This window comes from Halorubrum persicum (assembly GCF_002727125.1).
GTDB lineage: Archaea > Halobacteriota > Halobacteria > Halobacteriales > Haloferacaceae > Halorubrum > Halorubrum persicum.
Genome location: NZ_NHOA01000039.1, coordinates 1 through 41,740 on the forward strand (window position 1 = coordinate 1; position 41,740 = coordinate 41,740).

Consider the following 41,740-nt stretch of genomic DNA (forward strand, 5'->3'; position numbering starts at 1 on the left):
GAGGCGGGTCGGTCGAGACCGTCGCCGTTCGCCGCCGAACACGACGAGGTCGGCCGTGTCGCCGAGGGCCGCCCCCTCTGCGGGGACGCGTGTCAGCGCCGGGGCGTCCTCGACCGCCTCCGCGTAGGGCGAGTCGCGGTCGACCCCCACGCGGTACACGTCGCGGTCGACGTCGAGTCCGACGACGCCGGCCGCGAGCCCCCCGCCGAGAACGACGCCGGCGACGAGCAGGAGCGCGAGCGCCGCGAGCAGGGTTCGGCGGTCGACGCCGCCGCTCGCCCGCGCCGTCTCCCAGCGAGCGACCCGGAGGATCCGCCGAAGTCGGTCGATCACTCGGCGCCCTCCGGCGGCTCCGTCGGTCGCGCCCCGTCGCGCTCGCTCCCCGTCGGCGCGGTCTCATCACCCGCTTCGCCGTCCGAACTCCCGGCGGCCCCGCCGCCACCGGTGTACCGCCCCGGCATCGGCCGGCCGACGATATCGAGGAACACGTCCTCCAAACTCGGCTCTCGGGTGCGGATGTCGACGACCTCGCCGCCCGCGGCCGCCGCGGCCTCGCGGACCGCCTCGACGGCGTCCATCGTCGGCACGGTCGTGCGGAACCGGTCGCCGACCTCCTCGGTCGCGGCGTCGAGGTCGTCGCCGTCGCCGAAGACCCCGACCAGCGCGTCGGTCCGCGCGGGCGACACGTCGGTGAACACGCGGTACGTCGTCTCCCCGTGTCGCTCGCGGATCCCGCCGACGCTCCCGCGGGCGACGATCCGTCCCTCGTTCATCACCGCGACCCGATCGCAGACGGACTCGACGTGGTAGAGGTTGTGCGCCGAGAACACGACGGTCTTTCCGGTCTCGCGCAGCTCGCGGGTGAACTCCAGCACGGAGTTCGTCGTCACCGGGTCGAGCCCCGAGGCCGGCTCGTCGTACACGAGCACGTCGGGGTCGTTGACGAGCGACCGGGCGATGGCGACCTTGCGTTTCATCCCCTTCGACATGTCGCCGAGCCGGCGCTCGCGGTGGTCCAGTTCCAGCCGGTCGAGCGCGGCCTCGATCCGCTCGTTCGCGGCCTCGTGCGGCACGTCGTACAGGTCGGCGAAGAAGCGCAGGTACGACAGTGGCGTCATCTCCTCGTACAGCGGCGACTCCTCGGGGAGGAACCCCAACCGGCGGCGCATCTCCGGGTCGTCGGAGGCGAAGCCGGCGACCTCCACCTCGCCGTCGGTGGGGTCGACGAGCCCGGCGAGCACCTTTAGCGTCGTCGTCTTCCCGGCGCCGTTCGGGCCGACGATGCCGAACACCTCGCCCTCCGCCACGGAGAAGGTGCTGTCGACGACGGCGGCGAACTCCCCGTACGTCTTCCGCAACCCCTCCACTTCGATCATGCGCTCGTGTCCGCCGTCGGGCGGGTTAAACTCACGCCCGCGGCTATCACCCGCGAGAACGCGGCGGGCGGTGTCGACCTAGGGGAAGGGAGGAGGTGACCCGTCGGGCCGGTGGGTCAACGGCGGTCGCGGGACGGCTGATTCCCCCGCCGGTAGCCTTACAGCGTCGCTTCGACAACACGTCCCGTATGAGTGACCGACGGGGGGTCACGGATGGACGCGACGACGCGCCCGACGGGGCCGGCGGCGGCGCCGCGTCCGATCATCCGGGCGAGCGGGCCGAGGACGCGGCGTCCGGACGCCGGAACGGCGACGCCGCGATCGACCCCGCGGTCGCGGCGACGACCCGAGAGGAGCTGCGCACCACGTTCGACTATCAGGTCGAGCGGCTCCGCGAGATCGACAACAAAGCCATCGAGATCCTGAAGGCGAACCTCCTGCTCATCGGGATCGTCGTCACCGGCGGCTCGATCGTCGTCCAGACGACCGTGGACCTGGCCGTCTTCTTGAACCCCTTCACCGTGGTCGGGGGGCTCCTCCTCCTCGCGTCGACCGGGCTGGCCGCGGTCACCTACACCGCGTCGGACCTCCGCGGCGGGCTGGACCTCAAGGCCGTCGACGCGGTGATCACCGCCGAACGCGGGGAGGGAGAGGGGCCGCGGGACGCGGGCGACGGCGCTCCCGAGTTCGAGGAGCGACTCCTCCGGAGCTACGCCGAGTGGATCGACTACAACGCGCGCGTCACCGCAGTCAACGACCTGTTAGCGACGGTGACGGTGTTGCTGATATTCGTCGCCTTCGTCTACGTGATCGCCGGCGTCGTCGTGGGGGCGGCGGGCCTCCCAGCGGTCGGGTCGTGGGTCTCCTTCGTCGCTCTCACGGCCGTTTCGGCCGCCTTCACGTGGGTCGCCGCGCACATGGACCACCTCGGTCCCGAAACCACGCACCCGTCGGCGTCGTTCGCCGGGATCCCGATCTCGAAGGGCGGGGACAGGCGGCAGGCGTGGTCGTCGCTCCGGGCCATGCTCGGGCGGGCCCCCACGGAGGAAGAAGCGCCCGGAATCGCGACGATCGAGACGGAAGCCGAGGCGGAAGGGGGCAGCGACTCCGAGCCCCCGGAGACGGAGGGAGAGGGTCCATCCCGGTAAGACGGAGACGACGGCCTACCGGCGGCTCACGAGCGCGGTCGAGCCGACTCACCCGCGGATACGGCTCCCCGATCGGTATGTTGCGCAAAAGTCGCAAGAAAACAGCGGTCGGGCGAGCTACTCCTCTTCTTCCTCTTCCTCGACGGGGGCGCGTCCTCGTTCCCAGACGCCTTTCGCCGATGTGTCGTTCGGGGCCGTGTGCGAGACGTCTTTCATGGTGTCGCGATCGTTTGCCATCTTGGCATGGGGTAGCCAGGATCTCCGTATTAACCCTTCGTGGAAAGAGATAATGATACCTAGTACCATTTAAGGAATTAATATGTGTCGGTTTAAGCACGACGGGACCGTTGAACGGATCGTGAATTATCGGTCTCGTCTCGGCAGCGAATCGAACGGACGTTTCGATCTCCGGGAGTCCGACGAGGGGTCCGCGTCGACGGTGGTCCGGGAGGGAACGACACTCGCGGTGGGCCGCGACATCGCGGTCTCACCGGCGGTCGCCGCCGAGACCCTCCGCGACACGCGCCGGTGGCCTGACTGGGGACCGGCGATCGACGCCGTGGAGAGCGACGACCGGTACGTGACTCGCGGGACGACCGGACGCGTTCGCGTCGGGGGCGCGTGGCTCCCGTTCCGGGTGACCGCGTGCAACGGCCGACGCTGGGACTGGCGCGTCGCCGGGATCCCGGCGACCGGGCATCGCGTCGACAGCTACGCCGGTGACGCGGACCGCAGCCGCGTCGTCGTCGAGGTGCCGGCGGTCGCGGCCTGGTACGTCCCCGTCTGCCGGCGCGCGCTCGACCGGTTCGCGGCGCTGGTCGAGTCGTGACCGGGACCGCTCAGCTCTCGTACCCCTCCTCGAACGGGTCGATCACGCTGCTGCCGGGCTCCGCCTCGTCGCGGGTGAACCCCGGCCCCGCCGTCGCCAGTTCGAAGACGAGCCCGTCGGGGTCGCTGAAGTAGATGCTCTTGAAGTAGGTCCGGTCTTTCACCTCGGAGACGCGCACGTCCTGCTCGCGGAGGTGCGCCTGCCACTCGCGGAGCGTCTCCTCGTCCTCGACGCCGAACGCGAAGTGGTGGCTCGCTCCCGGACCGGGCGCCCCCTGCGAGTTCGGATACTCGAAGTAGGTGACGTTCGTCCCCGGCTCGCCCTTCGGCGTCGGCGAGAAGTAGTAGTGGGGAGTCCCCGGATCGTCGTAGTTCTGCGTCCGCTTGACCGTGTGCCAGCCGAGCGCGTCCTCGTAGAACGCGACGGTCTCGTCCATGTCGGTGCAGATGTTCGTCACGTGGTGCAGTCCGGTCGTCGGCGGAGCGTCGGTCATGTCCGTGTGATCGGTTCTCGTGAAGAAAGTTAGTGGTACGGGTGACCGAGAGCGAGTCGGACTCCGTCAGCGCCGCCGGATCAGAACAGCCCGAGGCCCACCGCGTACGGCCACGCGCTGCCGCCGACCGCCAGCAGCGCGAGCGCCGCGCCCGCGCCGTAGACGTTCTTGAGGAACCCCGTCATCTCGCTCTGCTTCTCCTCCGGGTCGTCGATCGACCAGAAGTCGTGCATCGTCACGGCGGAGACCAGCAGGAACGCCGCGAGCGCGCCGGCCGCGAGGACGGGGAACGCGCCCGCCGCGACCGCGGCCCCGCCGAGCACCAAGACGACCCCGGAGGCGACCACCGAGAAGCGCGGCGCCGGGAGCCCCTTGAACTCGGCGTAGCCGGCCATGGTGTCGACGTCCATGAAGTGGTTCAACCCCATGAACGCGAGCGTGGCGCCGAACAGGATCCGACCGAGCAGGAACAGTTCACCCGCGAGCGGGGCGTCGAACTGGAGCGGTATCGTCGTGAATGCAGCTAACATCGTGTAACTACGTATACGGACGTAACCTATTTATCGCTTCCCGGACAAGAGTGTAAGCAGGTAACCTCGATGTCATCGCAGGAACTCGCCGGCTCCGAACCGGCGGAGACGACCGACGCAGAGCCCGACACGGACGCGTCTTCCGCCCCGGACACGCCGTGTCCCGTCATCGACTCGCTCGAACAGATCGGCTCGCGCTGGCGGCTCGTCGTGCTCCACGAGCTGTTGAACGGCGAGTTGCGGTTCAACGAGCTCAAGCGCGAGACCGACGCCAACGCCCGGACGCTCTCGCGCGTGCTCGACGACCTCCAGGAGACCGGCTTCGTCGACCGCCGGTTGGAGGAGGATTCGCCGGTGGCGACGTACTACAGCCTCACGCCGAAGGGCGAGTCGCTGGCGCCGGTGTTCGAGGAGATCGACGAGTGGGCCCACGAGTGGCTCGCCGAGTGCAGCGGGTGACGCGCTCCCCGGCGAAACGTACTCCCCCCTCCGACCCGTACAGACCGGCGTGTACGCCGGACTGAAGAACACCCCGTGTTGCCTGTGCGGCCGCGACGACACCCACACCCGGATCGCGGTGCCGCCCCGGGCGATCCGGCTGCTGAAGAACGGCGGGCCGATCTCGTGGCGGGACGTTGTGGGGACGGTGACGCTCCGCTTCTGCGCCGACGACTGGGACCTCGTGAGCGACCTGGCGATCGAGATGGACACCCACCCGCTTTCGCGGTGCAACGCGGCGCACGTCTCGCTCGACCTCCGCGAGGACCACGAGGCGCTGCTGTCGGCGACGAAGGAGGAGACGGACCAGACCGAACTGGAGGCGCGGCTCGAACGCGAGGCGGAGTCGACGCTCGACGCCGTCGACGACCCCTACACGGAGGCGCGCGACGTGGTCGAGGCGATCGTGGTGCTGCGCGCGCTGGAGGAGCTCGACGTGCGAGACCCGCCGGGCGACCCGGTCGCGCCCTGACTCCCCCCGCCCTACCACCGGACCTCGAACCCGTCGAGCCCCTCCGGCGCCTCGTACTCGGCGTCGACCGCGTCGACGTCGGCGGCCTTGCTCCCCGTCTCGCACCACGCCACCATCTCGTCGACGGCCGCCGCTGGTCCCTCGAAGACGGCCTCGACGCGCCCGTCGTCGAGGTTGCGCACCCACCCGTCGACCCCCTTCTCGTGGGCGGTGTCGCGCGTCGTCGCGCGGTAGTAGACCCCCTGTACGCGCCCCGAGACGTACACGTGTGCTCGCGTTCGGTCGGTCATCGGTGATGGCTGCGTCCGCCGTCCTGTTAAGCGTCGCGGGGACGGGGACCCCGTCTCGTCCGGCGGCTGGAACCTGGCGACTCGCAACCGACGACTTCTAACGGAACGCGGTCGACACCACGGGTATGGACCTGTTCGGAACCGCGGGGATCCGCGGCAGCGCCGAGACCCGAGTGACGCCCGAGCTCGCGCTGGCCGTCGGTCGCGCGGTCGCGGCGGAAGTACGGGCGGCCGCTGACGGAGACGCACCCTCCGAAGTCGTGCTCGCCCGCGACGGGCGCGTGACCGGGCCGGCGATCGCGGCCGCGATGGAGTCGGGGCTCGCGTCGGGAGGCGTCCGGGTGCTCCGAGCCGGCCGGCTGCCGACGCCGGCGCTCGCGCACGCCTCGCGGGGGCGGTACGGCGTGATGCTCACGGCGTCGCACAACCCGCCGACCGACAACGGGATCAAACTGTTCCGGGACGGCAGCGAGTTCGACCGGGACGCCGAGCGCGCCGTCGAGGACCGCGTCGCGGGCGAGGGCTCCCCGGCGCCGTGGGACGAGTGGACCGAGGCGGAGCGCGTCGACACCCTCGGCGGCTACCTCGACGCGGTCCGCGCGTACGCGGAGCGCTTCGGCGACGACCTCGACGGACTCCGGATCGCGGTCGACTGCGGGAACGGGATGTCCGCGCCCGCGACGCCGACCGTGCTGCGAGAGCTTGGCGCCGAAGTCGTCACGCTCAACGGGAACGTCGACGGCTACTTCCCCGGTCGCGGGAGCAAGCCGACGCCCGAGACCCTCCGCGACCTCCGGGCGTTCATCGCCGACGCCAACGAGGGCGTGGCCGCTCCCGGTCGCCCGACCGCGGACGGCGAGCGCGCCGGCGACGCCGAGGGGTTCGCCTTCGGGATCGGCCACGACGGCGACTCCGACCGCATCGTGATCGTCGACGCCGACGGCGACGTGGTCCACGAGGACACCGTTCTCGCGCTGCTCGCGGAGCGGTACACTCGGGAGAGCGACGCCGCCGACCCGGTGGTCGTGACGACGCCGAACGCCTCGGGTCGGATCGACGAGCGCGTCCGCGAGGCCGGCGGTCGAGTCGACCGCGTTCGCCTCGGCGCGCTCCACGAGGGGATCGCGGCGGTGCGGGCGGACGCCGCCGAGACCGGCGGCGACACGCGCGTCGTCTTCGCCGCCGAGCCGTGGAAACACATCCACGTCGGCTTCGGCGGGTGGATCGACGGCGTCGCCTCGGCGGCCGTGATCGCCCGGCTCGTGGCCGAATCGGGGCTCGACGCGCTCCGCGAGCCGATCGCGGAGCGCCCGTACCGCAAGGTCAGCGTCGACTGCCCGGACGAGGCCAAGCCCGGCGTGATGGAGCGACTGGCGACGGCCCTCCCCGACGCCTTCCCGGACGCGACGGTCGACACCGACCACGGCGTCCGCCTCGAGTTCCCGGACGCCTCGTGGACGCTGGTGCGCCCCTCCGGGACGGAGCCGTACGTGCGTGTGTACGCCGAGAGCGACGAGGTCGACGCGCTGATCGCGGACGCCGAGGCGGTCGTCGAGGACGCGGTGGCCGCTGTCGGCGGCGACGAGTAGTCCCCCCCGCGGGCCGGCGGCGCTCGCGTCCCCCGGAAATGTCTCCCGATCGTTCTTGACACACCACGAATATGGAACGATCCCCGATCGATCGGGGCGTATCGGCGAGGATGTTTCCGCCGGATCGCGCGAACGTGCAACGCAGGGGCGGCGAGAGCGACGAATTTATGCCGTGTACCGACCCCGTTGTAGGTGACATGGCATCCGACTTCGAACGGCGGCGGTTCCTCAAGGCGGCGAGCGCGGCGGGCCTCGTGGGCCTCGCCGGCTGTAGCGGCGGACCGGGGAGCGACGGCTCCGACGGGTCTGACGGCTCCGACGGCTCGACGAACATCGGGATGGTCTACGCGACCGGCGGCCTCGGTGACGGGTCGTTCAACGATCAGGCCCAAGAAGGCGCGATCCAGGCGGAAGAGGACCTCGGCATCGCGTACCGCGAGTCTCAGCCCGACGAGGTGTCGCAGTTCAGCACGTTCCAGCAGCAGTTCGCGGAGTCGACCGACCCGAACTACGACCTGGTGTGCTGTGTCGGCTTCCTCCAGGCGGACTCGCTCTCGGAGACCGCCGAGTCGTACCCCGACCAGGACTTCATGATCGTCGACTCGGTCGTCGAGGGAGACAACGTCGCGAGCTACACGTTCCGCGAGCACGAGGGGTCGTACCTCGCGGGCCTGATGGCGAGCCTGCTCACCACCCGCGACTTCACCGCGGGCGGGGGTTCGACCGCGGGCGACTCCACGAACGTCGGCTTCGTCGGCGGCGTCGAGTCCGACCTGATCCAGAAGTTCCAGGCCGGCTTCGAGGCTGGCGTCTCCGCCGGCAGCGACAACGTCGACGTCAGCGTCAACTACACCGGTAGCTTCAACGACCCCGCCGCGGGCCGCGAGGCGGCGACCGCGATGTACAACAGCGGCGCCGACATCGTCTACCACGCCGCGGGGAACAGCGGCACCGGCGTCTTCCAGGCCGCACAGGAGCAGGACGGGTTCGCGATCGGCGTCGACCGCGACCAGTCGATCACGCGCCCCGACTACGCCGATGTCATCCTCGGGAGCATGGTCAAGCGGGTCGACACCGCCGTCTACAACGCGATCGAAGCGACGGTCGACGGCGAGTTCCCCGGCGGCTCGAACGTCGCGCTCGGCCTCGGCAACGAGGGCGTCGCGCTCGTCTACGGCGACCAGCTCGGCTCCGAGATCCCCGACGACGTCGCCGACGAGGTCGCGGCCGCACGCGAGAGCATCATCGCCGGCGATGTCTCCGTCCCCTCCGAAGTCTAGCGGAGCGCTCGCACGCTCCGGTCGAATTGTCGCCTGTTTGACCGTCTGATCGGGCCGAAACATATCCAAACATATTCAGCCGCCCTGAAACCAGGGAGTAGTAGACCAATGGCCTCAGCCGTCCATCTCGACGGGATCACGAAGCGGTTTCCGGGGGTCGTGGCGAACGATAACGTCGATCTCGAAGTCGAACCCGGCACCGTTCACGCCCTCTTAGGCGAGAACGGGGCCGGCAAAACGACGTTGATGAACGTTCTCTACGGCCTCTACGAACCGACGTCGGGGACGGTTCGGCTAGACGGGGAGCCGCAGACGTTCCGCTCGCCGCGAGACGCTATCGACGCCGGGGTCGGGATGATCCACCAGCACTTCATGCTCGTGGACCCGATGACCGTCACCGAGAACATCACGCTGGGCAACGAGCCGCGGAAGTGGGGCGGACTCGCGGTCGACCGATCGGCGGCGCGCGAGGCCATCGTCGACCTCGCCGACCGATACGGCTTCGACGTCGATCCGGACGCGCGGGTCGAAGACATCTCCGTCGGCGAGCAACAGCGCGTCGAGATCCTCAAGGCGCTGTACCGCGGCGCCGACACGCTGATCCTCGACGAGCCGACGGCCGTGTTGACGCCCCAAGAGGTCGACGAGCTGTTCGACGTGCTCGAGGAGCTGACCGCCCAGGGAAAGACGATCATCTTCATCACCCACAAGCTCGGCGAGGCGATGCGCGCGGCCGACGAGATCTCGGTCCTCCGAGACGGGCGGAAGGTCGGGAGCGTCGACGCGGACGGCACCACCCAAGAGGAGCTCGCGGAGCTGATGGTCGGCCGCGAGGTCCTCTTGGATGTCGACCACGGGACCGCGGAAACGGGCGACGTCGTCGCGTCGGTCTCGGACATCGTCGTCGAGGACGACCGGGGAGTCCCGGCTGTCAACGGCGTCTCCTTCGAGATTCGGGGCGGTGAGGTGTTCGGGATCGCCGGCGTGGACGGCAACGGCCAGTCCGAACTCGTCGAGGCGGTGACCGGCCTCCGGACCCCCGACACCGGCGAGATCCGGTTCCGCGGTGAGGACGTCACGTCCGCCTCGCGGCGGGACCGGATCGACGCCGGGATGGCGTACGTTCCCGAGGACCGCCAGGAGCGCGGGTTGGTGATGGAGTTCGACCTCGTCGAGAACGGGCTGTTGGGGAGCCAACACGACCCGGAGCTCGCCGCAAACGGGCGGATCGACTGGTCGAAGACCCGCGGGCACGCGGACGCCATCATCGACGAGTACGACGTGCGCCCGCCGGACGCCGACGCCGAGGCGCACTCCCTGTCCGGCGGCAACCAGCAGAAGTTCATCGTGGGCCGGGAGTTCGAGCGCGACCCCGAGCTGGTCGTCGCCTCCCATCCGACGCGGGGCGTCGACGTCGGCTCGATCGAGTTCATCCACGAGCGGCTGTTGGAGCTCCGCCAGCAGGGCGTGGCGATCCTCCTCGTCTCCTCGAAGTTAGAGGAGGTACAGGGGCTCTCGGACCGGTTGGCCGTCGTCTACGAGGGCGAGTTCATCGACGTGGTCGACCCGGACGAGACGACGGAGGAAGAGCTCGGTCTGCTGATGGCCGGCGAGCGCCCGGGAGACGGGGGCAGACCGGAGGCGACCGAAAGCGAGGCGACGGAGCGAGACGAGCCGGCGGACCTCACGGACTCCGCGGACGGTGAGCGAGCGTGAGCGCGGCCGACCGCGCGCGGAAGGCGCTCTCTCGGCTCGTCGACGCGTCCGCGACCGAGCGGATCCTGATCAGCACGGCGGCGCTCGTCCTCTCCGTCCTCATCGGGGCGGTGCTGGTGCTGGTGGCCGGACGCATGACGACGTGTACCGCCGGCGAGGCGGTGTACTACTTCGGCACCGGGTTCTGTTACGACCCCGTCGTCGTCTTCGACCGGCTGTTCCTCGGGGCGCTCGGCGACCCGCTCAGCGGGAGCTGGTCGCCCAACGGCCAGTTCGCGGTCACGCTCCGAGAGACGACGCTGCTGATCTTCACCGGCCTCTCGGTCGCGCTGGCGTTCCGCACCGGGATCTTCAACATCGGGACGCAGGGGCAGATGGTCGTCGGGGCGTTGGCGACCGCGCTCGGCGTCCTCTGGGCGTCGTCGCTGGTGTCGGGCGTCGTCGGCACCGTCGTGCTGATCCCGTTCGGGCTCCTCGTCGGCGGGGTGTTCGGCGGCCTCTACGGCGCGGTGCCGGGGCTGTTGAAGGCGTACGCCGACGCCAACGAGGTGATCACGACGATCATGCTCAACTTCATCGCCACCGGCGTCGCGCTGTACCTGGTCAGCGGCGTGTTCAAGGACCCCGAGAGCGCCGCGAACCAGACCGTTCCGCTCCCCGAGTTCGCGCAGTTCCCGGCCCTGCTGTTCGGCGGCCGGCAGGACTTCTCCCTCGTCGCGCTCGCCTTCGGACTCCTCGCCATCGGCGGGCTGTACTACGTCCTCGAGCACACGGCGTTCGGGTACGACATCCGCACGAGCGGCGTCCAGCCCGAGGCGGCCGAGTACGGCGGCGTCGACGCCAAGCGCACCGTCGTCGCGAGCCTGACGCTCTCGGGTGCGCTTGGCGGCATCGCCGGCGCGATGTACGTGATGATGGTGCTCGGGACGTTCCAGACGGGGATCCCCTCCTACGGCTTCGACGGGATCACCGTCTCGATCCTCGCCGGCAACAACCCGCTCGGCGTCGGCGTCGCCGCGCTGCTGTTCGGCGTGCTCAAGAGCGGGACGACGGTGGTCCAGTTCGCGACCGACGTGCCGCCCCAGCTCGTCGGCGTCCTCCGCGGGCTCATCATCCTGTTCGTGGCGATGCCGGAGTTCTTCCGGCTGCTGGGCCGCGGGCTGCCGGGCGCGGGATCGAAGCCGGAGGCGGTCGCGACCGACGGCGGGACCGTGACGGAGAGCGGGGGTGAGACCGATGAGTGACGCCGACCGAAGCGAGGGCGAGAGCCTCTTAAAGCGATATTCGACCCGCGCGCTGGTCGCTGGCGTGACGATCGCCTCGGTCGTCGCGCTGCTGCTGGCGGGTCTGCTGTTCCCCGACTCGCTCGCCGGGACGCTCTCGGACGCGCTCACCAGCCGGAACACGCTCGCGTCGGCGCTGCGGCTCTCCGTGCCGATCGCCTTCGCCGCCCTCGGCGGGATCTTCGCGGAGAAGTCGGGCGTGATCAACATCGGACTGGAGGGACTCCTGATCATCTCGGCGTTCAGCGCCATCTACGTCGCCGACATCACCGGCGGCGTCTGGATCGGCTTCGCCGGCGGCGTGGTCGCGAGCACGCTGCTCGCGGCGCTGTTCGCCGTCGTCACGATCGGGTTCCGCGCCGACCAGATCATCGCCGGGCTCGCGGTCTGGCTCATCGCGCTCGGGCTCGCGCCGTTCGCCTCGCAGGTGATCTACTCCAGCCCGAACACCCCGACCGTCGCGACGACGGGGTCGATCACGGTGCCGGTGCTCGCCGACCTCCCGTTCTTCGGCGCGCTCTTCTCGGCGTCGCCGTCGGTGTACATGCTGTTCGCCGCGGTGTTCGGCTCGTGGTACGTCTTCGAGCGGACGGCGTTCGGCCGGTGGATCCGCGCCAGCGGCGAGAACCCGAAGGCGCTCGACACCGCCGGCGTGAGCGTCACGCACGTCCGGTACGCGGCGGTGCTGATCTCGGGCGTGCTCGCCGGGATGGGCGGGGCGGCGCTGTCGCTCGACCTCGGCCAGTTCACCGGGAACGGCCCGACGATGGTCAACGGGAAGGGGTTCATCGCCATCGTGGCGTACCTGTTCGGGAACTACAACCCGGTCGGGGCGTTCCTCTCGACGATGCTGTTCGCTGGGCTGGACGCGCTGCAGACGGTGCTCCAGCTCCAGGGGATCGGGATCCCGCGTCAGCTCATCCGGATCACCCCGTTCGTGGTCGTGATCCTCGTGCTCGCGCTGGTCGGCCGGACGCGGCTCCCGGAGGCGGCCGGGGAGCACTACGACACCGAGGAGTGACGGCTCCGGCGGCTCGACCGCTCAGGTAGTCGGGTCGCTCTGACGACTCGGTCGCGCGGTCGGACGGCGCGTCCGACCTGACGCGCTTCGTTTCCCAGATCGCTTCCCTGTCGTCCCCGAGGCGACCGAATCGGGAACAAAGAGTTTTGCCACAGGGGCGACCACGCACGAGGTATGAGCATCGACGAGTACGACGTCGTCGTGGCGGGCGCCGGGACCGCCGGCTGTTACGCGGCCGCGACGATCGCGAACGAGGGGCTCGACGTCGTCATCGTCGAGCGGAAGGACGCGGAGGAGGCCGGCCACATCGCCTGCGGCGACGCGCTGAAGGGCGCCGACGCCTTCCCGGAAGCGATCCCGAAAGACCGGCTGGAGCCGGCGTTCACGAACACCGGCGTCGACCACGGCCGCTTCGAGATCCCGCAGGAGGACACCGTCCTCGAGATACCCGTCCCCGGCGAACTCGCAGTCATCGACCGCTGGGAGTACGGCCGACGGATCATCGACGCCGCCGCGGACGCCGGGGTCGAGTTCCACTACGACACCGTGATCAACGACGTGATCCAGACCGACGGCGGTCGGGTCACGGGGCTGCGGGCCAAGCGCAACGGCGACGCGGTCACCTACGAGGCGGACCTCGTCATCGACGGTGCCGGGTCGCTGTCGCTGCTGCAGGACAAGGCGGACTTCGAGGAGACGACGTTCGACACCAACGTCCGGTACTCGCAGTTCTGCTCGGCGTACCGCGAAATCGTCGAGGTCCCGGAGCCGGTCGAGTGGGACGACGCCCTCGTGTTCAAGGCGACCGACCGCGCCGCGGGCTACCTCTGGTACTTCCCGCGGACGAGCACCGAGATCAACGCCGGGCTCGGCTTCCAGATGAACGAGGAGCCGATGCAGCTCGTCGAGGCGCTGAAACGCGACCTCCGCAACCGCCCCGAGTTCGAGGGGGCCGAGGTCACGGACAAGCTCGGCGCCGCGCTCCCGACCCGTCGCCCCTACGACTCGGCGGTCGCACCGGGGTACATGGCGGTCGGCGACGCCGCGGGCCACGTCAACCCGACCACCGGCGGCGGCATCGCCGGGGCGGCGTACGCGGGCAAGTACGCCGGCGAGCAGGCGGTGAAGGCGGTCTCCGACGGCGACGTGAGCGAGGAGAACCTCTGGCGGTACAACACCCGCGTGATGGACCACTTCGGCGGCCGGTACGCCGGCCTCGACGTGTACAACGTGCTCTCGACCGCGGTCGACGTGGACGACCTGATGGGGCTGCTGGCGGCGCTCCCGGGCGAGAAGCTCGCCGAGGCGCTGTACGAGGGGTCGACCTCGATGTCCTTCGGCCTGAAGCTGAAGGCGGCGGTCAAGAGCTTCGGCTACTGGGGGACGATCCGGAACTTCTACCAGACGAAGACGCTCGCGGACGAGCTGCTCGACCACTACGGCTCGTACCCCACCAGCCCCGCCGCGATGGCGAACTGGACCCGCGAGCGCGACGCGATCATGGACCGGATCTACGAGACGACCGGCGCGGACGCGAAGTACTGAGCCGGGCGTTCCTCGCCGCCGCTTCGTTGCCAACGACGCACTGTTCGCCGAGCTTTTGCCGAGCGGTTCGCCTTCCCCTCCCCGCTCAGGGACGCGTCTCCGCGACTCGCCGAATCGCCCCGGAAAGCACGTCGATCCCGACCGCGATGTCGGATTCCACCACGTCGAACGCGCTCGTGTGGTGGCCGCCGGGGTGGTCGGTGCCGACGCCGACGTAACAGGCGAGCCCGCCGCGCTGCTGGACCGACTGCATCAGGTAGGTCGCGTCCTCGGAGCCGCCCAGGTCGTCGCGATCGACGATCCGCGTGACCCCGTCGACGCCGCCGGCGACCTCGCCGACGATCCCGGCGAGCGCGTCGTCGCTCGTCGCGCTCGGGGCCTCCCCCTTCGTCGCGACCTCGACCTCGCAGTCGTGCATCCCCGCCGCCGACTCCAGGACCCGGTCGGCGTGCTCGGACATGTAGTCGGCCAGCTCCGTCGTCGCGCCGCGGAGCTCGCCCTCGATGTACGACTCCTCCGGGATGACGTTCGTCGCCGTGCCCCCGCCGACCAGCCCCGCGTTCACCCGGGTCGGCCCGTCGGCGTGGCGGGGGATCGCGTAGAGGTTCTGGACCGCCGCCGCCATCGCCTGCACCGCGTTCCGCCCCTGTTCGGGGCGCGCGCCAGCGTGCGACGGCTCGCCGGTGAACTCCGCGAGGAAGTGCCTGACCGCGAGGAACCCGTCGACGCCGCAGACGACCTCGCCAGAGGGGTGATCGAGGCCGACGTGGACCGCGTAGAGGTAGTCCACGTCGTCGAGGTGGCCCGACTCCGCCATCGGCTTGGCGCCCGCGACCTGCTCTTCGCCCGGCTGGAAGAACACCTTGAGGGTGCCAGAGAAGTCCGAGTCGAGCACCGCGTCGAGGGTTCCGAGCCCCATCGTCGCGTGCGCGTCGTGACCACACGCGTGCATGTACCCCTCCCGCTCCGAGCGGAACCCCTCGGCGGCGGGGACGTGGTCGTCGTCCGCGGACTCGCGAACGGGGAGTGCGTCGATGTCGACGCGGAGCCCGACCACGGGACCCGGACCCCGCTCGGCGACCGCGACGCAGCCGGTGTAGCCGCCAGAGAGCCGGTCGACGATCTCCGGATCCGCGCCCGCGTCGCGGGCCCGCCGTTCCCACTCCGCGAGCTCCTCGTCGTCGGGGACGTTCATGCGGTCCTCGGTCGCCAGCGCGTCCGGGCCGACGTACAGCTCCGTGAGGTCGCGCTCGCGGAGCTCCTCGGCGATCCGGGCGGTGGTGTAGAACTCGCGCCACGCGGGCTCGGGGTGGCGGTGCAGGTCGCGGCGGAACGCGCGGTACGCGTCGTCGTCGAGAGCGCTCATATCGGCGGGAGGCCGCGGCCGGGCTTAAACGATCGCGTGGCGGTGGTGTTCGCGGCGAAGGTGATCCAGCCGGAGATCGCGGCGCGTGCGACCGGCGACGACGACTGAGCCGCGCCTCGCCTCGCGGTCGCTTACAAAATCAGTCCCGCCGGTGACCGAGCGGCTTCTTCTGGTCGACCTCGACCTCGACGTGGATCGAGTCGGGGAAGTCGCGGGCGACGACCTCGCGGGCGATGTCGTCGGAGCCGTGGATCTCCATCGAGCGCTTGTACACGTCGTAGCTCCACGGCGGGAACTCGTCGCCGGCGCGGAGCTGCTTATACAGCGGCACGCGCACGGTCTCGGCGGGCGTGGCGTGCGGGCCCTTACACTCGGCGCCCTTGCGTTCGAGCGTCGACTTGAGGTCCTGGACGGTTTCGGCGAGCACGTCGTGGTCGCCGGAGGTGAAGGAGAGTTTCGTGACGAAGGTCATGGCTGGGGGTCGTCCGGGTATGGTCGCCCGAGGAGTAAAAACGCATCTACCGCGAACGGAGCGCTCCATCCGCCGCCGACACCGACGTAAAAAACCGCGGTGAAGGGCAACCAACACCGGACAAATCGGCCGAAGAAGGCCGCAGCAGCCGATGCGTTCACGACTCCGACACCCTCTTTAGGGGTGATTGCTTACCTGACGATAATGACGGTCGAAGCGACCAGTGCTGGAGCCATCCTCTTCCGCGACACCCGCGGCGAACGGGAGTACTTACTCCTGAAGAGCCGTCCGGGGGACTGGGAGTTCCCCAAGGGCGGGGTCGAGGGGGACGAGGAGCTCCAGCAGACGGCGATACGGGAAGTCGGCGAGGAGGCCGGGATCGAGGATTTCCGGCTGATCGACGGCTTCCGCAAGGAGTACGACTACGTGTTCGAGGCGAACGGCGACACCATCCACAAGACGGTTCACCTGTTCATCGCGCGCTCGTTCGAGGCGAGCGCCGAGATCTCGAACGAACACCGCGACCTGCAGTGGCGCGACTACGATCAGGCGCTCAACACGATCACCCAGACCGGGCCCCGAGAGATCCTCGAAGACGCCCACGACTACCTCGACGAGCGGAAAGACGAGGAGACGGGCGAGTACGTCTAACCGTCGGGGTTCCCGTGGCGCTTCGTTTTTCAATCCGGCGTCGACTCCCGCGACCGTGACTCCGGACGCCGAGTTCGGCTACGAGCTCCTGGTCTGTCGGTACGCCGAGCTGGCGTGGCACCCGAACGAGGGCCCCCGCCCCGCGATCGTTTCCCGCCAACTCGGCACCGCGGAGCGCCGCTGGGACACGGTCGTGATCGAGGTCGACCCGGCGGCGTTCGCGGCGCGGCGCGCCTTCGGCGAGCGCACGATCGACTCCGACCTCCTCCACGTCGTGCGCAACGCCCCCGCCGAGTGGGCGTGGTACCGCGACGCCCTCCCGCACCCGGGCTACCCGTGGCGCTACGTCCGACAGGCGGTCCACCGGGCCGCGGGGCGGGACCTGATCGAGAAGCGCCGCCGGAACAACCGGATCCAGCTTCGCCGAAAGCGACCGTACCCGGAGTGGGTCCAGCGAATCGTCGCGATCGAGAACAAGCCGGACCTGGATCGCTCCGCGGCCGACCGCCTCGCCGACCAGCTCGTCCACGACGTGGAGACCGGCCTCGCCGACGAGGCGTGGCTCGCCACCGAGACGACCGGCGACCGCGTCGAGCCGGCGCTGCTCCGCGAGATGCCGGTCGAGGCCGGCATCCTCGCGACCGACTTCGCCGACGGCGTCGACGCCGACGCGGCCGAGGTGGCGTGGCACCCGAGCGATCTGGCGCCCGCGGAACACGAACGCCGCGCCTCCGACACCGAGACCCTCCGGCTGGAGATCGCCGAGCGAGCCTACGGGAAGGGGTGGCGCTCGTTCCACGACACGATGCGACCGGACTGCCGCCACTTCGAGCTCCGCGGCGAGGGGCGAGCGCTCGTGCCGCACTGCGCGGCGAAGGCGAAGTCACCGACGGCGCGCGAGTGTTCGGGCTCCTGCCCGGAGTTCTCGCCCGAGCCGCCCCAGTGGCGGACGAAGGGGTGGCCGATCGAGGGCGGTCCGGGGAAGGGGCTCGAACTGGTCCTCGACCGGCGTCGGGATCGAGCGCGCGATCGGATCGCCGACGACGAGAGCGAGTGAGTCGGCGACCCCGTCCGGATCGCCCCTCCCCTACGCCAGCGCGCCCGCCAGCTTTTCGACCGGGTGCGGCGGCTCCGGCGCGTCGCCGTCGCGCTCCTTCAGTTGGCTCCGGCAGGAGGCGCCCGGCGCGACCACCTCGTCGCCGTCACTCTCGTCGACCTGATCGAAGAGGATGCGCCCGATGGACTTGCTCATCGAGTAGTGCTCGGCCTCGTAGCCGAACGAGCCCGCCATCCCGCAACACGAGGAGTCGAGGGGATCGACGCCGTAGCCGGCGCGCCGGAGCACCCCCACCGCGTGGTGGTCCTTCTTCGTCGCCTTCTGGTGGCAGTGGCCGTGGTAGGTGAGCGACTCGGTCGGCGCGTCGAGGTCGATCCCCTCGTCGAGCCGGTGGGCGTCGACGTACTCCATGATCCCGTACGTGTTCCCGGAGACGGCCGCCACGTCGTCGTCGGGCACGTCGCTGGCGTCGCCGTCGAGCAGGTCGTGGTAGTCGCTCTGGAGCATCACGGCGTCAGTCGGCTCCACGACGACGATCTCCCACCCGTCACGTACGTCGGGCGCGAGCGCCTCCACGGCGTCTTCCGCCGCCGCCCGCGACTTGTCGAGCATCCCCTTCGAGTGCGGCGGCCGCCCGCTGCCGTCGACGTCGGGTATCCGGACGTGGCAGTTCGCGGCCTCCAACACGCGCACCGCGGCCTTCCCCGCGCCGGGGTTCGTGTAGGTGGTGTACACGTCGGGGAACAACAGCACGTCGCGGTCGGCCTCGGCGCGGGGGACGCCGGCGCCGCCGCGGGCCTCGAACCAGTCGGTCAGGCTCTCCGAGCGGAACGTGGGGAGGTCCCGCTCCTTCGCGATACCGAGGACCTTCTCCATGACGAGGCCGCCGCCGGGGAGCTTTCCGGGGAGGTTCGAGAGGGGCGCGAGCTTCGAGCCGAGCGGCGCCAGCTTCTCGAAGTTCCCGAGCAGTCGCGTCCGCAGGTCGATCCCGTGTTCCTCGTGGTGGGCGTGTTCGACCTCGGCTTTGAGCTTCGCCATGTCGACGCCGCTGGGGCAGTCCTTCGTACAGCCCTTACAGCCGACACAGAGGTCCATCACCTCGGTGACGAACTCGTCGTCGGTCGGGTCGTCGGGGAGCTCGCCGTTCATGGCGCCACGGAGCATGTTCGCCCGGCCGCGCGTCGCCTGGATCTCCTCCTCGGAGGCGCGGTAGGTCGGACACATCACGCCGCCCGTCGTCTCTTGCGGGCCGCGACAGCCGCCGCAGCCGTGGCAGAGCTCGACCATCCCCTGCATTCCGTTGTCGATCGCCCACTCCATCGCGGGGTCGAAGCCGGCGTCGTGCTCGTACTCCGCGTCGAACCGGAGGTTCTCGCGCATGTCGAACTCGCCGCAGACGTTGCCCGGATTGAGCAGCCAGTCGGGGTCGAACGCGGTCTTCAGCTCGCGGAACGCATCCCACAGGTCGTCGCCGTACAGCTTCCGGTTCCACTGGGTCCGAGCGCGGCCGTCGCCGTGCTCGCCCGACACCGACCCGCCGAGCCGGACCACGGCGTCGGTGACGCGGTCGGCGATGTCGACCATCGCGTCCACGTCGTCGACGTCCTTCGTGTTGATCAGCGGTCGGATGTGGAGGACGCCCGGTCCCGCGTGGGCGTAGAAGGTCGCGAACGTGTCGTTGTCGTCGAGGATCTCCTGAAACTCCCGGGTGTACTCGGGGAGGTGCTCCGGCGGGATCGCGCAGTCCTCGATGAACGAGATGTGTTTCTCGTCCGTGGTCCGCGACAGGAGGATCGGGAGCCCGGACTTGCGCATCTTCCAGAACCGGTCGCGTTGCTCGGGGTCGTGCGCCTCCATCGCGTCGACCGCGCGGCGCGGCTGGCTCGTTATCTCGGCGGCGCCCTCCCCCGGATCGACCTCGGTCTCGGGGACGATCGCGTCGGCCGCGCCGTCGTCGCCCACCCGGTCCGCGATCAGGTCAGCGACCTTCTGTTTCCCCTCGGCGTCGCTCTCGGCGTAGAACTCGACGAGGAGGACGGACTCGGTCCCCTCGGGCAACATCCCCACGACCTCCTCGAACTCCGGCGTGTCGGCGGCGAGGCCCAACAGCACGTCGTCCATCACCTCGACGGCGGCGGGGTCGTGGTCGAGGATCGGCGACACGTCCTCCATCGCGTCGAGGAGGTCGTCGTAGGTGAGCAGCGCCACCGCCTTCGTCTCCGGAATCTCGACGAGCGAGACGGTCGCCTCCGTCACCGTCGCGAGGGTCCCCTCGCTGCCGGCCATGAGCCGCCCGAGGTTGACGACGCCCGCCTCGCCGTACTCGCCGCGGTACTCGGCGAGCAGGCGGTCGAGGTTGTAGCCGGAGACGTTCCGCTTCATCTCGGGGAAGCGCTCGTCGATCGCGGCCTCCTCCTCGTCGAGTATCCGGACGACCTCGGCGTGGATTCGCGGCAGGAGCGCGTCGGCGTCGGCGTCCGCCGACTCGCGCAGCTCCTCGACGGCGACGTCACCGAACGTCGTCACCGTCCCGTCCGCGAGCACGACCTCGACCTCCTCGACGTAGTGGTCGGTCTTCCCGTACTTCAGCGAGTGCGACCCGGTGGAGTTGTTGCCGATCGCCCCGCCGATCGCGGACTTGTCGCGCCACGCCGGGTCGGGCGCGAACTTCAGCCCGTGCGGCTCGACCGCGGCGTTGAGGTCGCCGACGTACGCCCCCGCCTGCGCCCGGGCGGTCCCCGCTTCCGCGTCGGTCGACAACACCTCGTCCATCGAGTCGGTGAGGTCGAGGACCACCGCCTCGTTGACGGTCTGTCCGGCGAGCGACGTGCCGCCGCCGCGGGGTAACACGGGAATCCCCTCTCGGTAGCAGTACTCCTGGACCGCCGCCACGTCCGCCGTCGACTCCGGCATCACGACCCCGATCGGCGTGACCTCGTACGCCGAGGCGTCGGTCGCGTACAGCCGCTTCGAGTAGTCGTCGAACCGCACGTCGCCGTCGACGCGGTCGTCCAGCGCCTCGACGAGGTCCGGGCGCTCTACCGCCCCTCCCGTGTAGTCGAAGTCTCCCCCGTCCCGCGGATCCGGGCCCGGCGTGTTGGTCGCCATGAGGAACCCTCACGGTCGAACCGTGAAAAAGCTCCCCCAGTCGGCGAATCCTGAGCGCTCCTGCGAGCCGGTGAAACCGACACAAAACCCAAATACTCGCCGCCTGACCACCCCGTATGTCACTCGCCGACCGATCGGCGTTCAAGCGCCGGCTCGACGCCCTCGGTGTGACGGTCACCGAAGGCCCCGAGAGCGCGTGCTCGGAACTGGTAGACGAGGCCGCCGGAGAGCCGGCCGTCGGCGTCGCGCTCAGCGACGCCCCGTCAGCGGGCGCCGCGCTCCCCGACCGGATCGAGACCGAACCGACGACCGCCGACCTCCGTGCGGCTCACACCGGGGTCACCGCGGCGGAACTCGGCGTCGCCGCCTACGGCAGCGTCGCGATCGAGGCCGACCGGGACGGCACCGAGCCGGTGAGCCTCTTCGTCGACCGCCACGTCGTGGTCCTCCGTGAGGCCGACCTCGTCCCCGACATGGCCGACGCGTTCGAGTGGCTCGGCCCCCGAGCGCGCGACGAGTCGGTCGACGTGGTGTTCGCCACCGGCCCCAGCGCCACCGCCGACATGGGCGGGCTGGTCCACGGGGCGCACGGGCCGAAAGCGGTGCACGTGGTGTTGCTTCGGGCGGACGACGAGGATGCCGCCGAATCGGAGGTGACCGCCGATGAGTAGCGACGCCGCGAAGGCCGACCGCATCCGCGAGCTGATGGCGACCGAGGGCGACGCGGTCGCCGCGAACACTCGGGGGTTCAACGAGGGGCGCTACGAGTCGACGGGGCGGCTGGACGACTACGACGAGCTGAAAGACGAGGCCCGGGCGATCAAGGAAGACGCGATCGGTCGGCTGCCGGAGCTCGTCGACGAGGTGCGCGAGTCGGTGGAGGCCAACGGTGGGACCGTCTACGTCGCCGACGACGCCGCCGACGCGAACCGATACATCACGGAGCTGACCGCCGAGGAGCGCGACGCCGACCGCCTCGTCAAGTCCAAGTCGATGACCTCGGAGGAGATCGAGGTGAACGAGGCGCTCGCGGACGCGGGCGTCGACGTGCTGGAGACCGACCTCGGCGAGTGGGTGCTCCAGCTGGCCGACGAGGCGCCCTCGCACATCGTCGCGCCGGCGATCCACAAATCCCGCGAGGGCATCTCGGAGCTGTTCGCGGAGCAATTCGACCTCGACGAGCCGCCGGAGACCGCCGAGGAGCTCACGATGTTCGCCCGCGAGCGCCTCGGCGAGCTGATCGAGGACGCCGACGTGGGGATGACCGGCGCGAACTTCATCGCGGCCGACTCCGGCACGATGCTCCTCGTCACCAGCGAGGGGAACGCCCGGAAGACGGTGACGGCGACCGACACGCACGTCGCGGTGGCCGGCGTCGAGAAGCTCGTCCCGACCGTCGAGGAGTTCTCCCCGTTCGTCGAGCTGATCGGGCGCTCCGGCACGGGACAGGACGTGACCTCCTACATCTCGACGCTCACCCCGCCCGTGGACTCGCCGGTGCCCGACTTCGAGGCGGACGAGACCCCGCTGGCGGACGACTCGGGCGCCGACCGCGACTTCCACCTCGTGCTCATCGACAACGGTCGCATGGCGATGCGCGACGACAAGGAGCTGCGAGAGACGCTGTACTGCATCCGGTGCTCCGCCTGCTCGAACGCCTGCGGTAACTTCCAGAGCGTCGGCGGCCACGCCTTCGGCGGCGAGACGTACTCCGGCGGGATCGCCACCGGCTGGGAGGCGGGCATCGAGGGGCTCGACGTCGCCGCCGAGTTCAACGACCTCTGTACCGGCTGTTCGCGCTGCGTTCCGGCGTGTCCGGTCGGGATCGACATCCCGTGGATCAACACGGTGGTCCGCGACCGGATCAACCGCGGCGAGGTCGACTCCCGCCAGACCGACTGGCTGTTCGAGGAGCTGGTCCCCGACGAGGAGCCCGCCGGCCTCGATCTCGGAACCCGGATCGTCGGCAACTACGAAACGGTCGCGAAGCTCGGGAGCCTCACCGCGCCGGTCGCGAACCGGCTGGCCGACGCCGGACCGCTGCGCGCGCTCGCCGAGCGCGTGACCGGCATCGATCGCCGACGCGACCTCCCCGAGTTCGCGAGCGAGTCGCTCGTCGACTGGTTCGAGCGCCGGGGCGGCGCCGCGGTCCCGAGCGGCGAGGCGGCGCGAACCGTCGTGCTCTACCCCGACACCGCGACCAACTACGTCGACGTCGAGCGCGGGAAGGCGGCGGTGCGCGCGCTCGAGGCGCTCGACGTTCACGTTCGCGTTCCGGACCTTCCGGGGAGCGGTCGCCCGCCGCTCTCGCAGGGGATGATCTCGACCGCGGCGGCGGCGGCCGAGGACGCGTACGCCGGGCTCGTCACCCACGTCGACGCCGGTCGCGACGTGGTCGTGATCGAGCCGAGCGACCTCGCGATGTTCCGGAGCGAGTACGAGAAGCTCCTCCCGGAGCGCTCGTTCGAGCGCCTCGCCGACGCCAGCTACGATATCATGGAGTACCTCTTCGGCCTGCTGGAGAACGGCGGGGACCCGGGGGCGCTCCGGGCGCCGGCGGCGGGGACCGGGCCGGTGGCCTCGGGGAACCGGATCGCCTACCACCCGCACTGTCAGGCGCGGACGATCGGCGTCGGCGAGCACGCGACCGCCGTGATGGAGCGGCTCGGCTACGACGTGCGCGTCTCCGAGACGGAGTGTTGCGGGATGGCCGGGTCGTTCGGCTACAAGGAGGACTACTACGAGCTGAGCATGGACGTGGGCGAACCCCTCCGCGAGCAGTTCGGCGACACCGACCGGACCGTCGTCGCCGCCGGCACCTCCTGTGGCGAACAGCTCGACGCGCTGTTGGGATCGTCGCCGATGCATCCCGTGGAGCTGGTCGCACCGCGCGAGTGATCCCGGCCACGAGCAACCCCGGCCACGAGCGACCCGGCGCTCGCCGCGTCTGACGGGCGTCGTTCGACAACGAACGCTTAATAGGCGCGCTCGCGACCGTATCGCATATGAACGCTGCTCCGGAGGAGATCACGTCTCTCGTCGGTCGCGAGGTGTACTCGAACAACGGCGTCTTCGTCGGTGAGATCGAGGACGTGCGCCTCGATCTGGACGCGCAGGCGGTGACCGGGCTCGCGCTCGCGGAGCTCAACCACGAGCTGTTCGCCGGTCGCGTCGGCGGAAACACGGGCGTCATCGTTCCGTACCGCTGGGTCAGAGCCGTCGGCGACGTGGTGTTGATCAACGATATCATCGAGCGTCTCGACACCGGGAGCGACGAGCCCGAGGCGGAAGCCGAAGTGGAAGTGTAGGCGCCCCGGACGGCGGCTCGCCGACGCCCCGCAGTTCAGAAGGGGAGTGCGTCTCGCAGGCTCGTCAGGAATCCGCCGCCCTCTCGTCGCTTTCGGTCGAACACCGGGTACAGCGCGTCGAGGAGTTCCGTCTCGTTTTCGAACCGCTCCTGCGGCACCTGATCGAGCGCCTCGTCGAGCGCGATCGTCCGCCCCTTGGCGTCGTAGGGGACCTCGCGGTCGTCGAGCGCGTCGCGTACCTCTCGGGCCGTCGCCGGGAACGACACGTCCGCCTCCTCGATCCGCTCGCCGAGCACGGCGATGCCGAACTCGATCGCGTCCGGCTCCGAGGACCCGCCGCCGCCGGGTGGGCGTGCTGCCATTGCGGCGTGATACTCGCTCGGGGCTTTTTAACCCAATGCTCGGAGCGGGCGGTCTGCGCTCGTCGTCCGCCTGCCGAGGCCCGTTACTCCGGGAGCGACTCCTCCGGCGGCGCGGCGTCGAGAACCGCGAGTTCGATCCCGTCGCCGGCGCGGTCGAACGCGGCGACCCCGTCGTCGTCGTAGGGCGGAATGGCCACGAGCACCACCGCCGCGAGGTCGTCCGTCTTCGACACGCCGAGGAACCCGTCCGGGTGCGAGACGAACCGCGCCCCGCCCCGACCCGCGGGCGTTCCGATGTCGACGCCGAACACCGCGTTCACCGATCCGCCGACGCCCGCCGGCGTGAAGTGGGTCAACACCGGCGTCTCCGGGTCCAGTCCCGTCTCCTCGTCGAACTCGCCGGCGCGGGTGGCCGAGAGCCGCAGGCTCGTCGCCTCGGGGTCGCTCTCGGCGGCGTGCTCGAGCAGCACCGTCAGCAGGTCGCGCGTGACGTGGATCACGAGCAGACAGAGACCGACACGGTCAGATCCCGAGCGCCGAGCGCAGGGTCTTCGCGTACAGCCCGGGCGCCTTGCGGCGCGATCCGGAGAGCGCGTCCTCGACGGCGAGCGCGCCCCGCTCCTCCACGCCGACGCCGTGACCCACGCGCACCCGCTCCGGGTTCAGCCCGGAGAGCGCCTCGGTCGGGGGGGTCAGTCGCAACATCGGGTGGACGCCGAGCCGCTCGCGGTCGCCCCGGAAGTACGAGGCGGAACCGAGCGACTCGGGGACGATCAGCGTCTCGCCGTCGAAGAACCCGACCTCCTGCCACGGCGGGACCGTCGAATCGCGGATCCGGAACGCCTCGAACCCCGACTCCGCCACCTCCGAGTCGAACCGCTCGACCGGCGCGTCGAGTTCGTCCGCGACGCCGGTCATCCACTCGGCGACGTAGACGGGCGCGTCGTGACGGGTCGCGATCGCGGCGCTGTCGCGCTTGTGGCGGTCGAGGCCGATCACGACGCCCGCGACCGTGCCGAGCTCCGCCAACAGCTCGTCGAGGCCGGGCGCGTCGACCGGATCGAACACCCACACGTCGTCCGTCTCGTCCCCCTCGTTCGGGACCGCTATCGCGTGGCTCGCCCGCTCCATCTCCTCGCCCGGGTACGCGATCCAGCCGACGCCGCGGCCGAAGCGATCGATCTCGTGGAGCTCCGCCTCGCCGTCACCTTTCATTCCCATACCGCGCATTCGGTCCGGACCCTTTTCAACCCGTCTCCGCCGGAACCGGCGTCGCGACCGGCCGGCGGCGGTCGGGTCGACGCTGCCGACGCCCGATCGCTATCCCGAAAGCTCGGACTCGCTCACCCGCACGATCACCGTCTCGTCGACGTCGCGGAGGTCGTACTCGGGCGTCTCCCCCTGCGTCCGGCGGACGTAGAGGGGTTCGACCGGTCGGCCGTCGACGAGACCGAACACCTTCAGGCGCTGGTCCGTCTCCTCCGGGGGGACCGCGCCGTCGCGCACCTCGCGGGCGAGGTCGCGAGAGAGCCACTCGTCGGGGGAGACGGAGGGTTCACGCACCAGCGCCTCGTCGACGAAGCGCACGAGGTACCAGTTGAGATCGTTCAACAGCGCGACTGCGGCGCCGAGGCTCACCGTGTCGACGGCGACGCTGTTCTCGAAGGGCTCCTCGATCTCGTAGGTCGCGAGCGCGTCCCGGGCGGTCTCGCGAGACAGCAGCTCGTAGGTGAGGTTCACGTCGGAGTCGCCGAGGAGACACACCCGCGTCACACGCTATCGGAGTCAGTCGCTCCACAAATCGGTTGCGGTCGGCGTCCCGCGCCCCTCGCCCGCCGGATCAGAACGTCGACACGTCGCCGTCGATGACGCTCCGCGTCACGTCCGTGACGTTCGCCAGCTCCTCGTCGACGATCGCGACGACCTCGTCTTCGATGTCGGCGATGTCGAGCCCCTCCTCGGTGACGAGCTGCGCGTCGGCGACGTGGGGCTCGTCGATCGGGCGTCCGATCTGCGACAGCAGGCGGACCTGTAGGTCGCGGATCCCGTCGACCTCGTCGGTGACGGACTCCGCGATCCGCGTCGACAGGAGGTTGTAGATCTTCCCGATGTGGTTGACGGGGTTCTTGCCGGAGGTCGCCTCCATCGACATGGGGCGGTTCGGGGTGATGAGCCCGTTCGCGCGGTTGCCGCGCCCCACGGAGCCGTCGTCGCCCTGCTCGGCGGAGGTGCCGGTGACGGTGAGGTAGACGGAGCCCTCGTCGTAGTCGTCGGCGGTGTTGACGTCGACGTGGACCTCACGGTCGGTGCGCGCCTCGGCCAGTTCGGTGACGAACTCGCGCACGTCGGCGACGGCGTCGTCGTAGTCGTCGAGGTCGTCGACGTACCGGTCGACCATCGCGGCCGCGACGGTGATGTCGATGCGGTCGCCCTCGCGCTTGCCCATGATCTTCACGTCCGGCCCGAGCTCGGGGTGGTCGGAGTGGTAGGTCGTGTTGAGCTCGTGCTCGGCCTCGTGGACGATCGCCTCCGTCTCGGTCAGCGGGGCGTGTCCGACGCCGAAGGAGGTGTCGTTGGCCATCGGTACCTGCTGGGTGTCCTCGCCGAACACGTCCTGCAGGTCGCCCGACCCCTCGCCGAGCTTCACGTCGACGATCACGTCGGTGCCGTACTCGAGCTCCGGGATCGCCTCGGAGAGGTAGTCGCGGGCGGCGGCGAGCGCGGTCGAGTCGACCGGGAGCTGCTCGCCCTCGTACTCCTTCGTCGCGCGCCCGACGATGAGCACGTAGAGCGGCTCGACGACCTCGCCGCCGCCGTAGGCGGGCGCGGCGCGACCGGCGACCAGCTGCGTCTCGTCGGTGTTGTAGTGGAGTACCTTCCCGACGCGGTCCAAGTAGAGCTGCGAGAGCGCGCGCGACACCGACTCCGCGATACCGTCGCAGATCGAGTCCGGGTGTCCGATACCCTTCCGCTCGACGATCTCGACCTCCTGGTCCTCGACCGCTCGGCGGTCGAGACGGCTGACCTGTATGTTCCGGTCCATTATGCGTCGGTACTTCGCCGGCGGCAGTATAACTTGCGGAAACCTCCCGACGCCGGCTAATGCTCTCGGGTTATCGTTCGGCAAAAGTGGCCGTTATCTTGCGCCTACTTCGCCGCCTCGTAGGCGTCCGCCATCACGTCGAGGGCGTCGTGGAGCTCGCTCTCGTCGGTCGCGTACGAGATCCGAGCGTGGCCGCGCCCGCCCTCGCCGAACGCCTCGCCGGGGACCACCACGACCCCGCGGTCGAGGCACTCGTCGACGAACCCCTCCGGAACCCGCGGCATCGCGTAGAACGCGCCCTGGGGCGTCGGGCAGTCGATCCCGATCTCGTCGAAGCCGTCGAGGAGGAGGTCGCGGCGGCGCTCGAAGGAGGCGGTCATCTCGTCGACGACCCCGCGGTCGCCCCGCAGGGCGGCCTCGGCCGCGTACTGCGCGGGCGCCGACGCGCAGGCCTGCGCGTACTGGTGGACCCGCAGCATGCGGTCGACGCGCTCCGCGGAGCCGTACACCCACCCGAGCCGCCACCCCGTCATCGAGAACAGCTTCGAGGCGGAGTTGACCACGACGACGCTGTCGGTCTCGGCGAACTCCATCGGCGAGCGGTGTGTCCCGTCGAAGACGGTGTACTCGTACACCTCGTCGGAGATGCAGAGCACGTCGTGCTCGTCGGCGATCCGCGCGAACTCGCGCACGTCGTCCGCCGAGGAGACCGCGCCGGTGGGGTTGCCCGGCGAGTTCACCACGAACGCCGCGGTGTCGTCGGTGATCGCCGCCTCGATCGCGGCGGGGTCGATGGTGAGGTCGTCGCGCAGCGGGACCGGCACCGGCTCCGCGCCCGTCAGCTTCGTCAGCGCGTCGTAGGAGACGAACCCCGGGTCCGGGATCAACACCTCGTCGCCGGCGTCGACGTGCGCCTCCAGGGCGACGTGGAGCGCCTCGCTGCCGCCAGCGGTGGCGATGACGTTGCCCGGATCGAGGTCGACCCCCTGATCCGCCCGGTGTTTCTCGGCGATCGCCTCGCGGAGCGGCCGGGTGCCCTTGTTCTCGGTGTAGGCGTCGGCCTTCCCGCTCTCGATGGCGTCGACAGCCGCCCGTCGCGCGTGGTCCGGCGTCGGGAAGTCGGGCTGGCCGAGCCCGAGGTTGATCGCGTCGTCGCCGGCCGCCTCGAACACCTCGCGGATCCCGCTGATGGAGATCCGCTCGACCCTGTCGGAGAAGTTCGGCATACCCGTTCGGGGGCGCCGCCGGGAGTTAGTTCTTGTCACGTCGCGGCCGGTCCCACACCGGCCGCCGCTCGTCGCCTCCGGGTAGGTCGCGGACCCGGCCGTCCTCGTCGACCGGGAGCGCGAACCGCCCCCGGAGCACGCTGAGCACCTCCTCGGGCGTCGCGCGGAGCAGCGCGTCGTCGATCGCCCGGAGCCGGAGCCGCGGTCGCCCGGCCCCCGCGGGCACCTTGATCGCCTCGATCAGGCCGCGCTGCACGAGGACCCGCCGGTCTCCGGTGAGGTCCTGTCCCGCGGCGATCCCGACGCCCTCGCCCTCGCCGCTTCCGTCGTCCGGCTCCGTCCCGGTACCGATCCACCGCCGCAGATCCCACAGCAGGTGGTCGTGGCGCGCCGCCAGCGCCGTGAGGAGCGTCCGGTCGGTGAGCTCGCCGGTTCGACCGACCGCGCCGTACGGCAGCGCGCCGAGCACCGCCGCCACGTCGTCCGCGAACCGGTCGTCGAGCGTCTCTCGGGCGCCCGCGAGCAGGCGGCTCCGGCCGGGCATCTCGACGCTCGCCGGCGCCGCGGCCGCGAACCGTTCGCGCATCGATCGGGCGGCCGGAGCGACCCGCGCCGGCGCCGCCTCGGTCACGAGCGTCCGATCCCCCTCCGGCCCCGCGACCGCGTCGACGCGCTCAGCCGACGCGAACAGGATCCGTCCGGCGTCGCTCTCGGCCGCTCTCGCCCGCGGTTCGGCCTCCGTCCGCAGTTCGATAGCCCCCCCATCGATCGCTTCGGCGACCGCGGTGCCGAGGACGAGCGCCCGACCGAGCGCGTCGGCGACGCCGGGTCGGCAGGCGACCCGCCACGGCGCGTCGGCCTCGGTCCGTTCCCTCGCGTCGAGTATCGGCGGGAGCAACGCCAGCGGAACGCCGACGGCGACGAGGTCGGACCGCCCGGCGAGCGCCGATTCGATCGCCTCGGCGAGCCCGTCGTCGGCCTCGTTGAGCGCGACGGCGACCTCGGAGGGGGTGTCGCTGTCGAGAGACGACGCGCCGTCGTCGCCCGTCGATCGAGCCATACGCTCCGTGGCGTCGGAATCGGAAAGAACGTTGCGCCGGTCCGCTACGGCGCCCGGCCGAACACCAGGTAGCCGGTGTGGCCGACGCCCGCGGTGGAGGGGCGGGAGCCGCGGTCGGAGAAGTCCATCTCGCGCTGGATCGTTTCGAGGGTCTCGATGCCCTCGAATCCGGCCTCACGGGCGGCGAGCGCGGCCTCGCGGGTCCCCTCGACGAACGGTGAGTAGACGGCGAGATACCCGCCGGAGACCAGCAGGTCGTCAGCGCGCTCGACGATCGCCGGGGCGTCGCCCGTGTCGAGCGTCAACACGTCGAAGGGCTCCTCGTCGGCCAGCGCGTCGAGCTCCTCGGTGAGATCGCCGGTACGGACCTCCACGCGGTCGGCCACGCCGGCGGTCGCCATGTTCCCGCGGGCGACCTCGGCGAAGTCGGCGTCGATCTCGTAGGTGGTCACGTCGGCGCCGGCGCGACCGAGGTAGGCGGCGAGGATCCCCGACCCCGTGCCGGCGTCGAGCACGCGGTCGCCGCCCGAGGCGCCGGTGTGGCCCATCACGAGCCCCACGTCGCGGGGCATCATCGGCGCGCCGGTGCGTTCGAGGTGGTTGAACAGGTCCGGGCCGCGGAGCTCCCGGACCTCGAAGGCGGTGCCGAGATGGGTCTCGACGGTGTCGCCGCCCTCGACGTCTTCGGGGACCTCGAGCACGCCGAGGTCGGTGCCGAACTCCTCGCCCGGCTCCAGCAGGTACTCCCGGTCGTCGTGAACCAGCAGGTACGCGGCGTCCGTCACGCCGGATCAGTCACTCCAGCTCCGCGATCGCGGCCGCGAGGTCGCCGTCGGCGTCCTCGAGGGCCTCGCGGGCCGTCGACTGCGGGACGCCCGCGCGCTCGGCGACGAGCGCCACGTCCTCGTCGGGGATACCGGCGTCGTCGCTGTCGCCGTCCTCGATCGCCGCCGCGCCCGACTCGCCCTCGACCGCCGAGGCGCTTCCGCCGGCGTCGGCGACCGCGTCGGGCGAGCCGACGATCTGGTACGTCTCCTGCCCTTGGGCGTCCATCTTGGTCACCTGGGCGCCGTCGAAGACGAGATCGTCGCCGTCGGCCGTCTCGATGACGACCCGCTCGGCGTCGAGCTCCTCGACGTCGATCCCCATCTGTTTCATCATCTGTTTCATCTTCCGCGGGTTCATACCGCCGCCTCCAAACATACGCCGGATTTCGGTGGGAGGACACAAAAAGGGTGGCGACACGGGCCGACGGCCTCGTTCGGGTCGTTCGGCGTCGCTCTCACCGGGGTTCGAGGCTGCCGCTCCCGGCGAACGCGACCGCGAGAGCGGGGTTCATACGTCCCCGAGCCCGAGATCAAGTATGTATCTCGCCGACCACACGTGGCCGGAGCTCAGCGAGGCGTTGTCGGACGGGTCGGTCGCGCTCGTCCCGCTCGGCTCCACCGAACAGCACGGTCCGCACCTGCCGCTGGCGACCGACCACCTGATCGCCGAGGCGCTCGCGACCGCGGCCGCAGAGGAGACGGACGCCGTCCGCACTCCCACGATCACGGTCGGGGTCAGCCCGCACCACCGGCAGTTCCCGGGGACGATGTGGGTCGATCCGCCGGAGTTCCGCGACTACGTCGAGTCGTTCACCCGGAACCTCGCGTACCACGGGATCGACCGCGTCGTGTTCGTGAACGCCCACGGCGGCAACGTCCAGCACCTCCGAGAGGTCGGCCGCCGACTCCACGAGGACGAGGCGGCATACGCGATCGAGTGGATGTGGGACGAGTCGATCCCGGAGCTCGTCGACGACCTGTTCGAGCACAACGGGCCGCACGCGGGCCCGAAGGAGACCGCGATGATCACGCACATCGCCCCGGAGCTCGTCGACACGGACCGGCTGGCGGACGCCCGCGACGACGGGCTCGTCCACCTCAGCGAGTCGGACGCGATGGTCCACGGCGCCCGGACGTTCTACGACGCGATCGAGAACTCCGCGAACGGGGCGTTCGGCGACCCGACCGACGTGACCCCGGAGAAGGCCGAGCGGCTGTTCGAGGCCGCGAGCGACCAGCTCGTTCAGCTGGTCGAGTGGCTCGACGCCCGCGACCGATCCGAGCTACTGCCGGCAGATCGCGTGGCATAGCTCCTTCTGAGGCCGTTTCACCCCCCGTCGCGTCCACGAAGGATCGGCTCGAGCGCCTCGTCGAGCCCCCCGCGGCGCCCGTCGAGGATCCCGAACCGTTCGTCGCGGCGGCGTTCCAACCACCGCAGCAGCCGCGCCGCCCAGTCGAGCTTCCGCGCCTTCATCGGGCCCACGTCCGGGTCGTCGAACTTCCACCCCGGGAAGACGAGCCGCCCGGCGCCGACGTGGTCCGCGAGGAAGGCGGCGCGGTCGCCGTCCGTGAACCCGCCGAGGTTTCGGACCGGACCGACGGGGACCGCCTGCGTCGTCGCCAGCGTCGCCGCGTCCGCGAATCGGGGGAGCCACTCGCGGACCGCGGGGATGTTGTCGCCGTGGGCGTGGGCCGCGACCGGGACTCCCTCTCGGGTCAGCTCCGCCGCGGTGTCGGGGTTCTTGTCGAGGTCGGTCACCATGCAGTCGACGGCGACGCCGCGCTCACGGAGCACGTCGACCGCGGTGGAGGCGGCGACGACCACGTCGGCCTCGCGGGCGATCCCGACCTCGTCCGCCAGAGTCGGAGCGGCGCCCGCGATCGCCACGGTGTCGCCCCGCCAGTCGCCGAGTCGGTCGAGCGGGAACGGCGTCGCGATCTCGGCCGCGGCGTCGCGGGCGCGCTCGTCGGCCGCCCGATCGAAGCCGAAGTCCGCGAGGATCGCCTCGTACACCGGCTCGAAGGTCTCGAAGTTCATCGGTTCTCGCTCACCCCCAGCACGCCGACGCCGCGCCTCGGCCGCGGCGCCGGACGGCGCCGTCGCTGGCGGAGTCGAATATGGTATGGGCCGGAGTGGCACAGAGTACCCCTACCCGCGTGCCCCTCCGGCGTCCACTGAACGGGTTGTCTACACGACGGCATAAACTTTCTCTTACTTCGAGGTGTCGTCGATCGATTCGAGCGCGGCGTCGAGCGCCGACGAGACGCCCGAAACGGCCGATCGGACCGCTGACACACCGGTCGGCGTCCCGACGAGGAGCCCGGCGCCGCCCTCGGCGCCGATGCGGTCGGGCGACCCACCGTCCGTGGCGGAAGACGGCGTCGCGGCCTCGTGGGGGGCTGAGCCGGCGATAGCGAACGCCGCACCGGTGTCGGAGTCGGCGGTCGCCGCCCGGAGCGCGCCGACGGCCTCGTCGGTGAGCCCGCGGAGCTCGTAGGTACGGACGACGGCGTCGCCGGCGACGCCGCGGTCGGCGCCGAGCCGGTCGAGGTGGCGCTCGGCCTCTCGGACCGTCGTCACGTCGAGCTCCTCGAGGGTGACGGCGCCGGAGTCGGCGGTCGGGCGGACCCGGTCGCGGGCGAACTCCGCCCCGACCAGCGCCGCGTCGCGCGTCTCGGCCACGTCGTGGGTGCGGATCACGTGGGCGCCCCGCTCGACCGCCATCGAGGTGGCCGCCAGCGACACCGGCAGCGCCTCCTCGGTGCTCCGGCCCGCGATCGTCTTGAGGAAGCTCTTGCGGTTGATCGAGACGAGCAGCGGGCGACCGTACCCGCGGAACTCGCGTAGCCGGTGGAACGTCTCGCGGTCGTCGGCGTGGGTCTTCTCGACGGACCAGCCGCCGAACGCGGGGTCGAGGATCGTCTTGTCGGTGAACCCGTTCATCGACAGCGCCTCGTAGATGTCGTCCGCGTAGCTCCAGCTACGCTCTGGACTGGCGGCGCTTCGCGCCGCCCAGTCGACGTCCTCGATGGCCCCCGGCCGCTCCAGATCCGGCGGCGAGGCCATCTTCGAGACCGCCGCGTCGTGCTCGCGGCAGACGCGGGGCATCTCGGGGTCCGCGAAGCCGCAGATGTCGTTGACCATGTCGAACCCCCGCGCGAGCGCCTCGTCGGCGACCTCGTGGTAGCGGGTCTCGATCGACCAGACGGCGTCGCCCGAGGTCGACGCCAGCGTCTCGACCGCGGTGTCGAGCCGATCGAGCTCCTGCTCGGCGGAGAGCACGTCGAGGTCCTTGTTGGCCGACTCGAGTCCCACGTCGACGATGTCGGCGCCCTCGCCGATCAGCTCCTCGTCGACGTACTCCGCGGCCTCGCCGGGGTCGTCGTACACGCTCGGGTCGTACGGCGACTCCGAAGAGACGTTGAGTACGCCCATGATCCGGGGCGGGTGATCGTCGCCGATCCCGAGGCCCGCGGCGTCCACGTTTCGCATACGATCACCACGGGCGCGAGCGATATAAACGGGGCGAGTACCCGACGCGCTCGCCGGGGGTTCGGACCGGCGTCCCGACCGGGTCCGCCGGGGCTCACGGCGTGAACGCCAGTGAGTCCCCCACGTCGACGCCGCGCCGGTCGGTCCACTCGTAGGGGACTTCGAGCACGTACTGCCCCGAGCCGGAGTATCTCTGCTCGTTCCCGTCCTCGTTCGGTCCCGGCTCCGGCGCGTTGTGGATCTCGACGATCTCTCTGTCGCCGGCGACGTACACGATGTCAATCCCGAAGTCCATCTCGCGCATCACGTACGTCAGGGAGTCTCGAGGCGTGTCGTAGACGAACAGCATCCCGGCGTTTTCCGGGAGCGACGCCGCGTCGCTCAGTCCGAGATACCGCTTCTCGCCGGTGTCCGCGATCGCGGCGCGGACCGCTCCCAGCTCGTCGCCCTCGGCGGTCCAGGCGGTGACTGTGGTCACGTCGTAGTCGGCGTACGTCCCGGACGGCCAGTCGGTGGGGAGGGTGTCGGACTCGTCTCCGGCTCCTCCACTTCCGTCACCGTCGTCGCCCCCGCCGCCCGCCGTGGGGGCGCTTCCGACACAGCCCGCGAGCCCGCCGATCGACGCGGCACCCATCGCCGAGAGAACTCCCCGTCGTCGCATTGTCCGCGATACGCGCCGCGTCGGTATATGCCTCGCGAACGGGGCGTTCGTCCCCGGAAGGACGCGTTTTTATCTGCGCCTCGCGTACCCCCGCCCATGGCGAAAGTGAGCGTCGGCCTCCGCGGGTGGCGGTTCGACGAGGAGGAGATATTCACCGACGACGAGGAGCTGAAGCCCCTCGACGAGATCCCCGAAGAGCCCCGAGAGCGTCTCGTCCGGCTCGTCAGCCTCGTCGAGGAGCCCTGCGACGTCTGTTACCTCGAACACGGCGAGGACGAGGTCCACCGCTGTAATCAGGCCGAGATCGTCTACGGCGAGCCGAAGGGGGAGGTGCTGCTCTGCCCCGAACACGAGCCGGAGCTGATCTACTGGTTCCGCGAGGAGGGCGGCAGCGAGCACGCCGGCTCGCGCGAGTTCGGCGACCGGTTCCACGAGTGGGTCGCCGCGGGCAACGGCGCCCCCGAGGGGTACGGCTCGGTCGAGCACGTCGACGAGGACCCGGACGGGCTTCCGGACCTGCCGGACCAGCAGGACATCCAGGAGCGCGTCGAACAGGACTTCGACGGCGACCGGATCGACATTCTCGAACTCGCCGGCAAGGACGGCGACGAGGAGGAGAAGCTGAGCGAGGACGACTTCGAGGACGTCGACCTCTCGACCGACTACCCGTCGAACCGATGAGCGGCGCAGACGAGACCGACGCCGAGCGAGACGAGACCGACGCTGCCGCCGGTTCTGACGCTGATCCACAGGCCGACCGATCACCCCGCCGCAAGCCGGTCGTGGTCGTGGTCGAGCCCGAGACGCCGGGCAACGTCGGCACCATCGCCAGAGCGATGAAGAACTTCGGCCTCACCGACCTCAAGCTGGTCGACCCGCCGGAGCTGGCGGAGGACGGCGAGGCGTACGGCTTCGCCGGCCACGCCCGCGAGGACGTGCTCCCGAACGCCGACGAGGTGACCTTCGACGAGGTCGTCGCGAACTACCACACGGTCGGCACCACCGCGATCACCGGCGAGGACGACCGGAGCCACGAGCGGTATCCCTTCAAGACGCCGGCCGAACTCCGGGCGTCGCTGAAGACGGTCGACGCGCCGACCGCCATCGTCTTCGGGCGAGAGGGACGCGGCCTCAACAACGACGAGCTCTCGCGGCTCGACGAGGTGTGTTCCATCCCGGCCGACGACGACTACCCCGTGTTGAACCTCGGGCAGGCGGCCACGGTCCTCCTGTACGAGCTCCGCGAGCTCACCGTCGACGAGACGCAGCTGCCCGACACCGAGGTCACCCGCGCCCCGGAGAGCGACGTGGAGCGCTTCCACGGGTTCTTCGACGAGTTCCTCGACGCGACCGGCCAGCGCGAGCACGTGCGAGAGAAGAACGCGCTGCTGATGCGCCGGCTGCTCGGCCGCGCCCACCCGACCGAGCGCGAGGTCCACTCCCTGCTCGGCACGTTCCGCAAGGCCAACGCGAAGCTGGAGCACGCCGACCACCTCGCGGCGAAGTACGACGAACCGGTTTACCCCAAAGAGTGACCGTGGACGGGGACCTCCTCGACGCCGACCTCCGGGCCGGCGTCCGTGACGTGTCGCCGCTGCTGCTCGGGATCGCTCCCTTCGCGCTCGTCGCCGGCATCGCCGCCGTCGACGCCGGGCTCGGGCTCGCCGAGGCGGTCGGGATGTCGGTGATCGTGTTCGCGGGCGCCTCGCAGCTCGCCGCGCTCGACCTGCTCGGGTCCGGCGCCCCGCTCGCGGTCGTGGTCGGCACCGCGGTCGTGATCAACGTCCGGATGGTGATGTACTCGGCGTCCATCGCGCCGCACTTCGCGGACTACGGTCGCCGGCTCCGCGCGGGGCTCGCCTACGTGCTCACCGACCAGGCGTACGCGCTCTCGCTCGCGGAGTTCGAGTCGAACCCGGAGCGTAGCCGCTGGCGCTACTACCTCGGGGCGGCCGCCTCCCTGTGGGTGGTCTGGCAGATCGGGACGGTCGCCGGCGTCGTCGTCGGCGCCAGCGTCCCCGACGCCTGGGGGTTGACCTTCGCGGTTCCGCTCGTGTTCCTCGCGCTCCTCGTCCCGGCGATGAAGGACCGACCGACCACCGCCGCTGGCGTCGCCGGCGGCGCCATCGCGGTCGTCGCCGCCGGGCTCCCGATGAACCTCGGGCTGCTCGCGGGCGCCGTCTCCGGAATCGCCGTCGGGCTGGCGACGGAGGTGTTCGTCGAGTGACGGACGCCCCCGTTCTCGGCGGCTCGCTCGGGGTCTGGCTCGCCATCGTGCTCATCGGACTCGCGACCTACGGGTTCCGCCTCTCGTTCATCCACCTGTTCGGCCGGATCGACGAGGTCCCCCCGCGCATCAAGCGCCCGCTCCGATACGTTCCGCCCGCGGTGCTCGCGGCGCTCGTGCTCCCCAAATTGCTGACGATCCGCCCCTCGGTCGTCGCGACGGTCGCCGACGAGCGGCTGATCGCTGGCGCCGTCGCCGGCGTGATCGCGTGGCGCACGGAGAACGTGATGGCGACCATCGCCGGCGGGATGGTCACGCTGTGGCTGTTCCGGGTCGTGGTGTTCGCCTGACGGCGTCGATAGGTTCGCGTTCTCCCGACATTTCCCGCCGATTCTTCGCTGCGACTCTCCCAACCGACTCACCTACCGACACCGCCCCCCGACTCACGCGATCCGAGTCGCGTACCGACGAGCGAGCAGGAACGCGGCGATCGCACACACCGCGGCGAACGGGACCGCGGTCTCGACGCTGACGAAGCGACGAGCCGGCGGCACCGAGTACGAGACCGCGGCGACGGCGAGGAGGGCGTAGCCGAACGCGGCGGTCCCGAGCAGATGCGGGCGGGCCCGCGAGACGCCCCAGAGGCGGGTCCACGTCGCGATCCCCGACGCGGCGCCAGCGACGAGTCCGACGGGGAGACCGACGATCGCCGAAAACGCGATCCGCGCCGCGAGGAGGTCGGTGAGAAGCGCCGTAACGACGAGAAACGTCGTGAGCGCGACGCCCAGCGCCGCGACGGGACGGGCGTTCATGAGCGTACCGTCGTCAGGTCGCTATATAAAACCGCAGCCGGCCTCTCAGGCGACGAACTTCAGCAGGTCGTCGCGGTTGTGCTCGTGGAAGCGCGTTCGAAGGCACTCCTCCAGCGCCTCGATGTCGCCCCGCTTCGCGCAGATCGGAGCGATCCGATCGGACCACTGCTGCCACGGCGGGTAGAGGCCGAGGCGGTCGCAGATCTCGTCGAGCCGCTCGTCGAGGTCGTCGATCTTGTCGGTCTTGTTGACGGCGACGATGGGCTCGACGCCCACGTCCTCGAGGAAGCCGAACATCTCCACGTCGTGCGGGATGTTCCCGCGCTCGGCGTGGCGGTCGATGATGTCGACGGCGGCCTTCCCGTCCATCACGACGACGCCCGCCAGGATCGAGTCGGCGTTCTCCTCCAGGTAGCGGACGATGTTCGTCTTGATCGCCTCGCGGTGCTCCTCCTCGACGCCGGACATGAACCCGAAGCCGGGCAGGTCGGTGAACATGAAGCTCTCGCTGGCCCAGTCGAAGTGGTTCGGCTGGCGGGTGACCCCCGGCTTGCCGCCGGTCGAGAAGTCGTGACCCGTCAGCTGGCGCATCAGCGTGGACTTGCCGACGTTCGATCGCCCCACGAGGACGACCTCGGCGTCGCGGTCCGGCCGGTCTTCGAACATACTCCTACGTGGGTGGTTGAGCGGTTTAAAAGGCGCGTCGCGAGACGGGGTAACGGTCGGTCGGCCGTCGTATCCGATCTCAGTCGGGTACGCGAAACCGTCCCGCCGCCGGTTCAGTACGCGAGGTCGTCGCCGCCGACCGCGCCGCCGACCGACCCCGTCTCGATCCGGTCGTTCACGGTCGCAAACGCGGCGCCGAACATCCGGAACACCGCGACCTGGCCGTAGAACTGGACGAACGGGACGAGCAGGAGGCCGACGACGGTGACGGCCAGCACCGCGGTGGCGATCCACGAGACCACCGCGACGACGATCGGCATGAGCACTGCGACGAGGTACTCGGTGCTGAACACCGCCGGCTTCAGCAGGTCGGGGTCGAACGCGGCGCTCATCTCGCCGCGGGCCGCGTACGCCGACAGCGCGGCGGGAACCGCGTAGTAAATGAGGAACAGCACGGGGATGAACGCCAGCGCGAGCAGCACGCCGACAACGCCGATGAGCGCGCCCGCGTCGCCGCCGATCGCGCCGCTCGTTCCCCCCACGACCGCGACGACGACGCCGTACACGACCACCGGGATGACCGTGTACGCGATCGTGATGATCGTCCCGATCACGCCCTTCATCAGCAGGTCGCCCCAGTCGGTGAACTCCGGCGGCACGTCCTCGCCGCCGATCGTCTCTTCGAGCACCCGGACGAGATAGCCGACGATGATGAACGCCGGGAGGAGCAGCACCGAGAACAGCCCCAGTATCCCTCCGATAGCGATTCGGCCGATCCAATCGCCGCGAACCGGATACGAGAGCCCGTCTTCAAGCATGAGAAAAATCACACACATCTGATATATAAACCCCGGCACTCCGCCGATCGCGAGACGGACGCACGACGAACGCGCGACGAGCGAACGATGAACACGCGACGGAAGCGCGACGAGAGCGCGACGGAGCCGGTGAGCGAGAGATACTTGTCGCCGCGCTTTTAACGCCGATCATGGACAAACAGGCCGTTCGCGAGGCCGTCTGGGACGCCTTCGAGGACCGCGGCGAAGCCCGGTTCCCGTTCCCGCCCCACGACCGCATCCCGAACTTCGCGGGCGCCGCCGCCGCATGCGATCGGCTGACCGACACCGACGCGTGGGCCGCGGCGTCGACGCTGAAGTGCAACCCCGACGCGCCGCAGCTCCCCGTGCGCCGCGCCGCGCTCCGGGCCGGGAAGACCGTCTACGTCGCCCAACCGCGGCTCCGCGACGCCGACCCGTTCCTTCGGCTCGATCCCGAGTCGCTCGTCGACGCCGAGAGCGACGGCGACGCACCGTCCGACGCCCCGACCGTCGACGACGCCACGACCGTCTCCGGCATCTCCACCCACGGGACGCCGGTCCCGCCGGAGGAGGTCCCGCACGTCGACCTCGTGGTCGCCGGTTCGGTGGGCGTCACGACCGACGGCGCCCGGATCGGGAAAGGCGAAGGGTACAGCGACCTCGAGTGGGGCGTGCTCAGCGAGCTGGGCGCCGTCGACAGCGAGGCCCCCCGCGCCTCTGGCGGCGAGGGGCAGAGTCCCCCTGGCAACCGAACTTCGCCCGGTGACAGTCGGTCGGAGCCCGACGACGACGCGACCGTCGTGGCGACCACGGTCCACGAGCTATCGGTCCTCGACGGCCCCGAATCGCCGGTCGCCGACGCCGCGGAGCTTCCCGCGCCCGACGCTCACGACGTACCGCTCGACCTGGTGGTCACTCCCGAGCGGACGGTCCGTACCGACACGCCGCACACGCGTCCGACGGGAATCGACTGGGACGCGCTCGACGACGACAAACTGGACGCGATCCCGGTGTTGGCCGAACGAGCCCCGGAAAGGGAGTGAGGCGCGGCGAAGGCGGACGCTGCGGGAAGGGCCGGAGGCGAGACGGGGGGACAGGAGGGTAGGAAAGCGAGAGCCGCGAAACCGACCGGCCGATCGGACCGCCCGTTCAGTCGGCCCTTGGCGCCGGGGCTGACCGCTCCGTCCGGTGGTCGGCGACGTGACCGCACTCCGGACAAACGATCGTGCGCTCGTCGCCGTCGCTGACGACGAGCCACCCCTCCGAAACGGGGTTTTCGAAGCTGCACTCCGCACAGAACAGGACCGACTTGCCGCGAACCGACCGGGGACCGTTGGCGTCTGCGTTCATGGATTACCTCAGTATCCGGAGGTATAAGGGTCTTTTTCGACCTGATCGTTCGGTATGGTCCGTATTGTCACGGACACATTGTGCACAAAATCGCCTGAAACGGATCGAACGTTTCGGAATGCCGGAGAATGGTGATCGCTGCGCTGCGCAGGACCTCTCGTTCCGGACGTATCTACCGCGCGAGCGGCATGTTGTAGCTCGTCTCCTCCTCCATGACGAGATCCCATGTCGCCTCACACTCGCAGGACACCTGCTCGAAGACGCTCGGGTCCTGCCGCTTATCGAAGTCCTTGATCGCGGTCTGGACGCGGTCGTCGCACTCGCCGCAGTTGTGCGCGCCCCGGTCGGAGCCGTGACCGACCGGATCCGAGACGACGATGGCGTCGACGTCGGCGGTCGCTTCGAGGACGTGCGCGACCGACCAGAGCCACGGCGGACGGTACCCCCCCTCGAAGAACAGCTCGTCGACCATCGTGTACCGCTGGACGTTCGTCGGGTTCATCGAGACGGTGTGGCACCCCTCGACCGCGGCACAGCGCCGGATCGAGTCGATCATGTCGGCGGCGGCCTCCGGCTCCGCGAGGAAGGGCGGCTTCATCAGGAGGTACGCCTTGATCCCCACGTCGGCGTCGACTGTCTCGTCGGCCGCGGCCGCCTCGGCACAGGCGTCCTCGAAGTCGGCGAAGTCGAAGTACTTGTTCACGCAGTCGTGGCGGACGCGGTCGGTCGCGGTCTCCAGCCCGACCGCCACGTCGGTCGCGATGCCGCGGTCAGCGAAGTCGCGGACCTTCTCCCGACTCACGAAGTCCGGCAGCGACTCGACGACGATCCGGTCCCGGTCCGCGAACGTCTCGGCGATGGCCCGTCGGGTCTCCGCGGGGACCTCGCGCTCGTCGAGGAACGAGCCGGAGGTGTAGATCTTGATCAGCTCGGCGGGCGCGTCCGCCTCCTCGCGCTCGTGGTCGAGACACACCTCGATCTGGTTCATCAGGGCCTCGTGGCTCACGCTGCCGCCCTCGACCGACTCCGCGACGTAGCCGCACATGGTACAGCCGCCGGCGCGGGCCCACCGACAGCCGCCCGTGTTGAGGATGATGGTCAGGGAGTTCACCACGCCGTCCGGCGTGTTGTCCTCGTCGATCCACACGCGGGTGGGCTGGGTC

Annotated in this window: 45 protein-coding genes and 1 pseudogene; 21 read left to right on the plus strand and 25 right to left on the minus strand. The window is 70.3% G+C overall.

Going from position 1 to position 41,740, the window contains the following annotated elements; genetic code table 11:
* Together DJ69_RS06210 and DJ69_RS06215 are read right to left on the minus strand one after the other, a co-directional pair.
* Positions 1-333, minus strand: a pseudogene (locus DJ69_RS06210) (PrsW family intramembrane metalloprotease); the annotation flags it as partial.
* A complete protein-coding gene (locus tag DJ69_RS06215; protein WP_099254812.1) occupies positions 330-1,376 on the minus strand; it encodes an ABC transporter ATP-binding protein in 1,047 nt (348 codons plus the stop codon). The gene DJ69_RS06215 and the pseudogene DJ69_RS06210, both read right to left, overlap by 4 nt.
* 188 nt (positions 1,377-1,564) lie before the next feature.
* Between DJ69_RS06215 and DJ69_RS06220 the strand changes: the two genes are divergently transcribed.
* Both DJ69_RS06220 and DJ69_RS06225 read left to right on the plus strand, forming a co-directional pair.
* A complete protein-coding gene (locus DJ69_RS06220) occupies positions 1,565-2,524 on the plus strand; it encodes a hypothetical protein (RefSeq protein WP_099254813.1) in 960 nt (319 codons plus the stop codon).
* Positions 2,525-2,882: 358 nt separating this feature from the next.
* Positions 2,883-3,353 carry an SRPBCC family protein gene (locus tag DJ69_RS06225; protein WP_180271735.1) on the plus strand — a complete coding sequence of 157 codons (471 nt, stop codon included), beginning with the start codon at positions 2,883-2,885 and terminating at the stop codon, positions 3,351-3,353.
* A 10-nt stretch (positions 3,354-3,363) separates the two neighbouring features.
* On the opposite strand, the gene DJ69_RS06230 is transcribed toward DJ69_RS06225, so the two are convergent.
* Both DJ69_RS06230 and DJ69_RS06235 read right to left on the minus strand, forming a co-directional pair.
* Positions 3,364-3,846 carry a VOC family protein gene (locus DJ69_RS06230; RefSeq protein ID WP_099254814.1) on the minus strand — a complete coding sequence of 161 codons (483 nt, stop codon included), beginning with the start codon at positions 3,844-3,846 and terminating at the stop codon, positions 3,364-3,366.
* A gap of 80 nt (positions 3,847-3,926) precedes the next feature.
* Complete coding sequence (locus DJ69_RS06235; RefSeq protein WP_099254815.1) at positions 3,927-4,376, minus strand: DoxX family membrane protein; 450 nt, start codon at positions 4,374-4,376, stop codon at positions 3,927-3,929.
* Positions 4,377-4,445: 69 nt separating this feature from the next.
* On the opposite strand from DJ69_RS06235, the gene DJ69_RS06240 reads away from it, so the two are divergent.
* Together DJ69_RS06240 and DJ69_RS06245 are read left to right on the plus strand one after the other, a co-directional pair.
* Positions 4,446-4,835 carry a winged helix-turn-helix transcriptional regulator gene (locus DJ69_RS06240; protein ID WP_099254816.1) on the plus strand — a complete coding sequence of 130 codons (390 nt, stop codon included), beginning with the start codon at positions 4,446-4,448 and terminating at the stop codon, positions 4,833-4,835.
* Between the two features lie 49 nt (positions 4,836-4,884).
* Entirely contained in the window at positions 4,885-5,346 is a 462-nt protein-coding gene (locus DJ69_RS06245) for a hypothetical protein (RefSeq protein ID WP_099254817.1), read from the plus strand.
* Positions 5,347-5,357: 11 nt separating this feature from the next.
* Here the strand turns inward: DJ69_RS06245 and DJ69_RS06250 are convergent, their stop codons facing one another.
* The gene (locus DJ69_RS06250) at positions 5,358-5,636 is read right to left on the minus strand and encodes an acylphosphatase (RefSeq protein ID WP_099254818.1); all 279 of its coding nucleotides are present in this window, start codon (positions 5,634-5,636) and stop codon (positions 5,358-5,360) included.
* Positions 5,637-5,761: 125 nt separating this feature from the next.
* Between DJ69_RS06250 and DJ69_RS06255 the strand changes: the two genes are divergently transcribed.
* The 6 genes from DJ69_RS06255 (at position 5,762) to DJ69_RS06280 (ending at position 14,070) form a co-directional block, all read left to right on the plus strand.
* The gene (locus DJ69_RS06255) at positions 5,762-7,225 is read left to right on the plus strand and encodes a phosphohexomutase domain-containing protein (protein ID WP_099254819.1); all 1,464 of its coding nucleotides are present in this window, start codon (positions 5,762-5,764) and stop codon (positions 7,223-7,225) included.
* Between the two features lie 197 nt (positions 7,226-7,422).
* Complete coding sequence (locus DJ69_RS06260; protein WP_099254820.1) at positions 7,423-8,505, plus strand: BMP family lipoprotein; 1,083 nt, start codon at positions 7,423-7,425, stop codon at positions 8,503-8,505.
* Positions 8,506-8,613: 108 nt separating this feature from the next.
* Positions 8,614-10,221, plus strand: coding sequence for an ABC transporter ATP-binding protein (locus DJ69_RS06265; RefSeq protein WP_099254821.1), 1,608 nt, complete (start codon positions 8,614-8,616; stop codon positions 10,219-10,221).
* Positions 10,218-11,465: an ABC transporter permease gene (locus tag DJ69_RS06270; RefSeq protein ID WP_099254822.1), complete on the plus strand. Its 1,248-nt coding sequence runs from the start codon at positions 10,218-10,220 to the stop codon at positions 11,463-11,465. Before DJ69_RS06265 ends, DJ69_RS06270 begins: the two co-directional genes overlap by 4 nt.
* Positions 11,458-12,525, plus strand: coding sequence for an ABC transporter permease (locus DJ69_RS06275; protein ID WP_099254823.1), 1,068 nt, complete (start codon positions 11,458-11,460; stop codon positions 12,523-12,525). The genes DJ69_RS06270 and DJ69_RS06275 overlap by 8 nt, the downstream gene beginning before the upstream one ends.
* Positions 12,526-12,699: 174 nt before the next feature.
* Complete coding sequence (locus DJ69_RS06280) at positions 12,700-14,070, plus strand: geranylgeranyl reductase family protein (protein ID WP_099254824.1); 1,371 nt, start codon at positions 12,700-12,702, stop codon at positions 14,068-14,070.
* 85 nt (positions 14,071-14,155) lie between these two features.
* Here the strand turns inward: DJ69_RS06280 and DJ69_RS06285 are convergent, their stop codons facing one another.
* Entirely contained in the window at positions 14,156-15,436 is a 1,281-nt protein-coding gene (locus tag DJ69_RS06285) for an amidohydrolase (RefSeq protein WP_099254825.1), read from the minus strand.
* Positions 15,437-15,575: 139 nt separating this feature from the next.
* Entirely contained in the window at positions 15,576-15,908 is a 333-nt protein-coding gene (locus DJ69_RS06290; RefSeq protein WP_099254826.1) for an uS10/mL48 family ribosomal protein, read from the minus strand.
* 204 nt (positions 15,909-16,112) lie between these two features.
* Between DJ69_RS06290 and DJ69_RS06295 the strand changes: the two genes are divergently transcribed.
* Both DJ69_RS06295 and DJ69_RS06300 read left to right on the plus strand, forming a co-directional pair.
* Positions 16,113-16,559, plus strand: a complete 447-nt coding sequence (locus DJ69_RS06295; protein ID WP_099254827.1) for a bis(5'-nucleosyl)-tetraphosphatase — start codon at positions 16,113-16,115, stop codon at positions 16,557-16,559.
* Between the two features lie 55 nt (positions 16,560-16,614).
* The gene (locus DJ69_RS06300) at positions 16,615-17,616 is read left to right on the plus strand and encodes a DUF5787 family protein (protein WP_099254828.1); all 1,002 of its coding nucleotides are present in this window, start codon (positions 16,615-16,617) and stop codon (positions 17,614-17,616) included.
* 30 nt (positions 17,617-17,646) lie between these two features.
* Here the strand turns inward: DJ69_RS06300 and DJ69_RS06305 are convergent, their stop codons facing one another.
* A complete protein-coding gene (locus tag DJ69_RS06305; protein ID WP_099254829.1) occupies positions 17,647-20,724 on the minus strand; it encodes an FAD-binding and (Fe-S)-binding domain-containing protein in 3,078 nt (1,025 codons plus the stop codon).
* A 116-nt stretch (positions 20,725-20,840) separates the two neighbouring features.
* On the opposite strand from DJ69_RS06305, the gene DJ69_RS06310 reads away from it, so the two are divergent.
* From DJ69_RS06310 to DJ69_RS06320, 3 genes are all read left to right on the plus strand, one after another.
* Entirely contained in the window at positions 20,841-21,395 is a 555-nt protein-coding gene (locus DJ69_RS06310) for an LUD domain-containing protein (protein ID WP_099254830.1), read from the plus strand.
* The gene (locus tag DJ69_RS06315; protein ID WP_099254831.1) at positions 21,388-23,622 is read left to right on the plus strand and encodes an LUD domain-containing protein; all 2,235 of its coding nucleotides are present in this window, start codon (positions 21,388-21,390) and stop codon (positions 23,620-23,622) included. Before DJ69_RS06310 ends, DJ69_RS06315 begins: the two co-directional genes overlap by 8 nt.
* A gap of 107 nt (positions 23,623-23,729) precedes the next feature.
* Positions 23,730-24,032 carry a PRC-barrel domain-containing protein gene (locus DJ69_RS06320; protein ID WP_099254832.1) on the plus strand — a complete coding sequence of 101 codons (303 nt, stop codon included), beginning with the start codon at positions 23,730-23,732 and terminating at the stop codon, positions 24,030-24,032.
* 35 nt (positions 24,033-24,067) lie between these two features.
* Here the strand turns inward: DJ69_RS06320 and DJ69_RS06325 are convergent, their stop codons facing one another.
* The 9 genes from DJ69_RS06325 to DJ69_RS06365 all read right to left on the minus strand — a co-directional run bounded on the left by DJ69_RS06325 (position 24,068) and on the right by DJ69_RS06365 (position 30,926).
* Positions 24,068-24,394, minus strand: a complete 327-nt coding sequence (locus DJ69_RS06325; protein WP_099254833.1) for a hypothetical protein — start codon at positions 24,392-24,394, stop codon at positions 24,068-24,070.
* Between the two features lie 83 nt (positions 24,395-24,477).
* Positions 24,478-24,894, minus strand: a complete 417-nt coding sequence (locus DJ69_RS06330; RefSeq protein ID WP_099254834.1) for an MPN domain-containing protein — start codon at positions 24,892-24,894, stop codon at positions 24,478-24,480.
* A 22-nt stretch (positions 24,895-24,916) separates the two neighbouring features.
* Positions 24,917-25,609 (minus strand): hypothetical protein, encoded by a 693-nt coding sequence (locus tag DJ69_RS06335; RefSeq protein WP_099254855.1) that lies wholly within the window; start codon positions 25,607-25,609, stop codon positions 24,917-24,919.
* Positions 25,610-25,714: 105 nt separating this feature from the next.
* Positions 25,715-26,167, minus strand: a complete 453-nt coding sequence (locus DJ69_RS06340) for a DUF5804 family protein (protein WP_099254835.1) — start codon at positions 26,165-26,167, stop codon at positions 25,715-25,717.
* Positions 26,168-26,234: 67 nt separating this feature from the next.
* Positions 26,235-27,437 carry a methionine adenosyltransferase gene (locus DJ69_RS06345; RefSeq protein ID WP_099254836.1) on the minus strand — a complete coding sequence of 401 codons (1,203 nt, stop codon included), beginning with the start codon at positions 27,435-27,437 and terminating at the stop codon, positions 26,235-26,237.
* Positions 27,438-27,541: 104 nt separating this feature from the next.
* Positions 27,542-28,663, minus strand: a complete 1,122-nt coding sequence (locus DJ69_RS06350) for a pyridoxal phosphate-dependent aminotransferase (protein WP_099254837.1) — start codon at positions 28,661-28,663, stop codon at positions 27,542-27,544.
* Positions 28,664-28,688: 25 nt separating this feature from the next.
* Positions 28,689-29,723, minus strand: a complete 1,035-nt coding sequence (locus tag DJ69_RS06355; RefSeq protein WP_099254838.1) for a transcriptional regulator TbsP domain-containing protein — start codon at positions 29,721-29,723, stop codon at positions 28,689-28,691.
* 44 nt (positions 29,724-29,767) lie between these two features.
* Positions 29,768-30,508 (minus strand): methyltransferase domain-containing protein, encoded by a 741-nt coding sequence (locus DJ69_RS06360; RefSeq protein ID WP_099254839.1) that lies wholly within the window; start codon positions 30,506-30,508, stop codon positions 29,768-29,770.
* Between the two features lie 10 nt (positions 30,509-30,518).
* Positions 30,519-30,926: a nascent polypeptide-associated complex protein gene (locus tag DJ69_RS06365; RefSeq protein ID WP_099254840.1), complete on the minus strand. Its 408-nt coding sequence runs from the start codon at positions 30,924-30,926 to the stop codon at positions 30,519-30,521.
* Between the two features lie 160 nt (positions 30,927-31,086).
* Here DJ69_RS06365 and DJ69_RS06370 point away from each other — a divergent pair, with 160 nt between their 5' ends.
* A complete protein-coding gene (locus tag DJ69_RS06370) occupies positions 31,087-31,860 on the plus strand; it encodes a creatininase family protein (RefSeq protein WP_099254841.1) in 774 nt (257 codons plus the stop codon).
* A gap of 17 nt (positions 31,861-31,877) precedes the next feature.
* Here the strand turns inward: DJ69_RS06370 and DJ69_RS06375 are convergent, their stop codons facing one another.
* The 3 genes from DJ69_RS06375 to DJ69_RS06385 form a co-directional block, all read right to left on the minus strand.
* A complete protein-coding gene (locus DJ69_RS06375) occupies positions 31,878-32,588 on the minus strand; it encodes a 6-hydroxymethylpterin diphosphokinase MptE-like protein (RefSeq protein WP_099254842.1) in 711 nt (236 codons plus the stop codon).
* Positions 32,589-32,762: 174 nt separating this feature from the next.
* On the minus strand, positions 32,763-34,043 hold the full coding sequence (locus tag DJ69_RS06380) for a dihydropteroate synthase (protein WP_099254843.1): 1,281 nt from the start codon (positions 34,041-34,043) through the stop codon (positions 32,763-32,765).
* 94 nt (positions 34,044-34,137) lie between these two features.
* Positions 34,138-34,704 (minus strand): DUF192 domain-containing protein, encoded by a 567-nt coding sequence (locus tag DJ69_RS06385; protein ID WP_099254844.1) that lies wholly within the window; start codon positions 34,702-34,704, stop codon positions 34,138-34,140.
* 96 nt (positions 34,705-34,800) lie between these two features.
* Here DJ69_RS06385 and DJ69_RS06390 point away from each other — a divergent pair, with 96 nt between their 5' ends.
* Genes DJ69_RS06390 through DJ69_RS06405 form a run of 4 tightly spaced genes read left to right on the plus strand, consistent with a single transcriptional unit; the run spans position 34,801 to position 37,281 of the window.
* A complete protein-coding gene (locus DJ69_RS06390; RefSeq protein WP_099254845.1) occupies positions 34,801-35,385 on the plus strand; it encodes a hypothetical protein in 585 nt (194 codons plus the stop codon).
* Positions 35,382-36,239 carry an RNA methyltransferase gene (locus DJ69_RS06395; protein ID WP_099254846.1) on the plus strand — a complete coding sequence of 286 codons (858 nt, stop codon included), beginning with the start codon at positions 35,382-35,384 and terminating at the stop codon, positions 36,237-36,239. The genes DJ69_RS06390 and DJ69_RS06395 overlap by 4 nt, the downstream gene beginning before the upstream one ends.
* Positions 36,240-36,241: 2 nt before the next feature.
* The gene (locus DJ69_RS06400; protein ID WP_099254847.1) at positions 36,242-36,931 is read left to right on the plus strand and encodes an AzlC family ABC transporter permease; all 690 of its coding nucleotides are present in this window, start codon (positions 36,242-36,244) and stop codon (positions 36,929-36,931) included.
* Positions 36,928-37,281, plus strand: coding sequence for an AzlD domain-containing protein (locus DJ69_RS06405; protein WP_099254848.1), 354 nt, complete (start codon positions 36,928-36,930; stop codon positions 37,279-37,281). Before DJ69_RS06400 ends, DJ69_RS06405 begins: the two co-directional genes overlap by 4 nt.
* A 93-nt stretch (positions 37,282-37,374) precedes the next feature.
* Here DJ69_RS06405 and DJ69_RS06410 read toward each other — a convergent pair whose 3' ends face one another.
* The 3 genes from DJ69_RS06410 to DJ69_RS06420 all read right to left on the minus strand — a co-directional run bounded on the left by DJ69_RS06410 (position 37,375) and on the right by DJ69_RS06420 (position 39,227).
* Positions 37,375-37,743 (minus strand): hypothetical protein, encoded by a 369-nt coding sequence (locus tag DJ69_RS06410; RefSeq protein WP_099254849.1) that lies wholly within the window; start codon positions 37,741-37,743, stop codon positions 37,375-37,377.
* A gap of 45 nt (positions 37,744-37,788) precedes the next feature.
* Positions 37,789-38,409, minus strand: coding sequence for a GTP-binding protein EngB (gene engB, locus DJ69_RS06415; RefSeq protein ID WP_099254850.1), 621 nt, complete (start codon positions 38,407-38,409; stop codon positions 37,789-37,791).
* 113 nt (positions 38,410-38,522) lie between these two features.
* Positions 38,523-39,227 (minus strand): DUF4013 domain-containing protein, encoded by a 705-nt coding sequence (locus tag DJ69_RS06420; RefSeq protein ID WP_099254851.1) that lies wholly within the window; start codon positions 39,225-39,227, stop codon positions 38,523-38,525.
* Between the two features lie 170 nt (positions 39,228-39,397).
* On the opposite strand from DJ69_RS06420, the gene DJ69_RS06425 reads away from it, so the two are divergent.
* A complete protein-coding gene (locus tag DJ69_RS06425; RefSeq protein ID WP_099254852.1) occupies positions 39,398-40,270 on the plus strand; it encodes a 5-formyltetrahydrofolate cyclo-ligase in 873 nt (290 codons plus the stop codon).
* A 106-nt stretch (positions 40,271-40,376) separates the two neighbouring features.
* Here DJ69_RS06425 and DJ69_RS06430 read toward each other — a convergent pair whose 3' ends face one another.
* A complete protein-coding gene (locus tag DJ69_RS06430) occupies positions 40,377-40,577 on the minus strand; it encodes a hypothetical protein (RefSeq protein WP_099254853.1) in 201 nt (66 codons plus the stop codon).
* Between the two features lie 172 nt (positions 40,578-40,749).
* Positions 40,750-41,740: archaeosine biosynthesis radical SAM protein RaSEA (locus DJ69_RS06435; RefSeq protein ID WP_099254856.1), on the minus strand; the 991-nt coding region annotated here is incomplete at its 5' end.

Coding starts and splice junctions, on each gene's coding strand:
- DJ69_RS06215 (WP_099254812.1), bottom strand. CDS start 1,376: ATGATCGAAGTGGAGGGGTTGCGGAAGACGTACGGGGAGTTCGCCGCC.
- DJ69_RS06220 (WP_099254813.1), top strand. CDS start 1,565: ATGAGTGACCGACGGGGGGTCACGGATGGACGCGACGACGCGCCCGAC.
- DJ69_RS06230 (WP_099254814.1), bottom strand. CDS start 3,846: ATGACCGACGCTCCGCCGACGACCGGACTGCACCACGTGACGAACATC.
- DJ69_RS06235 (WP_099254815.1), bottom strand. CDS start 4,376: ATGTTAGCTGCATTCACGACGATACCGCTCCAGTTCGACGCCCCGCTC.
- DJ69_RS06240 (WP_099254816.1), top strand. CDS start 4,446: ATGTCATCGCAGGAACTCGCCGGCTCCGAACCGGCGGAGACGACCGAC.
- DJ69_RS06250 (WP_099254818.1), bottom strand. CDS start 5,636: ATGACCGACCGAACGCGAGCACACGTGTACGTCTCGGGGCGCGTACAG.
- DJ69_RS06255 (WP_099254819.1), top strand. CDS start 5,762: ATGGACCTGTTCGGAACCGCGGGGATCCGCGGCAGCGCCGAGACCCGA.
- DJ69_RS06260 (WP_099254820.1), top strand. CDS start 7,423: ATGGCATCCGACTTCGAACGGCGGCGGTTCCTCAAGGCGGCGAGCGCG.
- DJ69_RS06265 (WP_099254821.1), top strand. CDS start 8,614: ATGGCCTCAGCCGTCCATCTCGACGGGATCACGAAGCGGTTTCCGGGG.
- DJ69_RS06275 (WP_099254823.1), top strand. CDS start 11,458: ATGAGTGACGCCGACCGAAGCGAGGGCGAGAGCCTCTTAAAGCGATAT.
- DJ69_RS06280 (WP_099254824.1), top strand. CDS start 12,700: ATGAGCATCGACGAGTACGACGTCGTCGTGGCGGGCGCCGGGACCGCC.
- DJ69_RS06285 (WP_099254825.1), bottom strand. CDS start 15,436: ATGAGCGCTCTCGACGACGACGCGTACCGCGCGTTCCGCCGCGACCTG.
- DJ69_RS06290 (WP_099254826.1), bottom strand. CDS start 15,908: ATGACCTTCGTCACGAAACTCTCCTTCACCTCCGGCGACCACGACGTG.
- DJ69_RS06295 (WP_099254827.1), top strand. CDS start 16,113: ATGACGGTCGAAGCGACCAGTGCTGGAGCCATCCTCTTCCGCGACACC.
- DJ69_RS06305 (WP_099254829.1), bottom strand. CDS start 20,724: ATGGCGACCAACACGCCGGGCCCGGATCCGCGGGACGGGGGAGACTTC.
- DJ69_RS06310 (WP_099254830.1), top strand. CDS start 20,841: ATGTCACTCGCCGACCGATCGGCGTTCAAGCGCCGGCTCGACGCCCTC.
- DJ69_RS06315 (WP_099254831.1), top strand. CDS start 21,388: ATGAGTAGCGACGCCGCGAAGGCCGACCGCATCCGCGAGCTGATGGCG.
- DJ69_RS06320 (WP_099254832.1), top strand. CDS start 23,730: ATGAACGCTGCTCCGGAGGAGATCACGTCTCTCGTCGGTCGCGAGGTG.
- DJ69_RS06325 (WP_099254833.1), bottom strand. CDS start 24,394: ATGGCAGCACGCCCACCCGGCGGCGGCGGGTCCTCGGAGCCGGACGCG.
- DJ69_RS06335 (WP_099254855.1), bottom strand. CDS start 25,609: ATGAAAGGTGACGGCGAGGCGGAGCTCCACGAGATCGATCGCTTCGGC.
- DJ69_RS06345 (WP_099254836.1), bottom strand. CDS start 27,437: ATGGACCGGAACATACAGGTCAGCCGTCTCGACCGCCGAGCGGTCGAG.
- DJ69_RS06350 (WP_099254837.1), bottom strand. CDS start 28,663: ATGCCGAACTTCTCCGACAGGGTCGAGCGGATCTCCATCAGCGGGATC.
- DJ69_RS06355 (WP_099254838.1), bottom strand. CDS start 29,723: ATGGCTCGATCGACGGGCGACGACGGCGCGTCGTCTCTCGACAGCGAC.
- DJ69_RS06365 (WP_099254840.1), bottom strand. CDS start 30,926: ATGTTTGGAGGCGGCGGTATGAACCCGCGGAAGATGAAACAGATGATG.
- DJ69_RS06370 (WP_099254841.1), top strand. CDS start 31,087: ATGTATCTCGCCGACCACACGTGGCCGGAGCTCAGCGAGGCGTTGTCG.
- DJ69_RS06375 (WP_099254842.1), bottom strand. CDS start 32,588: ATGAACTTCGAGACCTTCGAGCCGGTGTACGAGGCGATCCTCGCGGAC.
- DJ69_RS06380 (WP_099254843.1), bottom strand. CDS start 34,043: ATGCGAAACGTGGACGCCGCGGGCCTCGGGATCGGCGACGATCACCCG.
- DJ69_RS06385 (WP_099254844.1), bottom strand. CDS start 34,704: ATGCGACGACGGGGAGTTCTCTCGGCGATGGGTGCCGCGTCGATCGGC.
- DJ69_RS06390 (WP_099254845.1), top strand. CDS start 34,801: ATGGCGAAAGTGAGCGTCGGCCTCCGCGGGTGGCGGTTCGACGAGGAG.
- DJ69_RS06395 (WP_099254846.1), top strand. CDS start 35,382: ATGAGCGGCGCAGACGAGACCGACGCCGAGCGAGACGAGACCGACGCT.
- DJ69_RS06410 (WP_099254849.1), bottom strand. CDS start 37,743: ATGAACGCCCGTCCCGTCGCGGCGCTGGGCGTCGCGCTCACGACGTTT.
- engB (WP_099254850.1), bottom strand. CDS start 38,409: ATGTTCGAAGACCGGCCGGACCGCGACGCCGAGGTCGTCCTCGTGGGG.
- DJ69_RS06420 (WP_099254851.1), bottom strand. CDS start 39,227: ATGCTTGAAGACGGGCTCTCGTATCCGGTTCGCGGCGATTGGATCGGC.
- DJ69_RS06425 (WP_099254852.1), top strand. CDS start 39,398: ATGGACAAACAGGCCGTTCGCGAGGCCGTCTGGGACGCCTTCGAGGAC.
- DJ69_RS06430 (WP_099254853.1), bottom strand. CDS start 40,577: ATGAACGCAGACGCCAACGGTCCCCGGTCGGTTCGCGGCAAGTCGGTC.